At 27.7% G+C, this 57,671-nt stretch carries 52 protein-coding genes and 2 riboswitches (2 of these 54 only partly in view); of the genes, 37 read left to right on the forward strand and 15 right to left on the reverse strand.

What is annotated here, in order from left to right; genetic code table 11:
- From IC175_RS11755 to IC175_RS11795, 9 genes are all read left to right on the forward strand, one after another.
- A protein-coding gene (locus IC175_RS11755) for a PTS galactitol transporter subunit IIC (RefSeq protein WP_227482790.1) crosses the window boundary here: on the forward strand, positions 1–922 show its 3' portion. It extends 353 nt beyond the left edge of the window; the window shows 922 of its 1,275 coding nt (coding positions 354–1,275); its start codon lies beyond the left edge, outside the window; its stop codon occupies positions 920–922.
- 130 nt (positions 923–1,052) lie between these two features.
- The gene (locus tag IC175_RS11760; protein WP_227432710.1) at positions 1,053–2,105 is read left to right on the forward strand and encodes a galactitol-1-phosphate 5-dehydrogenase; all 1,053 of its coding nucleotides are present in this window, start codon (positions 1,053–1,055) and stop codon (positions 2,103–2,105) included.
- Positions 2,106–3,137, forward strand: a complete 1,032-nt coding sequence (locus tag IC175_RS11765; RefSeq protein WP_227432711.1) for a zinc-binding dehydrogenase — start codon at positions 2,106–2,108, stop codon at positions 3,135–3,137. It begins immediately after the preceding gene.
- A 91-nt stretch (positions 3,138–3,228) separates the two neighbouring features.
- Complete coding sequence (locus IC175_RS11770) at positions 3,229–4,041, forward strand: transketolase (RefSeq protein ID WP_227851540.1); 813 nt, start codon at positions 3,229–3,231, stop codon at positions 4,039–4,041.
- A gap of 2 nt (positions 4,042–4,043) precedes the next feature.
- Entirely contained in the window at positions 4,044–4,964 is a 921-nt protein-coding gene (locus tag IC175_RS11775; protein ID WP_227432713.1) for a transketolase family protein, read from the forward strand.
- Positions 4,965–5,103: 139 nt separating this feature from the next.
- Entirely contained in the window at positions 5,104–5,550 is a 447-nt protein-coding gene (gene rpiB, locus IC175_RS11780) for a ribose 5-phosphate isomerase B (RefSeq protein WP_227432714.1), read from the forward strand.
- 32 nt (positions 5,551–5,582) lie between these two features.
- Positions 5,583–6,248, forward strand: coding sequence for a ribulose-phosphate 3-epimerase (locus IC175_RS11785; RefSeq protein WP_227432715.1), 666 nt, complete (start codon positions 5,583–5,585; stop codon positions 6,246–6,248).
- A 107-nt stretch (positions 6,249–6,355) separates the two neighbouring features.
- A complete protein-coding gene (locus IC175_RS11790) occupies positions 6,356–7,858 on the forward strand; it encodes a phosphomannomutase/phosphoglucomutase (RefSeq protein WP_227851541.1) in 1,503 nt (500 codons plus the stop codon).
- A 393-nt stretch (positions 7,859–8,251) separates the two neighbouring features.
- Entirely contained in the window at positions 8,252–9,247 is a 996-nt protein-coding gene (locus tag IC175_RS11795; RefSeq protein ID WP_227482787.1) for a GGDEF domain-containing protein, read from the forward strand.
- A 143-nt stretch (positions 9,248–9,390) separates the two neighbouring features.
- Here the strand turns inward: IC175_RS11795 and IC175_RS11800 are convergent, their stop codons facing one another.
- The 6 genes from IC175_RS11800 to IC175_RS11825 all read right to left on the reverse strand — a co-directional run bounded on the left by IC175_RS11800 (position 9,391) and on the right by IC175_RS11825 (position 15,501).
- Positions 9,391–10,989, reverse strand: coding sequence for a sensor histidine kinase (locus tag IC175_RS11800; RefSeq protein ID WP_227851542.1), 1,599 nt, complete (start codon positions 10,987–10,989; stop codon positions 9,391–9,393).
- Positions 10,958–11,674 carry a response regulator transcription factor gene (locus IC175_RS11805; RefSeq protein ID WP_227432719.1) on the reverse strand — a complete coding sequence of 239 codons (717 nt, stop codon included), beginning with the start codon at positions 11,672–11,674 and terminating at the stop codon, positions 10,958–10,960. The genes IC175_RS11800 and IC175_RS11805 overlap by 32 nt, the downstream gene beginning before the upstream one ends.
- A 184-nt stretch (positions 11,675–11,858) precedes the next feature.
- A complete protein-coding gene (locus IC175_RS11810) occupies positions 11,859–12,659 on the reverse strand; it encodes a PIG-L family deacetylase (RefSeq protein ID WP_227432720.1) in 801 nt (266 codons plus the stop codon).
- Positions 12,660–13,069: 410 nt separating this feature from the next.
- Positions 13,070–14,269 (reverse strand): hypothetical protein, encoded by a 1,200-nt coding sequence (locus IC175_RS11815; RefSeq protein WP_227835371.1) that lies wholly within the window; start codon positions 14,267–14,269, stop codon positions 13,070–13,072.
- Positions 14,270–14,299: 30 nt separating this feature from the next.
- Positions 14,300–14,902, reverse strand: a complete 603-nt coding sequence (locus IC175_RS11820) for a DUF3794 domain-containing protein (RefSeq protein WP_227432722.1) — start codon at positions 14,900–14,902, stop codon at positions 14,300–14,302.
- A gap of 26 nt (positions 14,903–14,928) precedes the next feature.
- Entirely contained in the window at positions 14,929–15,501 is a 573-nt protein-coding gene (locus IC175_RS11825) for a DUF3794 domain-containing protein (protein WP_227482784.1), read from the reverse strand.
- Positions 15,502–15,699: 198 nt separating this feature from the next.
- Here IC175_RS11825 and IC175_RS11830 point away from each other — a divergent pair, with 198 nt between their 5' ends.
- Complete coding sequence (locus IC175_RS11830) at positions 15,700–16,305, forward strand: DUF3794 domain-containing protein (protein WP_227835372.1); 606 nt, start codon at positions 15,700–15,702, stop codon at positions 16,303–16,305.
- Between the two features lie 508 nt (positions 16,306–16,813).
- On the opposite strand, the gene IC175_RS11835 is transcribed toward IC175_RS11830, so the two are convergent.
- Together IC175_RS11835 and IC175_RS11840 are read right to left on the reverse strand one after the other, a co-directional pair.
- Positions 16,814–17,617 (reverse strand): hypothetical protein, encoded by an 804-nt coding sequence (locus IC175_RS11835; protein ID WP_227851543.1) that lies wholly within the window; start codon positions 17,615–17,617, stop codon positions 16,814–16,816.
- Positions 17,618–18,222: 605 nt separating this feature from the next.
- The gene (locus tag IC175_RS11840) at positions 18,223–18,399 is read right to left on the reverse strand and encodes a hypothetical protein (protein WP_227824125.1); all 177 of its coding nucleotides are present in this window, start codon (positions 18,397–18,399) and stop codon (positions 18,223–18,225) included.
- Positions 18,400–18,451: 52 nt separating this feature from the next.
- A riboswitch (cyclic di-GMP riboswitch) is annotated at positions 18,452–18,548 on the reverse strand.
- Positions 18,549–18,757: 209 nt separating this feature from the next.
- Here IC175_RS11840 and IC175_RS11845 point away from each other — a divergent pair.
- From IC175_RS11845 to IC175_RS11855, 3 genes are all read left to right on the forward strand, one after another.
- Entirely contained in the window at positions 18,758–19,135 is a 378-nt protein-coding gene (locus tag IC175_RS11845) for a BlaI/MecI/CopY family transcriptional regulator (protein WP_227851544.1), read from the forward strand.
- Positions 19,136–19,385: 250 nt separating this feature from the next.
- The gene (locus IC175_RS11850; protein ID WP_227830700.1) at positions 19,386–19,655 is read left to right on the forward strand and encodes a hypothetical protein; all 270 of its coding nucleotides are present in this window, start codon (positions 19,386–19,388) and stop codon (positions 19,653–19,655) included.
- Between the two features lie 269 nt (positions 19,656–19,924).
- Entirely contained in the window at positions 19,925–20,077 is a 153-nt protein-coding gene (locus IC175_RS11855; RefSeq protein ID WP_227851545.1) for a type I toxin-antitoxin system toxin, read from the forward strand.
- Between the two features lie 216 nt (positions 20,078–20,293).
- On the opposite strand, the gene IC175_RS19685 is transcribed toward IC175_RS11855, so the two are convergent.
- A complete protein-coding gene (locus IC175_RS19685) occupies positions 20,294–20,470 on the reverse strand; it encodes a DUF6530 family protein (RefSeq protein WP_227851546.1) in 177 nt (58 codons plus the stop codon).
- A gap of 895 nt (positions 20,471–21,365) precedes the next feature.
- On the opposite strand from IC175_RS19685, the gene IC175_RS11865 reads away from it, so the two are divergent.
- From IC175_RS11865 to IC175_RS11885, 5 genes are all read left to right on the forward strand, one after another.
- A complete protein-coding gene (locus tag IC175_RS11865; RefSeq protein ID WP_227432729.1) occupies positions 21,366–22,058 on the forward strand; it encodes a response regulator transcription factor in 693 nt (230 codons plus the stop codon).
- Between the two features lie 195 nt (positions 22,059–22,253).
- Positions 22,254–24,323, forward strand: coding sequence for a sensor histidine kinase (locus IC175_RS11870; protein ID WP_255615847.1), 2,070 nt, complete (start codon positions 22,254–22,256; stop codon positions 24,321–24,323).
- 468 nt (positions 24,324–24,791) lie between these two features.
- Positions 24,792–25,220 (forward strand): hypothetical protein, encoded by a 429-nt coding sequence (locus IC175_RS11875; protein WP_227432731.1) that lies wholly within the window; start codon positions 24,792–24,794, stop codon positions 25,218–25,220.
- On the forward strand, positions 25,207–25,782 hold the full coding sequence (locus IC175_RS11880; protein ID WP_227851548.1) for a TetR/AcrR family transcriptional regulator: 576 nt from the start codon (positions 25,207–25,209) through the stop codon (positions 25,780–25,782). The genes IC175_RS11875 and IC175_RS11880 overlap by 14 nt, the downstream gene beginning before the upstream one ends.
- On the forward strand, positions 25,775–26,518 hold the full coding sequence (locus tag IC175_RS11885) for a DNA alkylation repair protein (protein ID WP_227482780.1): 744 nt from the start codon (positions 25,775–25,777) through the stop codon (positions 26,516–26,518). Before IC175_RS11880 ends, IC175_RS11885 begins: the two co-directional genes overlap by 8 nt.
- A gap of 196 nt (positions 26,519–26,714) precedes the next feature.
- Here the strand turns inward: IC175_RS11885 and IC175_RS11890 are convergent, their stop codons facing one another.
- Positions 26,715–27,638 (reverse strand): DUF2185 domain-containing protein, encoded by a 924-nt coding sequence (locus tag IC175_RS11890; protein WP_227851584.1) that lies wholly within the window; start codon positions 27,636–27,638, stop codon positions 26,715–26,717.
- Positions 27,639–27,803 carry a DUF2185 domain-containing protein gene (locus IC175_RS11895; RefSeq protein WP_227851549.1) on the reverse strand — a complete coding sequence of 55 codons (165 nt, stop codon included), beginning with the start codon at positions 27,801–27,803 and terminating at the stop codon, positions 27,639–27,641.
- 441 nt (positions 27,804–28,244) lie between these two features.
- On the opposite strand from IC175_RS11895, the gene IC175_RS11900 reads away from it, so the two are divergent.
- The 4 genes from IC175_RS11900 (at position 28,245) to IC175_RS11915 (ending at position 32,603) form a co-directional block, all read left to right on the forward strand.
- Positions 28,245–30,164: a BglG family transcription antiterminator gene (locus tag IC175_RS11900; protein ID WP_227432735.1), complete on the forward strand. Its 1,920-nt coding sequence runs from the start codon at positions 28,245–28,247 to the stop codon at positions 30,162–30,164.
- Between the two features lie 12 nt (positions 30,165–30,176).
- Entirely contained in the window at positions 30,177–30,455 is a 279-nt protein-coding gene (locus IC175_RS11905; RefSeq protein ID WP_227432736.1) for a PTS sugar transporter subunit IIB, read from the forward strand.
- A 145-nt stretch (positions 30,456–30,600) separates the two neighbouring features.
- Complete coding sequence (locus tag IC175_RS11910; protein ID WP_227432737.1) at positions 30,601–31,860, forward strand: PTS ascorbate transporter subunit IIC; 1,260 nt, start codon at positions 30,601–30,603, stop codon at positions 31,858–31,860.
- Positions 31,861–31,862: 2 nt separating this feature from the next.
- Entirely contained in the window at positions 31,863–32,603 is a 741-nt protein-coding gene (locus IC175_RS11915) for an SIS domain-containing protein (protein WP_227482775.1), read from the forward strand.
- A gap of 227 nt (positions 32,604–32,830) precedes the next feature.
- Here the strand turns inward: IC175_RS11915 and IC175_RS11920 are convergent, their stop codons facing one another.
- Positions 32,831–33,253, reverse strand: a complete 423-nt coding sequence (locus IC175_RS11920) for a DUF3284 domain-containing protein (RefSeq protein WP_227432739.1) — start codon at positions 33,251–33,253, stop codon at positions 32,831–32,833.
- Positions 33,254–33,736: 483 nt separating this feature from the next.
- On the opposite strand from IC175_RS11920, the gene IC175_RS11925 reads away from it, so the two are divergent.
- From IC175_RS11925 to IC175_RS11965, 9 genes are all read left to right on the forward strand, one after another.
- Positions 33,737–36,634: a sigma 54-interacting transcriptional regulator gene (locus IC175_RS11925; RefSeq protein ID WP_227851550.1), complete on the forward strand. Its 2,898-nt coding sequence runs from the start codon at positions 33,737–33,739 to the stop codon at positions 36,632–36,634.
- Positions 36,635–36,665: 31 nt separating this feature from the next.
- The gene (locus IC175_RS11930; protein WP_227432741.1) at positions 36,666–37,112 is read left to right on the forward strand and encodes a PTS sugar transporter subunit IIA; all 447 of its coding nucleotides are present in this window, start codon (positions 36,666–36,668) and stop codon (positions 37,110–37,112) included.
- Between the two features lie 118 nt (positions 37,113–37,230).
- Positions 37,231–37,533 carry a PTS sugar transporter subunit IIB gene (locus tag IC175_RS11935; RefSeq protein WP_227432742.1) on the forward strand — a complete coding sequence of 101 codons (303 nt, stop codon included), beginning with the start codon at positions 37,231–37,233 and terminating at the stop codon, positions 37,531–37,533.
- A gap of 188 nt (positions 37,534–37,721) precedes the next feature.
- The gene (locus tag IC175_RS11940) at positions 37,722–39,128 is read left to right on the forward strand and encodes a PTS galactitol transporter subunit IIC (RefSeq protein ID WP_227432743.1); all 1,407 of its coding nucleotides are present in this window, start codon (positions 37,722–37,724) and stop codon (positions 39,126–39,128) included.
- Positions 39,129–39,478: 350 nt separating this feature from the next.
- Positions 39,479–40,537 carry a galactitol-1-phosphate 5-dehydrogenase gene (locus IC175_RS11945; protein ID WP_227824119.1) on the forward strand — a complete coding sequence of 353 codons (1,059 nt, stop codon included), beginning with the start codon at positions 39,479–39,481 and terminating at the stop codon, positions 40,535–40,537.
- Between the two features lie 13 nt (positions 40,538–40,550).
- Positions 40,551–41,372 carry a transketolase gene (locus IC175_RS11950; protein ID WP_413927250.1) on the forward strand — a complete coding sequence of 274 codons (822 nt, stop codon included), beginning with the start codon at positions 40,551–40,553 and terminating at the stop codon, positions 41,370–41,372.
- Positions 41,373–41,374: 2 nt separating this feature from the next.
- A complete protein-coding gene (locus IC175_RS11955) occupies positions 41,375–42,292 on the forward strand; it encodes a transketolase family protein (protein WP_227851552.1) in 918 nt (305 codons plus the stop codon).
- A 68-nt stretch (positions 42,293–42,360) separates the two neighbouring features.
- Entirely contained in the window at positions 42,361–43,047 is a 687-nt protein-coding gene (gene araD, locus IC175_RS11960) for an L-ribulose-5-phosphate 4-epimerase (protein WP_227437324.1), read from the forward strand.
- 17 nt (positions 43,048–43,064) lie between these two features.
- Positions 43,065–43,712, forward strand: a complete 648-nt coding sequence (locus IC175_RS11965; RefSeq protein ID WP_227437322.1) for a class II aldolase/adducin family protein — start codon at positions 43,065–43,067, stop codon at positions 43,710–43,712.
- Positions 43,713–43,893: 181 nt separating this feature from the next.
- Here IC175_RS11965 and IC175_RS11970 read toward each other — a convergent pair whose 3' ends face one another.
- The gene (locus IC175_RS11970) at positions 43,894–45,261 is read right to left on the reverse strand and encodes an alanine/glycine:cation symporter family protein (RefSeq protein WP_227437321.1); all 1,368 of its coding nucleotides are present in this window, start codon (positions 45,259–45,261) and stop codon (positions 43,894–43,896) included.
- A gap of 187 nt (positions 45,262–45,448) precedes the next feature.
- A riboswitch (glycine riboswitch) is annotated at positions 45,449–45,537 on the reverse strand.
- A 428-nt stretch (positions 45,538–45,965) separates the two neighbouring features.
- Between IC175_RS11970 and IC175_RS11975 the strand changes: the two genes are divergently transcribed.
- Positions 45,966–48,083: a DNA topoisomerase III gene (locus IC175_RS11975; RefSeq protein WP_227437319.1), complete on the forward strand. Its 2,118-nt coding sequence runs from the start codon at positions 45,966–45,968 to the stop codon at positions 48,081–48,083.
- 107 nt (positions 48,084–48,190) lie between these two features.
- A complete protein-coding gene (locus IC175_RS11980; RefSeq protein ID WP_227437317.1) occupies positions 48,191–49,444 on the forward strand; it encodes a flagellar protein FliS in 1,254 nt (417 codons plus the stop codon).
- Positions 49,445–49,509: 65 nt separating this feature from the next.
- Here the strand turns inward: IC175_RS11980 and ytvI are convergent, their stop codons facing one another.
- The gene (gene ytvI, locus IC175_RS11985; protein WP_227851553.1) at positions 49,510–50,571 is read right to left on the reverse strand and encodes a sporulation integral membrane protein YtvI; all 1,062 of its coding nucleotides are present in this window, start codon (positions 50,569–50,571) and stop codon (positions 49,510–49,512) included.
- 292 nt (positions 50,572–50,863) lie between these two features.
- Here ytvI and IC175_RS11990 point away from each other — a divergent pair, with 292 nt between their 5' ends.
- The 4 genes from IC175_RS11990 (at position 50,864) to IC175_RS12005 (ending at position 56,445) form a co-directional block, all read left to right on the forward strand.
- Entirely contained in the window at positions 50,864–51,604 is a 741-nt protein-coding gene (locus IC175_RS11990) for a tyrosine-protein phosphatase (protein WP_227851554.1), read from the forward strand.
- Between the two features lie 11 nt (positions 51,605–51,615).
- On the forward strand, positions 51,616–53,394 hold the full coding sequence (locus IC175_RS11995) for a BglG family transcription antiterminator (RefSeq protein ID WP_227851555.1): 1,779 nt from the start codon (positions 51,616–51,618) through the stop codon (positions 53,392–53,394).
- A gap of 174 nt (positions 53,395–53,568) precedes the next feature.
- The gene (pfkB, locus tag IC175_RS12000) at positions 53,569–54,486 is read left to right on the forward strand and encodes a 1-phosphofructokinase (RefSeq protein WP_227835754.1); all 918 of its coding nucleotides are present in this window, start codon (positions 53,569–53,571) and stop codon (positions 54,484–54,486) included.
- A 39-nt stretch (positions 54,487–54,525) separates the two neighbouring features.
- Positions 54,526–56,445: a PTS fructose transporter subunit IIABC gene (locus IC175_RS12005; protein WP_227851556.1), complete on the forward strand. Its 1,920-nt coding sequence runs from the start codon at positions 54,526–54,528 to the stop codon at positions 56,443–56,445.
- A gap of 338 nt (positions 56,446–56,783) precedes the next feature.
- Here the strand turns inward: IC175_RS12005 and IC175_RS12010 are convergent, their stop codons facing one another.
- Positions 56,784–57,671, reverse strand: the 3' portion of a protein-coding gene (locus tag IC175_RS12010; RefSeq protein ID WP_227851557.1) for a metallophosphoesterase. The gene runs 507 nt beyond the window's last position; only the last 888 of its 1,395 coding nucleotides appear in the window; its start codon lies off the right edge, out of view — the gene reads right to left on this strand; the stop codon is at positions 56,784–56,786.

The following is a 57,671-nucleotide window of genomic DNA, read 5'->3' on the forward strand; positions in this document are numbered from 1 at the left end:
AAAGATATTAAACGTTGATATATGGAATTATTGGCACTTTATAGTAGCAGGTGCAGTTGGATATATAGTAACAGGAAGTTATATCTGGGCTATATTCTGTGCAATATTAATGGAATTATTAGTACTATTTATTGCAGAAAAAACAGCCAAGAATGTTCAGGAGTTTTATGATTTAGAAGGTATAGCATTACCAACTGGTTCAACAGCTTCATTTGCTCCACTTGGATATTTAGTAGGTAAATTTGTTGAAAAAATACCAGGAATAAATAAAATACAAGCAGACCCAGATTCTATACAAAAAAAATTCGGTATATTTGGTGAACCAATGATGATGGGTATTATACTAGGGATAATACTTGGAGCTCTTGCTGGATATGATGTAGCAGGAATATTCAATGTAGGTATATCAATGGGTGCAGTAATGTTACTTATGCCTAGAATGGTTAGAATATTAATGGAAGGTTTAATTCCAATTTCAGAATCAATAAGAGATTTCTTACAAGCAAAATATGGAGATAGAGAACTTTATATAGGCCTAGATGCAGCAGTAGCAACTGGACATCCAGCAGTTATATCAACAGCTCTTATACTTGTTCCTATAACTCTATTCTTAGCAGTTATATTACCAGGAAATAAAGTTTTACCATTTGGTGACTTAGCAACAATACCATTCTATATGGCATTTATAGTATGTTTTAGAAAAGGTAATATAGTTCAATCAGTTATAACAGGAACTATAGTAATAGCTATATCACTTTATATGGCTACAAATTTTGCAGATGTTCATACGCAATTATTACAACAAGCAAATATGATGCCAGAAGGAACAACAATGGTTACAAGTATAGATACAGGTGGTAACTTACTAAAATGGGGAATATTGAAATTATCTCAATTAGTTTCTTCACTTGGAATATTCTAATATTTAGTTAATAGAGATTACTCTTTTTTAGTAAAGTATGCGAAAATTTAACATTTAGCAGCTACTAGAAAAGAGTAATATTTTTTATAAATTTTTAAAAAATACAAAATACAAAAGGAGGAGATTTATCGTGAAAGCAGCAGTATTACATGGCACAAATGATATGAGATTTGAAGATATAGAAATAAAACCATGTGAAAGTGATGAAGTAAAAATAAAAGTTATGGCAGCAGGAATATGTGGGTCAGATCCTCCAAGAGTATTAAAACATTGGAAATATCCAGTTCCAGCTATACCAGGACATGAATTTTCTGGAGTAATTGCAGAAGTTGGTAAGGATGTAAAAAATGTAAAAGTTGGAGATAGAGTAGTTGCGATTCCTTTTATACCTTGCAATGAGTGTGAATATTGTAAGAGAGGGTTATTTTCATTATGTGATGACCATGGTATGTTAGGAGCTAAAACTTTTGGAGCTTTTGCAGAATATGCAAACATAAAAGCTACAAATGTTTTACCAATAGGAGACATGGATTTTGAAGATGCCGCTATGATAGAACCACTTGCAGTTGCTATGCATGGAGTACTTAATATAGGTATCCAAGTTGGAGATACTGTAGCTGTAATGGGTAGTGGAACAATGGGTCAACTAGTAATACAAGGACTTAAGATAGCAGGAGCTGGAACAATTATAGCAGTTGATATATCTGATAATAAATTAAGAGAATCAAAAGAATTAGGTGCTGATATAATAATTAATGCTAAAGATGTAAACCCAGTAGAAAAAATAAAAGAACTTACTGGTGGAAAAGGTGTTGATATAGCACTTGAATGTGCAGGCTCTAAAATAACTCAAGAACAATGTTTACTTATAACTAAAAAGAAAAGTAAAATAGGATTTTTAGGAATAGCATATTCAGATATAACTTTATCTGAAGAAGCATTTGAAAATATATTTAGAAAAGAACTAGAGTTAAAAGGTTTCTGGAATTCTTATTCTGCACCATTCCCAGGACAAGAGTGGACTAAAGGAATCACTCTAGTTAATGAAGGAAAAATAAAATTAAAAGAAATGGTATCTCATAGATTTTCACTTGAAGATACTTATAAAGCATTTGAAATGATAAGAGATAGAAAAGAAGAATTTAATAAGATATTAATTTTACCACAAGGGGTTGAAAAATAAATGAAGGCAGTAGTTAAAACTAAACCAGGTTATGATAATGTAGAAGTATTAGAGGTAGAAGAGCCAAAAGCTACAGGAGATAAAGTTAAAATAAAAGTAGAATACAGTGGTATATGTGGTTCAGATATACATTCATTTAAAGGGGAGTATGCAAATATAAAAGCTCCAGTAACTTTAGGTCATGAATTTTCTGGAATTGTCGTAGAAATTGGTGAAGATGTTAAAAATATAAAAGTAGGAGATAGAGTTACATCAGAAACTACTTTTGCAACTTGTGAAAAATGTATATATTGTGCAACTAAAGACTACAATTTATGCCCAACTAGAAAAGGTATTGGTACTCAAGCAGATGGAAGTTTTGCTGAATATGTATTATCAAGAGAGGAAAGCATACATGTACTTCCTGAAAATGTATCTTTATTATCAGCAGCTCTTACAGAGCCACTAGCTTGTTGTGTTCATGCAGCTCTTGAAAAAACTACTATAGAAAGTGATGATACAGTATTAATAATAGGACCAGGGCCAATAGGTTTACTATTAGCTCAAGTTGTTAAATCTCAAGGTGCTACAGTTATAATGTCTGGTGTTACAAAAGATAAAGAAAGATTAGAAATAGCTAAAAATCTTGGAGTAGATAGAACTGTAAACGTAATGGAAGAAAGTCTAGCAGATGTAGTAAATGAAATGACTGATGGAAATGGAGTAAATAAAGGATTTGATTGTTCTGGATTTATGCCAGCAGTTAATGAAGCTTTAAGATTACTTAGAAAGAAAGGAACTTTCGTACAAGTTGGGATATTTGCCAAAAAACTAAATGAAATGGATCAAGAAGCAATAATTCAAAGAGAGTTACAATATATTGGAAGTAGATCACAAAAACCAAGTTCTTGGATTATAGCATTAGATTTAATGGCTAGTGGAAAAGTAAATACAGAAGCATTAGTTACAAGAACTGTTGGTTTAGACGAATTTAAAGAGGGTATTACAGCCTTAATGAACGGAGAAGAAATAAAAGTTGCAGTAAAATCTTAAAAAAACATTTGTATTATTTTAAAAAAAATTGTAAAATCTACTGTAGGATAAGAAAATGTAAGGTCTTAAAAAATAACAGGAGGAAAAAAGTATGAGCACTCTTAGAGATCATTCTAATAATATTAGAAAAAACATAATAAAAATGGTTGCAGAAGCTAAAAGCGGGCATCCAGGTGGTTCATTATCAATAGCTGACATGTTAACAGTGTTATATTTTGATAAAATGAACATATGTGTAGAAAATCCAAAAATGGATGATAGAGATAGATTTGTTCTATCAAAAGGTCATGCAGCACCAGCTTTATATGCTACATTAGCAGAAAAAGGATTTTTCCCAGAAGAAGAATTATTAACACTTAGAAAGTTTGGTTCTAAGTTACAAGGACATCCAGACATGAAAAAAGTAGCAGGAGTAGATATGTCTACTGGTTCTCTTGGACAAGGTTTATCTGCTGCAAATGGTATGGCACTAGCTGGAAAATTAGATAATAAAGACTATACAGTGTATACTATATTAGGTGATGGAGAAATCCAAGAAGGTCAAATATGGGAAGCTGCAATGACAGCATCACATTATAAATTAGACAACTTAATTGCATTTGTTGACTTAAATGGATTACAAATAGATGGTTCTAATGAAGAGGTAATGAATGTTAGTCCAGTAGATGACAAATTTAAATCTTTTGGATGGAATGTAATACTAATAAATGGACATTGTTTTGATGAAATAGGAAATGCAATAGATGAAGCTAAAAAAGTTACAGGAAAACCAACAGTAATAATAGCTAAAACTGTAAAAGGTAAGGGTGTTTCATTTATGGAAAATAATGCTGCATGGCATGGAACAGCTCCAAATGCAGAACAAGCAGAACAAGCATTGAAAGATTTAGAAGGAGGTCTATAGGAATGGGAATAGCAACTAGAGAAGCTTACGGACAAGTGTTAAAAGAACTTGCAGAAAATAAAGATATAGTAGTATTGGATGCAGACTTAGGAAAAGCTACAAAAAGTATATCATTTAAAGAAGTTGCTCCAGATAGATTTTTTGATATGGGGATAGCAGAAGGTGACATGATTGGTACAGCAGCAGGTCTTGCTACTTGTGGAAAAATACCTTTTGCAAGTACTTTTGCAATATTTGCAGCAGGAAGAGGCTATGAGCAAATAAGAAACTCTGTAGCATATCCAAACTTAAATGTTAAAATAGCAGCTACTCATGCAGGAGTAACAGTAGGAGAAGATGGAGGAAGCCATCAAGCTATAGAAGATATATCTTTAATGAGAGGTATACCAAATATGGTTGTATTAAATCCTGCAGATGCCTTAGAAGCAAGACAAGCAATATTTGCATCTATTGATTATAATGGACCTGTATATATAAGATTAGGTAGAGCTGCAACTCCAGATGTAAACAGTGAAAACTATAAATTTGAAATAGGAAAAGGAACTGTTTTAAGAGAAGGTTCTGATATAACAGTGATAGCTACAGGAATAATGGTAGCAAAAGCATTAGAAGCAGCAGAAGAACTTGCTAAAGAAGGTATAAATGTAGAAGTTGTTAATATATCTACAATAAAACCTTTAGATGAAACATTAATAAAAGAAAGTGCTAAGAAGACTGGAAAAGTAGTTACAGCAGAAGAGCATAGTATAATTGGTGGTTTAGGTTCAGCTGTATGTGAAGCTTTAGCAGAAACTAAAGATGTAGTAGTTAGAAGAATTGGTGTTAAGGATGTATTTGGTCAATCAGGTACACCAGCAGACTTATTAAAACATTATGGATTAACTACTGAAGATATAGTAAAAAATATAAAAGAATTATTATAGATGTAAATATCATTGAATAATAAATTGGTTTGATATAAATCAATTAAAGCTGTCTTAAAAATAGAAAGAAATTTCTACAATGGGACAGCTTTATTTTTACGATAATTATAAAATTTTATATAAAGAGGGGTGCTTTTTAATGAAAATATCTATTGGATGTGACCATGGTGGTTACGAGTTAAAGGAATTTATAAAAGAAAACTTAATAAATAAAGGTATAGAAGTTGAAGATGTAGGAACAACTTCAAAAGAAAGTGTAGATTTTCCAATATATGCAAAAAAAGTAAGTCAAAATGTTCAAAGTAAAAAATCAGATTTAGGTATACTTTGTTGTGGTACAGGAATAGGCATGTCTATTGCTGCAAATAAATTTAAAGGAATTAGAGCAGCAGTTGTGTCAGATTGTTTTTCAGCTAAAGCCACGAGAGAACACAATAATACAAATGTACTTTGTTTAGGGGAAAGAGTTATTGGAAAAGGATTAGCAATGAGAATTGTTGAAGAATGGTTAAATTCAAGTTATAATGGAGAAAGACATGCAAGAAGATTACAAATGATTGATGATATAGAAAATGAAAACTTATAAATAATGAAAATTTATATCTAAGGAGGAGAATTATGTCTATTATTTGTGCTTCAATAATGTGTGCAGACCAAATGAATTTAAAAAAAGAACTAGAATCTCTTGAAGAAGCTGATGTAAAATTGCTTCACTGTGATGTTATGGATGGAATATTTGTCAAAAACTTAGCTATGGGACCAGAACTATTAAAATCAATAAGTGAAAATACAACTATACCTTTAGATATTCATTTAGCTACAGAAACTCCAAATAAGTATATTGATATGATGTCTTATATAAAACCAAAGTATATTTCTTTTCATGTGGAATCAAGCACAGATGTAAAAGCTGATATACAAAAGTTGAGAGAATATGGAATAGGGCCAGTATTAGCGATAAGTCCTCAAACTAGTGTAGATAAAATAGAAGAATATATAGGTTTAGTTGAGGGTATCTTAGTAATGACAGTAAATCCAGGATTTGCAGGTCAAAAATTTAATCTATCTGTTTTGGATAAGTTAGATAAGCTTACGGAGATATTAAAAGATTATGATAATCCTCCATTTATAGAAGTTGATGGAAATATAAATAAAGAGACCATTAGACTTATGAGTGGCAAAAAAGTCGATATATATGTTGTAGGTACTTCAGCTTTATTTAATGACAAGCCTCCAATTTCATATAAAGAGAAGATAAAAGAATTAAAAGAAAGTATAAAATAGTTAATAATAAAATTATAAAATATGCATATTTAAATAATGTAAATTTTAAATAAGTTAGGAATTTTATAATCTTTAATAAAAATTTTAATTGAGTAAGGAGAATGTTTATGGGTGACATATACAAGCTGCAAAATGGAACGGATATTAGAGGAATAGCATATAAAAATGATTCTAAGGAAGTTAATTTAACTGTAGAAGAAGTAAAAAAAATAGCTAAAGCATTTCATATTTGGTTAAAAGAAAAAACTAAAAAAGATAAAGTAACTGTTGCAATAGGAACTGATTCTAGAATAACAGGGAGTCAATTTAGAAATACTGTTATTGAAACCTTGATTAATGATAATTGTGATGTAATTGATTGTGAGATTGCTACAACACCAGCAATGTTTATGACAACTATCATGGATGGATACCACTCTGATGGTTCAATTATGATTACAGCTAGCCATTTACCTTATTACTATAATGGGTTAAAGTTTTTTACAGAAAATGGTGGTCTAGAAAAAACAGATATAAAAGAAATGTTAGATATAGCTGTTAAAAATGATAGTGTACAGTCTGAAGGAGTAGATAAAAAAGGAACAGCTGTAGTAAAAAATTTAATAGAAGATTATTCTAATTTATTGATAGATAAAATTAGAATAGGTGTAAACTCAAGTAAAAACTATGAAAAGCCTTTTTCTGGACTTAAAATACTAGTTGATGCAGGAAATGGAGCTGGAGGGTTCTTTGCTGAAAAAGTTTTACACATACTGGGAGCAGATACAACAGGTAGTCAGTTTTTGAACCCAGACGGTATGTTTCCAAATCATATACCAAATCCTGAGAATAAAGAAGCAATGGAAAGCATCTGTAAAGCCGTATTAGATAATAAGAGTGATTTAGGAATAATATTTGATACAGATGTAGATAGAGCTGCTATTGTAGGTAAAAATGGGAAACCAATAAATAAAAATGCTCTTATAGCTGTTATATCATCAATAATATTAGAAGAACATCCAAATACAGCCATAGTAACTGATTCTATTACTTCAGAAGGTCTTGCTAAATTCATAAGTGAATTAGGAGGAAGACATCATAGATTTAAAAGAGGATATAAAAACGTAATAAATGAAGCTATAAGATTAAATAGTGAAGATGAAGAGTGCCATTTAGCTATAGAGACATCTGGACATGCTGCTCTAAAAGAAAATTATTTTTTAGACGATGGAGCATATTTAATAGCTAAAATTTTAATAAAAGTTGCAAAACTGTCTTTAGAGGGAAAAACTATAGAAGAATTGATAGAAAACCTTGAAGAAGCAAAGGAAGAAAAAGAAGTTAGAATAGGAATCAATAAAGAAGATTTTAGACCATATGCAGAAGGTATACTAAAAGAATTAGATTCTCATGTTAATAATGTTGATGGATGGTCTGTTGCACCAAATAACTTTGAAGGTATAAGAGTCAATTGTAATGAAGCAAATGGAGATGGTTGGTTTTTACTTAGAATATCATTACATGAGCCATTGTTAGCTTTAAATATTGAATCAAATAAAGTTGGTGGAGCAGAAGAAATTTACTCTGAATTAAAACTTTTCCTAGAAAAATATGACTTAAAAGGTCTTTAGTGTTAATAAAAAACATATACTATATTAAAGAATGGATGTAAATTTATACCTAAGATTACAAATATTACAAAATTGTAATCTTAGGTAACAGAGATGTAACTGATTATGGAAACTCTATGTGATATTATAAATACAGAGAGATGAAATACATGATGATTTATAGAGAAATATAATTTAAAATGTATTAATATCGCACTAAAAGGTATAATCAAATAAATATGTAAATATAAACCCCAACATTTAGAAAGAGACCTCCAAGGAGGTTTTTTTCTTGTTTACTTCTAAAAAAGCATAAAAAATATATTATGTATAGATATAAATTTTTTTCTTTAAACAAATACACAATGTCATGATATAATAACTTTATTAGAACGATAAGGGGATAATAATATTATGTTTAAGAACAAATATGTTGAACGTGTTGAGCAGTTTATAAATGCATATTTTGTAGAGAGGGATGTGAAAAAATGTATGTCTTTTTTTCACAAAAATATATGTTGGATTGGTACTGGAAAGTTTGAAGTAGGGAATAGTATTGAAGAGGTAGAGTATTTATTAGAAGAGTATGTAAAACAATCACCAGATAGTTTTATTTTAGAAAAGTTATGGCTAGATAGTAAAGAATATTCAAAAAATTCACATACTGTATTTGGAGAGTATCTAGTTTGTAAGAAAACTAAAAAAGGCTATAATTTTCAAGTAGAAATAAGAATAACATACTTATGTGTTGAATGTGAGGGAGAAATATTAATAAGTAGTGTTCATAATTCTGTTGCAAATGATTTACAAAAAATAGGTGAGTATTTTCCGATAAGTTTAATGGAAGCTGAAAATAATAGACTAGAGGCCATTATTAATGAAAAAACAAAAGAAATAGAAGAGCAAAGAGTTATGTTGTTAGAGGCAAACAGAAAACTTCAGCAACTGGCTATTACGGATGAATTAACTGGTTTATTAAATCAAAGAGCCATTATGGGAAATATAAAATATACTGTTAAAGATAATTCTAAAAATTATGCAATAATGATAATCGACATAGATAATTTTAAACATGTAAATGATAATTATGGGCATCTAGTGGGAGATGAGGTTATAAGAGTGATGGCTTACATCATTCAATCATTTAAAGATTACTATCTATTTGCTGGTAGATATGGTGGAGATGAATTTATTGTTTTGACAGAAAATATAGAAAAAGCAATTCATATTGAATCTAAAGTTCATAATAGTCTACTTAAATATAATTTTAAAGAACTTCAATATAAAATAACTGTAAGCATTGGAATTTCTGAATGGATAGACTTTGATTCCTTTGAAGCATTTTTAAGCGAGGCAGATAAAAAATTATATAAAGCTAAAAAATCAGGAAAAAATAAGACTATATATTAGAGCAAGTATATAAAAATAAGTATATATGTATATTAAAAATAGTTTTATGATTTTAATAAGGTTGTAAATTACAAGTTAACTATTTATAGCATGTAATTTAAAATAAAAATTATTTTGCAATTTACAACCTTATATATTTAATATTAATTAATTTTTTTAAAAGCAAGGGTTACCTTAAATAAATCAGCATCTATAATTATTTCCATAGTTGCATTTTGTAATTCAATTATATTTTGAGAAATTGATAAGCCCAGACCAGAGCCATCTGTATTTCTGGATATATCACCTCTTCTAAATCTTTCTATTAATTCTTCTGGTTTTAGATTTAATTTATCATTTGAAATATTTTTAAAGGTTACTATTATATTTTCATCTTTTATAAACATATCTATGTAAACTCTAGTATTTTTCATAGAATATTTTAGTATATTACCAATTAGGTTTTCAAAGACCCTCCAAGTCTTTTTTCCATCTATCATAGTAAATACAGAGTCTTCTGGTGTTTCTATTATAAAATCTAAATTACTGTTTTGAATTTTATCTTCAAGTTCTACTATACTTTGAATTAAGAGTTCTTTTATATCAGTCTTTGTTATATTAAATTCAACATCACCACTACTAAGTTTAGAAGCTTCGAATATATCTTCTATCAATAATTTTAATCTTTGTGATTTTTTATCTAAAATATTTATATAGTCGTTTATAGTTTCTTTATCAAGGTCGTTATTTTTTAACATATCTACATAACTTAGTATAGATGTAAGTGGAGTCTTTAAGTCATGAGATACATTTGTTATAAGCTCAGTTTTCATTCTTTCACTTTTTATATTAGCATCTACAGCAGCTTCAAGACCATCTGTTATATTATTTATGCTTTTAGATAAAGCAGATATTTCATCATCTCCTATCACTTCCAACTTATATTTTAGATTTCCATTTTCAATGTTTTTTATATTTTTTGAGATATTATTTATGTAATTAAACTTAGTAGATAAAAAGTTGTATATATAAGAACAAGCAATTATACTTACAAGTGTAAATAAAACCTCTATAACTATAGCATTAGCGTAATATATACGCATAAATAATACTAAAGCTATGTACTGAATAACTGCTTGTATAACTATAGAGATTAAAAATGCTATAGCTAGTTTCTTATTTATAGTTTTTCTATTATATCTGCTAACAAGATCTGAAAAGAATCTACATGTTATAGACATATCTTTTGGATTGTAGCCACCATGCTTTATGTTTTCATATATTATATAAATTACAGATAGAATAATAAAATTAAATACAATTAAATTTGTATTGTAGAACATTTTAGTTTTTGTAAATATGTAAAATCGTAATGCTAAAAGTATTAAAATTAATATAAGTGTAAACTCAATCTTTACATTGGAAAAGAAAGTGATAATGTTTTCTAAGAATTTAACTTTATTTTGGTTATTTTTTTTATAGAATATAAAAAATAATATAGCCAATATACAACTTAATAATGCAATACCTTCACAAATAAATTTCAAATTTGTTTTTGATAAATACAAAGGAGGCCCAAAGTAGTAAAAGCAAGGTATAGCTACCTCATTGTATAAATATTTAAATTCATTAATATCAATAAAGTTATTATTTAAATCGTATATTGTCTCAAATAATATAGAAAGCGATAGAAATAATAGTAATAATAAAATAAATTTTGCTCTTGAATCATTAATAATTAAGTTTTTCAATTTTGTAACCAATACCCCACACCACCTTTAAATATTTTGGTTCTTTTGAATTTACTTCAATCTTTTCTCTAATTCTTCTAATATGAACAGCAACAGTTCTTTCGCAGCTATAAGCATCTTCGTTCCAAACTTTTTCATAAATCTCATGAGAAGAGAATATTTTTCCTTTTCGTGATAGGAGAAGAACAAGTATTTTATACTCAAGAGGTGTCATTTTAACTTCTTCACCATCTAAAGAAACTATTTTTGTATCTGTATTTAGCTCAAGACCTCCACTTTTTAAAATATAATTAGTATCATTTGAATTGTTTGTATTACTAAAATCTCCTAAGTTTATATATCTTCTAAGCTGAGATTTTACTCGTGCAGTAAGTTCGAGTGGATTAAATGGTTTAGTTATGTAATCATCAGCACCCATATTAAGGCCTATAATTTTGTCCATATCCTGTGATTTTGCAGATAAAAGTATTATAGGAATATTCTTTTTTTCTCTTATCTTGAGAGTAGTCTTAAGACCATCTAAATTGGGCATCATTACATCCATTATTATTAATTTAATATCATTTTCAATTAATATGTCCAAAGCTTCTAACCCATCATATGCTTTTAAAACGTTAAGATTATCAGGTTTTAAATAGAATTCTATAGCATCCACTATTTCCCTATCATCATCTACAACCAATATATTTTGATTCACTTCATTAATCCCCCTCGAAATTTTATTTTTAATCAATTTTTATTTTATACTAAAAATTGGTTTCAGAAAACAGTAAGTATATAAATTGACTAGCTCTAAAAATATATTAACAAATATAAATAACAAAGGAATTTCATAATTATTAAGAATTTATAACAAATATTTATTTTAAAATAAATATTTGTTATAAATTAGGAGTGTGGAGTATAGCAGGAACATTTTTATCACTTAATAATTTATCAAAAGATTTGTGGTCAGATTTATAACCAATACCCTCTCTACATTCTGATTCATCAATAAGTTTATATTGTTCACATGCATTTTTAACTTTTTCATAGTCCTCAATAGAATGAGCTTTATAAACTATCTTGTTGTTAAAACTTATTTCATGAGCAAACTTAGGTTTTACAAAGTATTTGGCATCTTTGATTTGACCAGAGTTATATAGACCTTGAATAACAGAGCCATTTTTTATGTGTTGTAAATGGTCATCTAACTTGTAAGTATGTGCTATATGGGTTACACTTTTAAATTTTTTTTCAAAAGTAATTGCAATTTCTTCCATAGAGTTAAAATTAGTAGTACCATTTACATTTTTTTCTGGTAAGATTATTATGTTTTCTCTTTTTACTCCTAGATTATTAAGAGAAGCTAAGAACTCTCTATTTCTGTATTCTGATTTTTGGCTATCTGTAAGAGTTTCATATTTTTTATATCTATCAAAAACAGATATACCACATCCAGTAGATACTAAAACCACAAATACATTATTTTGTCCTCTTTCTTTTACAGCATTTACAATAGCACTACCAGCCCACAATACCTCATCATCTTGATGTTGAACATAGAAAACAACATAATCTTTAAACTTTCTATTACTATAATTAACATAGCTATTAAAACCTGTTAAAATCAAGCATAAAACTAAAATGATAGATAAAATTCCATACTTATTTATAGTAAACTTCTTGTTTTTAAGAGTCATTTAATCATCTCCTGAAAAGCTGTCTTACTTATATTATCAATCAAAGTATTAAAAATTATTTCTTAAAAATCAAAAAATATAGAGTAGATTAATGGAATAAATTTTTTTGTTAACTAAACTAAAAATTAAAAAAATTTATATAGAAGTAAGAAAAAAGAAGGGGTGGTTTATTGGAATAAACTTATAAATAAGCTAAATATCTACTTAACGTTTTATGAATTATTGAATCTAAGCGTACGTGGCACAAAGACTATTTTTTCATTGCTTTCATTTAGTGAGGTATTAAGTATTTAAACTAAATTCAAAGGCGTAAATTTGGTATTATTAACGCCTTTGAAAATTTAGATACTGTTATTAATTTGGTTTGTTTATATTACTTTATATAGTATACTAGTAAAATAGTATTAACCTTAATTACACAACGATTTTAATTGTGCTTTTAAGAATAATGTTATATTTTTAAATATAGTTCTTTCATCAAGATCATTTACATATATATCTTCAATACATGAATCTACAATAAATTCCTCACATAAATCCACTTCTATGTCTAACTTAGGATTATATCTGTAACCATTTATTGTAACTACTGGTCTTCCAGGTGGTGAAATAACTATTCCTTCTTCATATGTCAAGCATTCAAATTTGGCATATGGAATTATATATGCTAAAAATGGTACTTCATAATGTGCAGAATGAACTGATTGTTCATCTACTAGAGCAGTATATACTATTTTCTGTTTTAATAAACCATTTACTATTAGTTTTCTTCCATTTAAGCATGTTCCTTCAGCATTTTGTAGTATTGCAAATGCACTAGTCTTGTCACAATCGATTGGTATTCTACTTAAACTTTCAACAAGTATAATTAATATACCATTTTCTCCAATTAATATCTCAAATGAAGGTGTAATGATATTATTAATTATTGTTTGTAAAGTTGTTATTAATATTTCTATTAATGGTCCTTCAAGTGTACTAACTGTTTCAAATATATCATTGATAACAATTTGTATAGATTTTAGTAATCTTATTAAATCATCTGTTCTGCATATTATAGAATTAAGAGATTCGCATACTATTCTTGCTATATCAGTTTGAATTGTATTTAACAAATTATCAATATCAAATAAAATAGAATTCACAGATGGTTGAACTAAATCTAGTAATCTTTGTAACTTAGCTAATAAAGGATTTATAATCTCACCTAATCCAGGTATTAAAGGTATAGCATCCTTAATTGTTGATATTAAATCATTTATTCCACCAATCAATGTATTAATTGTTGTCTGTATATTTGCTGCTAGAAACGCATCTAATATAGCTTCTATTTTATTCAATATATCCAAGCTAATATATAAATTATATGATTTATATGCAAATGGAGTTTCTATAAGTTTTACTGAAGTAATTGTTGCACTTGCATAAACTTGATCTATATTTTCTATATCAGGTTTTAATCTTGGGATGGGAAGTATCTCAGGAATTGAAATCTCTGTCCAATTTAAGTTTTCTTTTTTACATCCATTCATATTTAATTTTGATACATCACATATACCTAAAGTTTTGATATTAAAGTCACATTCACAAGTTTTTTTATTACATCCCATTTTTATTCCTCCTCATTTTATTTAAATTACTTAACATATTTTTGATGCCTTTATAAAAATAGTTGTATTTTTAAAGACACTTCTTTCTGATAATACACATGCATATATGTCCTCTATATATGCTGTTATTTTAAATTGTTGGTATAGTGGTGTATTTTTCTCTATTATTATAAATACTGAAAATGGTATATTAAAATCTGCAGAATGAACTGATTGTTCACCTAGTGCTGCTGTATAGATTATTTTTTGTCTTAGTAGTCCCTCTATTATTAGTTTTTTTCCTGTCAAATTTGTACATTCTCCATTTGGTATAGTTTCTCCTGGGATATAGTATCCATTACATGAGCTGTATCCGTTTACTAAAGGTGTTTTTATTACTCTTTGAGATATTATATCTACACAAGAATGTACTTCAACTATATCTTCTATATTTGGCTTTTGTGATGGTATATCTACTGTTTCTGATACAAAAAACTCTGTCCATTTGTTTTTATCTTCAGGACAGGGGCATTGCAAAACTTTTTCTATTTTTGATTCTGGATAGACACCAACAATATTTAATATCTTATCATCGCAACAGCATTTATCATGGAATTGATAAGATGTGCCATTTGTATAATTAGAATTTAACATTTCCTCTACTCCTTATTTTTATAATTTTATAATGTATTTCTTGGTATTGCATATAATAATAATGTTGTATATTTCGAGATAGTTCTTGCATCTAATAGGCTTACAGACAAATCTTCTATACACGCATTTACTTGATAGTCTACATCAAGTGAGTCTAATTTCATTGATTTTGTGCCCTTATTAAAAGTAATTTTCTGTGGTATAACTATATAGCTTGAAAATGGTACATAAAAATGTGCAGAGTGAACTGATTGAGATCTTTCATCAGCTGTATAAGATATTTTTTGACACAATTCACCCTCAACAATAATTTTTCTTCCTGTAGAGATTTTTCCTTCTAAGTTTGGTATAAAATCACAATTAGCATCTAAAGGTGATACAGGTGTTTTTACTACTTTTGTTCTCAATATATTCACTGATACATTAACTGAATTTATCTGTTCAATATCTGGTTTTTGTATTGGGATACTTAATGTTTCTGGTATATACATCTGAAACCAATAAGGATATTGACTTATAACCTGTGTAACATCGTCTATGTCACATAAACCGCTTACATCAATTAAATCCATATTACAAGCACATGCATTACTATTCATATTTATCTCTCCTTATATAATTTATTGAAAGTTTTTACCTCTCAATATAATTTATTTAAATTTCGACTTTTTGTTACATGTTTTTAAGATTTTTTATTTTTTTAGCTTTTTTATAACAATATATGATTTTATATCATATATAAAATGTATATAGAAACTTTAATCTCTATATAATTATAAAATTAAGGAGATATTTATATGAATGAAAGTATTTTAAAAACTGGAATTACACCCTTAGAAGACTATCCAGATAACAAATGTATGAAATACTATAAAGAATTTATAGAAGATGATATACTATGTGTTCCAACACAAAAACCAGATATAGAATGTATTAATGAAGTAAGTGTAAAGATATGCATAGAAGATAAGGAGATTATTAACACTATACTAGGGCCAAAATTAGTTATAAAAGGATTTAAAAATATTAAGGTTATATATACAGGAGATAATTGTCAGCAGTCTCTTCATTCTGCACATTGGAGTATACCATTTTGTCAATTTATCTTGCTAAAAGATTTGAGGTATGATAAGTGTGATAATATTATAGAAACTATTTTTGTTGGAATAGAGAATATTTGTGTAAAACACTTTGATTGTAGAATGATTGATTTATCACTATTATTTATAATTTGTCCACAACTTCGTAATTGTAATAATTGTAAATGCTGTAGAAGTTATTGTATGCATAATCCAAATTTATGCTATTATGATAATGATGACTGTTCAGATAGTTGTAATAATGTTACACAATGTAAATATAGTCTTAGTGATAAATATAATAGTAAAATTAGATACAAATAAATATTTAAATAAGAGGCAATAGGTATATTTACATATATTTATTGTCTTTTTATTAAATTAAAGTCAGTTTATATAAGAGAAAATTTAACAATTACTATAAATAGATATATAATAAATTAATATAATATAGTATTATTAAACTTATAATTGTTACTATTTGAGTTAAAATATTGGAAAAAATTATATATCAGTAAATTTAAGATAATAAAAAAAGACCTCAATTACATATAAAAATAAGGTCTTTTTATAGATTTCAAAAAAGTAAAAATATTATAGATTTTTACTTATACAAAAGAAGCTATCTCTTTTAGATTTTTAAACCTATTGAAGTAACTTCTTCTGTATTATAGTTTGTATATTATTATAAAATATTTCAAATAGCTGAAAAGTCATATTATTTGTATTATTCTATATATTTAGCTATCAAAATATATTAGATAAAAATAACAAGTTCTATTATAGTTAATAGAGCTTTTGAAAGATTTTATTTTGTATAAAAATAAGATTTTTAGTAGTTTCTATTACATTTACATTTTTTTGTATAGCATTGTTTTTTGTACTTATCAAAGCATTCTTGTATATCATTTTCATAATTGTTTATATAAGATGAGTTTTCATGATAAATATTACAATAGTCACAGCCGTGATGTTCATCATGTTTACATTTTTTTGAACCACATTTTATAAATGCAATGGCTAATTTAATTAGTTCATCAATTAACTCTTCTATTTCATCCAATTCTTTTTCTAAATCACAAATTAGACAATCGCAGAAAGAAGATCTTACATCTTTTTCATCATTGCATGAAATGCAATCACTACAGAATATTAACAGTATAATTATTTTAGCTATAATAGATATTATTAAAAGTATAATTTGTACCAATAAGCAAAATAATTTTCCTACTAAAAATTCACAGTTATCATTACAACTTATTTGTCTTATAGCTTCAGCTAAACACTCAGACAATCTAAAAGCTCTTTTTAATTCTTCTCTAAGTTTGCAGTTTTTTACAGAATTAGAATCTATTAGAGATTCTAATTCTTCGGAAAGTTCATTTAATATGCCATTATCTAAATTGAAACTTAAATCTTTCTGAAAATCTAATTTAACTTTTGCATCATATAAATCATAACTTTCGCCAACTAAAAAATATTTTATTATTCTCCATATTTGACAAGGTGTTAAATAAACTCTTGTATTTGCATCTAAATATTTCTCCTCTGTTAATCCAATTACTAATTTCATTAAATCACTAGAATATGATTCTAAATTATTTTTATAATATTCTAAACTCTTTGTATTATCCACTCTTTACCACTCCTATATATATATTAGGATAAATTCAATATCCTAATATATATATATGACTTGAGTATATTTATGATACAAATAAAAACAAAATTTTACATTAATATATATAAAAATACTATTTTTAATTGAATTATATAATTTTTTTATGTTTTGTATAAATATATGAATAAACATGTGAAAGAACTTTTATGCAATAGAGGTATAATAACTAAATTTAAGTATCCCTTAGATATAGATAAATTTATAAATTGTAATGGTGATAAATAATAATTTTGTTGTAAATGAAAATGATGTATAGAAGGCATTAACTAATATTATAGAAGTATTAGATTCTAAAAATAAAGAAATTAGGGTAAATACAAATATATTAAAAGTCTAACTTATTTCAGACTTGAATAGAAACAAAGTTATGTACGAAATGAAGGCAAACAGCAGTCCATGTGTTCTTTGATTTCGTACTTAAATAAAATCTCAAAATTATATCATGTTTTAATAAAAAATAAAACTGTGAATGCTAGAAATATATTTTAATTAATTTTTTAACAGAATAGTATTTAAAAGTAGATAAAACTAAAAAGGGTTTTCTAGAAAATAAGGTCTATTTAATTATACTTACTTACCAATACCATCACTTGATGCAAACAAGATTCTACTATATTTTCTCCGTATTCTAGTATAAAATCATCTAACTGTGTATCTATAAAATCACAATAATCATATGAACTACCAATATAAGCAGTTAACATATGTGTACATCTATCCATTTTATCTCTAAACATATATTATTATCCCCCTAAAAAACTTTCATAAAAACAAAAAGAAAAATATCTTTTTGGCAACTGGCTGACATAACTTATAATATACTTTACAAGTCTTAGTCCCTATAGCTTTGCGTCACTAAATTTCTCTAGTTTTGCCGATTTGGTTTTATTCTACAACTACAATAATACAACAGAATTAGTTATTATTCAACATGATTGTTTGAAAATTGGATAAATTTATAAATATGAACGTCATTTTACTTAAAAAAAACATACTAAATATATAGATTTTATGGTAAAAATTACCTGTATCAATTATGATTAGAAGCTTCTATTATTAATTTGAACTAGACAGAATTTGAGGGAGTGACAAAATGTGGAAGAAGAAATATTAATAGAACAGTTAGTAAGAGCAGAATTTGTGGTAATGTGCTATCTATGGGAAAAAGATTCTTTGATATCTAAAAAAGAAATAATAAGAGACATAAAGCAGATATATGGATGGCATAAGAGTACAATAAAAATAATATTAAAAGGATTAATTTGTAAGGATTTTTTAGCTAGAGATATTATAAAATTTCAATCGCATTATAAAATAATAATAACTAGTGAAGAGTATGATACTTTCAAGAAAAAAGTATTAAAATCTACTAAAAACAGAAAAATTATACGTTCTCTTACGACTACACATAAGTCCATAAGTAAACAAAAACTATATTATTTAGAAGAGTATTATAGGAATTTTGAAGAATGACTTGGAATAAATTGCAAAAATATTTATATAAATTCTCTTGTTTAGAAAACTTTATTGAGATAGAATTTATATATATATAAATCAATAATTTAAAAAATGAAAATGATAGATAATTACATAATAAAAACAATGAAGGTATGAAAGTATAAGTTTTTGTACCTTTATTTTATTTATTATTCTGAACCTATTTTAAAGATAAAAAATGTAGATAATATATCATTAATTAAAAAATAACAAAGAAATTTAAATTATGAGAGGTATATTTATAGAAAATAATGATATTAAACTTACAATATGTATATTTGCTTTTGTAATTGGAATAATAGTGTTATTTTGCTGTATAGCCTTAGGGCAATTTAATATAGATTGTATTATGCGACAAAATGGTGGAACAATGGATACCAACCAATACAATGTATATTTAGAACAATCTATTTCACAATATAGAAATTTTGGTTCTATATTGGATTTACTAGGAGGAATAGGAATACTGTTTGATAAAAGTGTTAGAAAAGATTAAAAGAGTAAAAATATTCTTAGTGATTATATTGTTGGTGTAATTAATACTAATAGAGATTAGAGTAAAGATATATAAGAATAAAGAAGCACCTACTTAAATGGTAGGCGATTTTGTTTTGTTCAAATTTGCTTAGTTAAATATATAATAGGTAAAATATGTAAGAGTTATAGGTTATAATATTTTTAGCAAGAAGATGTAATATACAATTTATAGAGTGGAGTTCATACAAAAGATTATCCTCCCAACGTATAGAAGGGAGGTGAATATGTATGGATAATTTTTTACAAAGCATACTAGCAAGTTTAGTTGCCAGTTTAATAGTTTACTTAATTAGTAAGTTATTTAAAAAAGTAAAAAGCCACTCTGGCAGGAGTGACTTTAGTTTTGAACTAAAAATCAAGTTCAAAAAGAATAAACATTAGTATTTGAACTTCACTCTACGTCTAAATAGATTGTAGTTCTTCTTGCTTTTATTATACCACAAATTGGTACACATATTCAAAAATAATATTATTATGATATAATAAAAATATAGAAGTTTTGCAGTGTGCGATTTTTCTACTAAAGTATAGTTTAACAGTTGGAATATAAGGTGTTGAGAGACTTTGATAAGTGTTATCAATTGCACTATTAGCCACTCACTGCAAATTTAAGAGAGTTGTATATGTGTAAGTATTGGAAATGATCAATTTATTTTGGGTTTTTTCTAAAGACAAAGCTTTTGCATCAGAATTGTTTGCATACTTTCCATCAATTCTATCATAATTATCTACTGCTACTATAGGTTTATGTGACAAATACTCAGCTACTCTCATTTTATCAATATCCTTTTATTTAAAAATTTTATTAAATTCATTCTAATAAACAATATAATAAATGCCAATAAAATAAATAAATTTATTAGTAACATATTTAGTAATTATATTGAAATAACTAGATTATATAAAAAATACAACTAAGGTATATGAAATTCATATAGGTTATATGGTAAAAATTAGATGGATATGTTCAGCTAAATTCTCTTATTTGAAAAACTTTAGTGATAGTGGATGAAGATAAATTAATTGAACTCGAAGAATATTTTAAGAATTTGAAATAAAAAAATGACAAATAGATACATAATAAACAAAATGAAGGTATGAAATTATAACTTTTTCTACCTTCATTTTGTTTATTATTCTGAACATGTTAAAAAAATGAAATAAGTTTATCTTCTGTTTATATAAATTTTAATAGGATATGTATAGTATATAGTAGATAGGATGTATAAAAATTGAATTTAAATAAGTAGCTATTATTGCAGTGAAATAAATGCTTCTAATTATATTCGGGAGGAAGAATGGTGGAAGAAAATTAGTAAAATATGATTCTTCCACCATTCTTCCTCCTAGAAAATAAAAACTACTCAATAAGAATTTATATACATTAATTCAGCTGAATCCAATCAAAATACTTAAATGAAAGTAATCTGAAAACAACATAATTCAAATTAATTAATTCAAATAAACCTCAATTTATCTTAAATCTTAAGAAATATTTAAGATTTAGGATAATATTTTCTTAAGATTTATATTCTATTATATAGATATAAAGAAAAATTATAAAAATGTAAGATAATACAATATAACAATTTAGTCATTATTGAGAAAGGGAGTGAAAGATATTGTATAATAAATATAAGGATTATTATACAATAGAGGAAGTGAAAATATGTACAATATATTAGTAGTAGATGATGATAAAGAGATTGTTGATTCAATAGAGATATATCTTAAATCAGAAGGATTTAAAATACATAAAGCATATGATGGAATGAAAGCATTAGAAGTAATAACAAAAAATGATATCCATCTAATCTTAATGGACATAATGATGCCTAAATTAGATGGAATCAAAGCAACTGTAAAAATACGTGAAGAAAGAAATATACCAATAATTTTAATCTCAGCAAAAAGTGAAGATACAGATAAAATAATGGGATTAAACATTGGAGCTGACGATTATATAACAAAACCATTTAATCTATTAGAACTTGTAGCTAGAGTAAAATCAAACTTAAGGCGATATGTAACCTTAGGTAACTATGAAGATACATGTAAAGAAATTTTAAAAAGTGGGGCTCTAGAGCTAAATACATTGACAAAAGAAGTTAAGATTGATGGCGAAAATATAAAAATGACACCAATTGAATATAAAATAATTGAACTTCTTTTAGAAAATAAAGGACGAGTCTTCTCGATAGATGAGATATACGAAAAAGTATGGAATGAAGAAAGTTTTAATTCAGAAAATACAGTAGCAGTACACATTAGACGAATAAGAGAAAAGATTGAAATAAATCCAAAAGAACCAAGATTTTTAAAGGTGGTGTGGGGAGTTGGTTATAAGATTGAAAAATTTTAGCGGAAAACTTATGAAAGAAAAGAGTTTAATATTTAATTGCATTTTGATTTTAGTCGTTTTTACTTTTACACAAATATTAGGAATTCTTATATGTTTTAACTTCTTCTCAAGTAGCTTAGTGTACTCTATGGGAATTATGCTTGTATTGAATTTTATTTTATATAAGATATTGACGATGTAGATGAGGTGAACAACTTGGAAAAATATAGAGCATTAAAGTTAGTAGCATTAATAATAGTATCTATTTCGTTTCCATTAGCTATACTATTTGCATCAATAGGACTTGCTGAACCTAAACACAATATACAAAAAACTTCTACAAATAGTGGAATTTTTCGAATATCTGATGATTTTTATGACAGCAATATATTTGATGAAAGTACAATTCAAGATTTATTATATAATTTGAAACTATCTGTAAGTAGTGGATACACCAAAGAAGAAAAACTTAAATTAAATTATGAGGATTCAAAATCAGAAGGAAACGGAAAAAATGTTGCTTTAAATAATGATTATGATAACTTTGTAAATGATAAACTATCATCTATAGAATACTTAGACTCTTTAAAAAATGTAAAAATGTATATTAGAAATACATATACAGGAGAGTATTATACGAACACAATATATAATGATTTAGATGAATTTAAGCAAAACATAAAGGGTTATTGTGATGTAGAAATAATAGAAGGAGTAGAAAAAAGTTCCTATACTAAAAAACTAAATGGAAAAAAATCTGAATTAAATAATATCGATTTAAAACTAAATGGTATGGATAAAGCTTTTGAAGCCTATGTATCTTTTCCTAAAGAGTTAAGTATTGAAGATGGAATTGTATACAATAACTTTGAAACGTTTAAGCAAGCTACAGAAAAAGTGCAATTATTTTTTGTAGCTAGTTTAATTTTAGCTATTATATGTTTATTGTCCATTATATTATGTAAACGAATTAAATACAAGGCATTAAAGAAAGACAATGTATTTTTATTAATATACAATAAAATACCTATGGAATTTAATGCAGTAATAATAGTTACCTCAATAATACTTCTATTTCTGTATGTTATTGATACATCCTATGATATTTATATTATATTACTAATTTCTATAGCATCATTACTAATTTCAAATAATATATTTTTTATAACTGTTCAGTTAAGTCATTTAGAAAATAAAATATGTATATTTAAGTCAAGTATTATAGTAAGGGTGATTTTATGGTTAATAAAAACTGTAAGGGAGGTCATTAACGCTATAAAAAAAGTATCTTTAGCAAGAAAAGTTATTGGTATAGTAATAATATCTTTGGTTTTAACAATTGTAATTAGTGTTCAAAGTGTGAGCCTAGGATTGTTATTTTCTATATGTATATTTTTGGGTTTTGCACTTTATATAACCAAAAGGCTTTCTTATTTGAGTTATGTTATAGAAGGTACCGAAAAAATAAAAGATGGTGAATTAGACTATAAGATAAAAATTAGTGGAAATGATAATTTTACATCTTTAGCAGAAAATATAAATAATATTGGAGAAGGTCTGGATAAAGCAATAGAAGAACAGGTAAAAAGTGAAAGGATGAAATCTGACCTTATAACTAATGTATCTCATGATTTAAAAACTCCACTTACTTCTATAATAAATTATGTAGATTTAATTAAAAAAGAAGATTCTATACAACCAGAATATATAAACGATTATATAAATGTACTAGAATCAAAGTCAAAGAGGTTAAAATTATTGATAGAGGATTTATTTGAAGCAAGTAGAGTAAGTAGTGGAAATATAGAGTTACAAATTAGTAAAATTGATTTGGTGCAACTCTTAAGGCAAAGTATAGGTGAACTAGAAGAAAAGTTATCTACAAATAATTTAAGTATAAGACTAAATGTTCCAAATGAAAAAGTGTATATATGGGCAGATGGAAGAAGAATGTATAGAGTTTTTGAAAATCTATTATCAAATATAGCTAAATATTCTTTAGAAAGTACTAGAGTTTATATAGATGTTTATGAAAATGGTGAAAATGTAAAGGTGGTTATGAAAAACATATCTTCATATGAGTTAAATTTTGACCCAAGTGAAATTATGGAAAGATTTAAAAGAGCTGACGAATCAAGAAATACTGAAGGTAGTGGGTTAGGACTTGCTATTGCAAGAGATTTAGTAAACTTACAAGGTGGAAAATTCTATATAGAGATAGATGGAGATTTGTTTAAAGCAAATTTAGAATTTCAAAAATATGAAGAAGAAGTAAAGATAGATTAAAATAAAATTTCAAGATATAATATAATTTTCACAGAAAAATTAAGATATTGAAAGGTTTCTTACAAAACAATTATATAGGTACTTTTAAAGAAAGGAATACTTTTAATTAATTTTATGAGAATATAGATATATTTGTGTAAATATATTTTTCTTATTCAATATTACTGGAAATTTTGATATACTCCCTTTATAAGTATACAGTTGAAATAATAACAACTGATGCTATGAAGGGAGTATATTTTTATGTCATGAAAATCTAAAATAGATTTTGAAATAAAAATTAAATCATTTGAAATGTATTGTTTCGCCCCACTCTTGTTGTTCAAAAATGATAGTAACTGAAAGATTATAAGATAATTTAGATATTTCTTTTAAAATAAATTCTCAATCTCCTTTATTCAAAATATTTGACATACATACTGTACGTATGTTATATTGATGATACCAAATATAAAGGAGATTATTTTTATGAAAAATAGTTTTTATCCTGTACTAATGTGCAATGATATAAGAAAAGAAGCAGATTTTTTTATAGAATTATTTGATTTCAAGGAAACCTTTAATAATGATTGGTATATTAGCTTAAAAGACAATGATGAATTTGAGTTGGCATTGATTGATAGTTCACATGATTCAATACCTAAACTTTATAGAAAACAGTGTGAAGGCCTTATTCTTAATATTGAAGTTAATGACGTAAACACTGTATATTCAGAAGTAATTAGTAGAAAAAAATCATCACTTTTATTAGATATAAAAAATGAAGAATTTGGACAAAGACATTTTATTATTGAAACTCCAAGTAAAATTTTGGTTGATATTATTCAAATAATTCCGCCATCAAATGAGTATCTTAAAAATTATAAGAAATCGGGTAAAGAAAATGAACAAAAATAAAAAAGAATTAGCATCTATAAATACTACAAAAAATTTGATTGCTATTGCACGTAATCATTTTTCTACTTATGGCTATGAGAAGACATCATTAGAAGCTAATATGACTAGAGGTGCAGTATATCACCATTTTAAAAATAAAAAAAATCTATTTAAAGCAGTTTTAAATCTTGTTCAGTATGAAGTTGGATTAAATGTAGAAAAAGAAGCTATGAAATCCGAAGATATATGGGAACAGTTAATTTTAGGTTGTGTTGGATTTGTACAATCAGCTACTTTAGAATCTAACAAAAGAATATTATTAATCGAAGCACCCAATATTATAGAATGGACAGAGTGGAAAAAAATGGATAATGAGAATTCTGTTTTACTTTTGGAAGAACAACTCTTAGTTGCACAAAAAAATGGGAAATTAATAGAGTTTGATATTCATATGATTTCACATATGATTTCTGGTGCATTAAATGATTTATCTATTTTTCTTGCAGAAAGCAATATTTTAGATAAAAATCAAGTTTATAAAGCGATTTCTCATTTATTGACAGGGTTTAGAAAAGATGGCTAAGAAAGTGAAAGACTACTATGACATTGAATATGTAAACTTCTTAGCTGAAAAAATAAAATCAGTATATCCAGAATTTATTATTAATGAGTTTTTTTCACTAACAAAACCAACTATTGAATTGTTAGAATTCAATGAAAGGCAAGAGTTATTAGCAAATGCTTTAAAAAAGTCTATCAATTTAAACTATTCAGATACTATTAATGTTTTTGAGAATATATTAGGTCCAGAGTTAGAAGGCAGTTTAGGCATGTTTACAGAGGGTTATTGGTTATGGCCCATTGGAAAGTATGTAGAGAAGTTTGGTGGAGAAAATTTTGAAGTAAGTACAACTTTCAGTAAGGAGTTGACAAAAAGATTTACTAGTGAATATTGTATGCGTACTATAATAAATAATTTTCCTGAACAGTCTATGGAATTGCTTTTAAAATGGAGTAAAGATAGTAATAAAAGAGTTCGTCGATTAGCCAGTGAATGCCTCAGAATACGGTTGCCATGGGCAAAAAAAATGTATGTTGCCTTAGAATACTTTGATACTTATTTTGAATTATTGTCTAATCTAAAAAATGATACAGATAAAACAATTCAAAAGAGTGTAGCAAATAATCTAAATGATTTATACAAAGAAGAGCAAGACAAATTTGAATTAATTATTTCTAGTTGGCAAACAGAAAATATAACAAAAGAATGTCAATGGATTATTAAGCATGCTTCAAGAACAAAAAATAAAAAGAAATAATGTTTGTAGTATTTATATTCAAAAATATGTCTAAAGATGATATCTTTCTAATGAAAAAAGAGTAATTAAAAAGTAATTATAAAAAAACTCTATAAGAAAATTGTATTTTTCAAAATATTTTCTTATAGAGGCAAACATATATTGTGTATAATACTAATATTGATGATAAATTTAAACTGATAATCAACCTAATATCTTAAAAATATGTTGGATTCATAAATGGGATTACAAGTTCTGCGACCTCTCCATCTGCATCAAGCCCCCAATATCCGCTGTAAATACCATCACCCATACCGCTTGTGAACATAATTAATCTGTAGGATGTTTGTGGTAATTTTAAAAGTAAGAAATTGCCATTTTTATTCTGTAAATTTGGATGCATTTCATGACTTTTTTGAAAAAGTGTTGCAAAATAATCATTATATTTGTTTTTACCTGGATTTTTATTTTGCCATTTTGTTATAAAATTACTATACTCCTTTGCAACTTTTGCGTCTGAAAAACAGGCTAATCCTGTATCCACACCAAAGAAAGTCCATGCTCCTGACTTTCCAAAATCTTCGCATTTCTTTCCCTTTGGCATTGCAATTTCATACTTGATAGGTTTTTTGTCATTGATAATCAATCTTGATGCTGCAATTCTAAGTCCTGCAATTTTAGAATGGCAGATAGAAATTTCTACCGAATAACTTCCAACAGGTATTTTTCTTTCTAAATAAGTCATATATTCACTACCTAAATACGCAAGAGGGTCTGCAAGGACAACTTCTCCACTTGGGAAATCTGTTTCTCCTATAATGAATGGTTCAAGTTTCTCACTTCTTTGAAACAAGCTTTGAAAGAATTCTATTGAATAGTTTTCCTGATTTAGAAATTTTAGGTTTTTTTCAAATGCTATTTGAGCAGGATGTTTAACTTGTTCTCTAATTTCTTTTCCTGTATTTGTATCAATAAAATATTTTCCACTTTTATTAGAGTGAAATTCTAAATCAGTTCCTATGGGCATATAAAAAATATTCAAAGTAGTTGGTTCAACGTTAATAAGTGTATTAAAATCTACAATTGCCATATTCTTGGGATTGTCTACATACTCTTGTGTATCTGTATCACCAAAAGCAATCTATCCATTTCCAAACTCACTATGCTCTCTAAAAAGCCACCTCAGTTTTGATGTTCCATTGAGAATCGATTTGCTGACAATACAGCCACCTGCCCCAGTAATATACTGCTTTACTTCTGATTTTTCGACTTTTGTTTCTTTTTTATTTTTGCTAAACAGTTCCATACGAATTCTCCTTACTTTCAAAAATTTCTTGATAATAAATATAATAGACATTATTTTATTTGATGGTTGATTTGTTATCTTTCAATTTATTTGTTAAATATATCGTATCATACCTTCATACTAAATTCTGTGTTTTTCTGATTTTAGCAAAGATACTTATTTCAATCTGTATGGTAATAATTGTATTTGATTGTATTAAATCATTACAGTACTATTTATTTAAGTAGACACAACTTAGGGATTTTTTACTCAGTATAGATTGTTTTTTTGAAAAAATAATCTATGCCATTCCCATATTTTTTAAAAAATACTTTTTAGTATCATTTATCTTTTAGATTAGGGTTAAACTGTGCAAAATTATAGAATAAGGTAAAATCATGTGCAATTATTTGGTATGGCACTATGTATGTAAAATATAGATAATAAAATTAAGGAGGCAGTATGAAGGAAAGGGCTAAAAAAATATTAGATTTTATTATTAAAAATAACAATGTAACATCACAAGAGCTACAAGAAAAGTTTAATGTATCAAAAAGAACTGTTTATTACGATATCCTATCTATAAATGAAGAACTAGGAAAAAGAGGTAATATAAAAAATATAAAGCACAAATTTATATTTGAAGGTAACTTAGGTAATGTAAGAAAAATAATTTCAGCTGAAGAAGATAAATTTCTAGATAGTGAATATAGAAAAACTTTTATATTAAACAAGATATTACATGATGAAAAAATATCAATAGAAAAACTAACAAATGAAATGTTACTTTCAAAAAACACAGTAGTACAAACAATAACTGATATAAAAAAGCACCTTCAAACAATGGGACTAAAATTAGAGTACAAGGGAAAGTACAAAGTAATAGGTGATGAATATGTTATTAGAGAACTTTTCTTGCTACTTACACAAGAAAATGTATTAGAAATTAATTCTATAAGTAAGGAAGTAACTGACTTTGATACAAAGGGATGCATAAACCTTACAGATTACTCTTTATTAAATTTAACTAAGTTTACAAAGTTTCTAAATAAAAGAATAAGAGATGGGAAAACCTTGTATTCTTATAAATATCTAAATGAAGCTAAAAAAATTAGTTACTTTAATAATTGTAAAGAACTTTTGTGTGAAGAAGCTAATGAAAATGAACAAGCCTATGTATGTGCTTATGTAAGTTCACTTCCTAGTTTAAATAGTGAAGTTAAGGAAGATGTTGTTGAAGAATATGTAGATAAACTTATAGACAAGTTTGAAGTAAATACAGCAATAAAATTAGAAAGTAAACATGAGTTTAAAAAAAATATTTTAAGGCACTTGCATTCTTCTTACAACAGAATAAGATTTAAGTTTCCTATTAGCAACCCTATGCTAGACGAAACGAAGTATAAACATAAGTCACTTTATAAGATTATAAAGTCAATTATAGAAAATGAAGAAGAGTTTCCTGTATTTGAAGGTATAAGAGAAGAAGAAATAGGATTTATAGCAGCATATTTTGGAGGATACTTAAGAGGTTCTAGAGATAATGGTCTAAGAAAGAATAAAGTTTTACTAGTTTGTCCTAATGGTCTTATGGTATCAAAGAGTTTGGAAATACAGCTATACAAATACATACCAACTATAGAAATAGTAGGTATAGTATCTATTAAGCAACTAAAAGAAGTAAATATATACTATGATTACATAATTACAACCATAGACATACAAAATGTAAGTAATGTAATAGTTGTGAATCCTCTTTTAACAACATCAGACATTCAATTACTGATGAACAAACTCATAAGTGTAAAAGAAAATGAGAAGTATTTCAATCTTGAACTGATAATACAGGCGATAAGAAAAAATGGAGTTATTAATAACGAAGAATCATTAAAAGCTGACTTATTAAACATAATACATAAGATAGATGAAGGAGAGATGTATCAACCAATGTTAAAGGAATTAATTAATGAAGATAGGGTCAATATAATAAAAAATGTTAAAGATTGGAAAGAAGCAATAAAAATAGCCTCAAAACCATTGTTAGAAGACAACTCTATAGAAGACTTGTATATAGAAAATATGATAAAGTCAGTTGAAAAGTATGGACCTTATATTGTTTTAGCTGATAGATTTGCTCTACCACATGCAAGTTCTAAAGAAGGGGTAAACAAACTTGCCATGTCTTTACTTATAGTAAAAGATGAGGTTGATTTATTAGGAAAGCCAGTGAATATATTTATGGTACTAGCTGCTATAGATAACACTACTCACATCAGAGCATTAGCATCACTTTCAGAAATGATGTATGAAGAAGAAAATATAAATTTAATAATTAATGGAGACAAAACCTCAATACTAGAACTTATAAATAAACAAAATTAGGAGGAATTTAAAATGAAAATATTAGCAGTATGTGGATTTGGTGTAGGTTCATCAATGGTATTAAAAATGACGATACAAAAGGTTTTAAAGCAGTTAAGTATAGAAGGTGAAGTAGAAAATACAGATATAAACTCAGCTAGAGGAGCTGATTGTGACTGTATATTTACAAGCCAAGAATTATTAAATGAATTAAAAGGAACTTGTAATGTACCAGTATATCCAGTTAAGAAGTATATGGACTTAGCAGAAGTTACAGAAGTTGTTCAAACCTTTTTAAATGATAAGAAATAGTATAAATTTAAAAAAGTAAATTTAAAAGTAAATTTAAGTTAATCGACATAAAATAAAAGCTTACTGAAATTAAAAATAGTAAGCAAGAGAGGGGGATTTTAGTGGTAGAAAACTTAAATAGTTAACCTATCACTAAAAAAATATAATGCTTGATTTTATTTCAAATAATATTTTACGTAATCCGTCTATGCTAATTGGATTAATAGCAGCATTTGGTCTTATATTACAGAAAAAGAAAGCATCAGATGTTATAAAGGGGGCATTACTTGCAGCTTTTGGAATCATAATTATGGAAACTGGAACAGGTATGTTAGTCAGTTCGATAGCACCAATTAATGGAGCTTTCCAAAGTATAAGTGGTGGTGCGGTAACAGAAGGTTTAAGTGATGTTACTTTTACTGCAAGTTATGGAGGAGTTATAGGTTTAGCTATGTTTGTAGGTCTAGCTCTTCATTTAATGATAGCAAGATTTACACCTATTAAGACAATCTTCTTAACAGGTCACATGCTTTACTGGTTTCCGTTTATATTTGTAGCATCAGGAGTTGAAGCTGGATTAGGTGGTGGAGTATTAATAGCTTTTGCAGCAGTACTATCAGCACTTTACTGGTCAATAATGCCATGGTTATTAAGAAAGTATGTATTTGACGTTATTGGAGATGAATCTTTTACACTAGGGCATCCAGCAGGTTGTTTAGCACTTGTATCAGGGTTTGTCGCTAAGTTAGTAGGAAATAAAGAAAAGTCTACAGAAGATATAAACATACCTCAAAGTTTATCATTCTTTAGAGAAATATCTATAAGTGGTGGAATGGCAGTATTTTTAATGTTTATAGTTGTTGGAATAGTAATACCAGGGGCATTTAAGGATGCTAATGAGTTTATTGGAACATATGCAATAAAGCAAGGTCTTTCTTTTGGGGCAGGTCTTATAATCATGCTTCATGGGGTAAGAATGTTAATAAATCAAATAATGCCAGCATTCCAAGGCATATCAGAAAAAGTTGTACCAAACGCACTACCAGCTTTTGACTGCCCAATACTATTTAACTATAAGCCAAATGCTGTATTAATAGGATTTTTAGTTGCTATGTTAACATCTACAGCTATGATTTTAATATGTAACTATTTCAATATATTTAACATGTTAATTATACCACTTGTTATAACTTCATTCTTTGAGTGCGGAGCAGCAGCAGTAATAGGAGAATCGCAAGGTGGTATACGTGGAGCTATAATAGGTACAGCTGTAGCTGCAATACTTATGGTAGCTTTAGTAGGAATATCTGCTGTAATTTACTCAGGAACTATTAAAAACTGGATACTAATATTTGGTGGTAACGACCTTTCATTATTTGGTATAATCAGTAAGTTTATAGGTTCATTATTTGGAGGAGTATTATAAGTATGAAATTTAAATACATAGATGAGATAAAAAGATTAATTGACATAATAGAAAATGAAGAAAAAGTCAATATGGAAAAAGCAGTACAAATCCTTGTTGAGGCAATAGAAAACAAAAGTGCTATATTTTCCTTTGGGGCTTCACATGCAGGAATACTAACAGAAGAATTATTCTACAGGGCAGGTGGATGTGTTCTTATAAATCCAGTATTTGCAAAGTCTCTAATGCTAGATACAGCACCGATAACTCACACTAGTAAGATGGAAAGGCTAGAAGGATATGGTGCAGCTCTAGCTGATAAGACTCCAATTAAAGAAGGAGATGTAGTTATAGTTCACTCAGTATCTGGTAGAAATCCAGTAAGTATAGAGTTTGCTATAGAAGCTAAAAAAAAGATGGCAACAGTAATATGTATAACTAATTTAAGTTATTCAAAGAGCGTATCTTCAAGACATTCTTCAAGAAAAAATCTTTATGAGGTGTGTGATTTAGTAATAGATAATCATGGTCAAAAGGGAGATGCCTGTGTAGACATAGATGGACTAAATCAAAAAGTTAGTCCAACGTCTACTGTAATTGCAACCACTGTTATGAATTCTATTATAGCTCAAGTTACTCAAGAGTTAGTTAATAGAGGGTTAAAGAATCCACCAATTTTTTATAGTGCAAATATAGACGGTGGAGATGAGTTAAATAAGAAGATTTTTGATGAGTATAAAGATGTAATCTACTATGAGTATTAAGGCGAATAAAGTATTTCAATAAGATTCAAAAGGTCTTAACAATGTAAATAAGTAGTATCTAAAAAAGCTGTAGGTAAAATCTACAGCTTTTATTATTAGGTAATCGCATAGAATAAAGATAATTAAAAGTACTCCTTATTTATCTTATAGTATGAATTATTTAACTATTTAATTTCTATAATAAATATATTTAATTGTTTTTAAGTACAATAGTATTTAATTTATATTTATGAATTAATCTTTTTATTTGCTAGTTCTAGTTCTAATTTTTTTATAAAATTATTAAATTCATCTGGTTGTCTTTTTCCAAATAAGATTCTTACAATAAGTGAATTAATTTTTCCAAATATATTTCTATCACTTTCACTTTCAGTGAAAATAAGTTTTGTATTTTCTAAATCAATATGTATGAGTTCATATCTAGTAATAAAACTTTCTCTGTTATTGCTTGTTTTTATCTCATATATTCTATTCTTCTCAAAATTAGTTATTTCAACCTTAAATCTTTTATTATTTTTTTGTTGTACAAATGTACCTACCGCCCTCTTCTCGTTAAAATTAGGGAAATTTAGTCTTGCAGATTTTATAAATATATTAAATATATCTTTTGCAGAGTATTTCAATAAAGCTTCAGATTTAAATGTTTTCATATTATTTTCCTCTCTGTGTGTAATTTTAATACTTGTAAATTATTTTTATAAATAAAATAGTATAATATGTCATATAAAGTCATACCTCAGTTAGAGATATGATTAAATTACTGTGTATATGAGCATTTAATAAAATACTATTATATCGAATTAAAATTTAAAAACAGAAAGTGTTAAAAGCATAAGGGTTCATAAATTCTTTGTTGAGTAGATATATAATATTATATCTAATTAAATAAACTTTTCAATCCTAATTTTACAACTAATTTATATGATAATCTATATTATGAATTATAATATCAGCAATCAAAAACAGTTAATACATTTAGTAAATTACTAAATGTACAAAAAGCAAATGTTTATCAAAATGTATGAATGCTTATGAAAAAGTAGTCATTTACAAGCGTTGCAAAGAAAAAAAGTATTGAAATAAGTATGGCACGATAGTTGCTTATATATTTATCAAGAAAGGAGTTATCAAGCATGGAGTTGAGAGATAAACTTGTAAACATCATAAATACAGAAAATAAAAAAGACCCACTAACAGATGTTCAAATAGCAAAGTTTTTAAATACAACTAGAGAAAATATAACTAATCTAAGGAAAGAACTCAATATAAGTAATTCGAGACAAAGAAGATATCCTTATTTAAAGTCAGCGATTTCAGCAATATTGCAAAACAGCAAGGATATTTCTATTTCAGAAATTACCAGAGAGTTGATGACAGAAGGATTCAATATATCAAGAAGAGTTGTAGAGGAAATTTTACCTAAAGAAAGTTTAGAAATGGAAATCGTAGAGGTAATTGAAGAAAAATCAAGCGACCCGTTTGAAACTTTGATTGGAAATAAGGGAAGTCTTAGAAATGCTGTAGAACAAGCAAAGTCTGCTATATTGTATCCTCCAAAAGGTCTTCCAACTTTAATTGTAGGAGAAAGTGGAGTTGGTAAGAGTTTATTTTCTAAACATATGTATGAGTTTGCAAAGAAAAAAAAGGTAATAAAAGAAAATTCTAATTTTGTTGTATTTAACTGTGCTGATTACAGTGATAATCCACAATTATTGTTATCTTTATTATTTGGATATAAAAAAGGTGCATTTACAGGAGCTGAATATGATACACCAGGTCTTGTAGAAGAAGCTGATGGAGGAGTTTTATTTTTAGATGAAATTCATAGATTACCTCCAAAAGGTCAAGAAATACTATTTTCTATTTTAGACAGAGGCAAATTTAGAAGATTAGGTGAAACTAATGCTGAAAGAAAGGTAAGCATGATACTGATTGGAGCAACTACTGAAAACGTAGAGACTAATTTATTGTTGACATTTAGAAGAAGAATACCAATGCTAATAACATTACCATCATTACATGATAGACTGTTAAAAGAAAAAATAGACCTTATATACAATATCTTTCAACAAGAGTGTAACAGAATAAATGCAAAAATATTTGTAGATAAAAATGTGATTGAAATACTTGCATTAAAAAAATTTAGTGGAAATATAGGGCAATTACAAAATATGATTCAGGTTCTTTGTGCAAGAGCTTTTATGAAGTTTATAAATTCTAAAGATGAAGATTGTGAATCAATAGTAGTAGTAGATATAAATGAAGTTTTAAAGCTTAAGGATTCTTTCAAAGATGCTGCTTTTCAAGAGGTTGAATACACAGAAATAAGAAAGTATTTAAAAAATGCTATATTTATACCATTTAATGTAGAGGAATCCTCAATAAAAGAAAATATTGTGAATGATGAGTACATATTACCAGAGGATATATATAAAACAATTGAAAAGAAATATTATGATTTAAAGTCTCTAGATATTGAAGATATTGACATAGAAAACATTTTATGGACTTTTGTTTTAAATAGATTTGCTGACATAAAGTTTAATCTAGAAAACGATGAAGAAATCTTCTCAATGAGTGATTTAAATAGCTTTGTAAGTGATAGTCTAGTAAAACTGGTAAAAGAGCTAATGAATAATATAATTGAAAAAAATACTAATTTAGAAGTAAATAAAAATGCATTTAAATATCTAGCAATACATTTAGAAGAAGCAATAAAAAGGATTAAACTAAATCAAAAGATAATAAATGTAAACTTAGAAAAAATAAAAATAGATTTTTCAAAAGAATATGAAATAGCAAAACGCTTTGCAATAAAAATTGAAGATACAAATGAAATTAAGATTCCAGAAGATGAGATTGGATTTATAACACTTTATATAAAATCAGCCTTAAAGAATGAAGTAAAAAAAGATAAAGTTGGATTGATAATAATCTCTCATGGTCGTATAGCTACAGAAACTGTAAATGTTGTTAAAGAGCTTTTGGGAGTAAAATTTCCTGTGGCCATAGACATGCCTTTAGATGAAAAACCAATGAATATATATAACAAGGCGGTGGAGTTGTCAAAAATAATAGACCAAGGGAAAGGAATATTATTTTTGGTTGATATTGGGTCACTTACAAATATAGGACAAATAGTAAATAAGAGAACTAACATAAATACTAAAACTATTGATAGAGTAGATCTTTTAATGGCATTAGAAGCAGCTAGGAAAGTTTCTATGGGAGATGAAGAACTTGATGAAATGTTTTTTTCTCTTGTAAAAGATAGGATGGGATATAATTATGAACTGGAAAAGCACATAGATAAAACCAATGCAATTGTAGCCCTATGTCTTACTGGAGAGGGAACCGCTAAGTACATAAGCAAAACATTAGAAGAAAAGTACAACAATACTAAATGTTATCAAATGAGTGCTTTGGATGAGAATCTTCCCTATAAAATTGAAAAATTAAGAGAAAAAAATAATATATTAGCCATTGTTGGTACAATAAATCCCAAAATACCAGGCATAAATTTTATTCCATATAATAAAGATGTTTTTAAAAACCTAGATATCTATCTTTCAAAAAAGCAAGATGATAGTCAAATTAAAGGATATGGAAGAATGCTTGATGAGGATTTAGTAATATTTGAGCCAGATATATATTTTAAAAAGGATTTACTAGAATATGTATGTTCAATTCTTATCAATAAAGGATATGTGGAAAAAGATTATTTGGATTCAGTTCTACATAGAGAAGAAATGCTTCCAACCTATTCTAAAGGGGCTACAGGTGTACCTCATGGAGATTCTTCTGCAGTAAATAGTACAAGATTTGTTTTTATTAAATTAAAAAACCCTATTGACTGGGGTGTAGGCAATGTGAATTTTGTATTTATGCCAGTTTTTAAGACTAATGATAAAGATATTGTTAAGAATGTTCTTGAAATTTTAAAAGATGAAAAGTTTATGAATAGTGCTAAACAGTGTTTTGATAAAGAAGATTTTAAGAAGATTATATTTGATAAATTTAAAAATATATAGATATAGCAACAATTTGAGAGGAGTTAGAGTAATGAATGTAGATTTAATATCATTAGACTTAGAAGCTAATGATTATGAAAGTATTATCAGAGAATTAGGAAATAAAATGTATCAAAAAAAATATGTAAAAAATACATATATAAATGCCGTTTTGAAAAGAGAAAAAACATTACCTACAGGGCTTAATATTGGAGAAATGTGTGTTGCGATTCCACATACAGACTCACAACATGTAAATGAATCTAATGTAGCTGTAGGAATATTGAAAAATCCAGTAAAATTTAATTCAATGATAGACCCAACAGATAAATTAGATGTGGAGCTTGTATTTTTACTAGCAGTAAAGAATCCAGACTCTCAAGTAAAATTATTAAAAGATTTAATGTCAGTTTTTCAGAATATAAAGCTGTTGAGAGATATAAAAAATGCATCAACAAAAGAAGAAGTAGCTGAATTATTAAATTTTATAGAAATATAATGAAAATATGTTTTAGAAGTAAATAATAGAAAATTAGAAACTTAAAAGCAGTATTAACTTTTGAGCAATTTAATTTATATAAAATAAAACTTAAATATAATATTAGGAGGAAATTATTATGAAACAATTTAATGTATTATCAGTATGTGGTTCAGGAACAGTTACATCATCAATGGTGGCAGGTAAATTAAAAGAAGTATTAGGAGATAAGGGTATATCTATTACAACAACAGAGGCTAGACCAACAGAAGCATTAAATTTGGCACAATCAGGAAGATTTGATTTTATAACATTTACAAGCCCACTTCAATCAGGTGATTACGGAATACCAACTATAAATGCATTTGCTTGTCTTACTGGTATAGGAGAAGATGCATTCTTTGAAGAAGTTTTAAAGGTTATTGATAGTTTAAATAAATAGTGTTTATAGTATCTAAATTAATAATTTAGATACTATAATAAACTATTATTAAAATAACTACTATCAAAATAAATTTAATCAAAGTGGTATCATTTAAGAATTTATTAGAATAAAAATGACAACAAAAAGATATTTATTTAGACATATTTAATTAATTTGATAAATGTTTAGAAATAGGAGGGTAAAAGATGTTAACATTTATGAAATCTATAATCGATACATTTGGTTCTGCAATTATAGTTCCAATTATAATATTCATAATAGCAAAAATATTTAAAGTGACTACTAAGAAATCGTTTCTTTCAGCTGTATATGCAGGTGTTGCTTTGCAAGGTTTTACGTTAATATTAAATTCATTTACACCAATAATAACACCAGTAATTAATAGAATGGTAGATAGTACAGGAGTAAATTTACCTGTGTTTGATGTTGGTTGGCAAGCTACATCATTAGTTGCATTTTCAACAAGTGCAGGTATGATATACTTAGGTCTTGGAATATTATTGCAAACTATTTTATTTTTAGTAAAGTGGACAGATGTATTCCAACCATCAGATTTATGGAATAATTATTCTTATATGGTTTGGGGAGCAATGGTAATAGGAGTGACAGGCAATTTCCCTTTAGGTATAGGGTGTATGGTCTTGTTAAACTTATACAGTTTATTAATATCAGAATTAGTTGCAAAGAGATGGTCTAGTTATTATAGATATCCTAATTGTACAATAATAGCTATGCACAATGTTGAAGCTTCTGTCTTTGCAGTATTTGCAGACCCTATATATAACAAACTTGGACTAAATAAAATAAAGTTAAACCCTAAAGAATTAGAAAAGAAATTAGGATTTTTAGGTGAGCCGATTACTCTAGGTCTTTTCTTGGGTATGTTTATTGGTATACTAGGTAATATGACTAGAATAACTACTATGGAAGCTTGGGGAGAAATAATGAAAGTTGGTATATCTACAAGTGCTGTTATGGCAATATTCCCAAAAGTAGCAAGTATGTTTGCTCAAGCATTTGCACCTATAACAGAAGCTGCTAGAAAGATTATGCAAAAAGCTGGAAATCGCGAGTGGTATATAGCAGTAAATGATGCTGTGGGATATGGTGAACCTGCAACTTTAATATCAGGTCTTATCTTAATTCCAATAATGCTTGTAGTAGCTATGATACTTCCAGGTAATCAGGTATTACCAGTTGTAGACTTACTTGCAATTCCATATATGGTACAAGGTTTAGTTGCAGTACATAATGGTAATATACCAAAAGTAATAGTTTCAGGTATAATATGGTTTGGATTAGGATTATATATATGTACATCTACAGCTCCATTATTTACAGATATGGCTACAAGTGTAGGTGTTGCTATACCAGCTGGAGCTATGCTTATAACAAGTTTCAATATACTAGGAAAACCTTTGATGGGGTTAGTGTTCTTTGCATTCTTAAGTGCAAATCCAATTTATATAGGATTAGCAGTTGTAATTTACTTTGTCTTATGGGCATTATTTAGAAAGAATAAAACAAGTATACTTGAATATTTAGAAAAACAAGCACTTAAAAATGTTGCAGAAGAACCTGTAGTAGCATAGCTTAAGTTTATTAAATATAAGAAAACAATGAATCAAGAAATCTATAATTGATTTTATAGGAGTATCAGAGATTATCTGAAAAGCTATAAATGAAATGTAGATTTCTTTTTATTTTGATAAATATTAGGATTCTGTTTTATTGTACTCAACTATTAATTTTATGAATTTTATTTTGTTATTTAAAACATATTTTTTTATATTTATACAATAATGTAATTTGATTTTATAAAATGTATTATACATTGTCAAAATGCTTTGTATGTAAGGTATTTGTAGATATGAATTATTTGTTTTTTGTATGGCATAAATATTGCTATATATAAGTGTATAGCATGAAGGGAGAGGTTTATATGGCAAATAAGATGAGAGCATCAGTACTATATGATATAGGTGATGTTAGATATGAAATGGTTGATATACCAGAAATAACAGATGGAGAAGTACTTGTAAATGTTAAATATGTTGGAATATGTGGCTCGGATTTACCTAGGTCTATGGTTAGTGGATTGAGTGGAGGTACAGCATATCCATTAATCTTAGGACATGAGTTTTCTGGTGAAGTTGCTAAAGTAGGGTCAAAAGTAAAGAGCATTAAAGTAGGAGATAGAGTAGCTGTTGCTCCATTAGTTCCTTGTGGAGAATGTGGTTATTGTAAAGAGGGGAATTTCGGATTATGTAATGACTACAATATAATTGGGACAAGAGTAAATGGAGCTTTAGCAGAGTATGTGAAAGTTCCTGAAGAGCATGTTTTAAAATTACCAGATACATTAGATTATGAAACTGCTGCTGGAATTGAACCAGCAACTATAGCATATCATGGGATTGCAAAAGCAGATATTAAGGTAGGAGATAGTGTAGTTGTACTAGGGTGTGGTCCAATAGGTCAGTTTGCTTTACAATGGGCAAAGGTTTTTGGAGCATCTAAAATTATAGCTGTTGATATTTTCAATGAAAAGCTAGAACTTTCTAAAGGTCTAGGAGCGAACTATACAGTAAATTCAAAAGAAGTAGATGCAATTGAAGAAATAAAAAAAATAACTAATGGTGGTGCTGATATTGTCATAGAGACTGCTGGTAGTAGGTTCACTCAAGAGCAATCTCTACTTATAGCCAAAAAAAGAGGAACTATAGTATTTGTAGGTATTTCGCATACAGAATTACCACTTAGTGCAAAAGCTGCGGAGAGCATATTACGTGGAGAACTTACTTTGAAAGGTTCTTGGAATTCATATACAAGTCCTTATCCTGGAAGAGCATGGACCGCAACATTAGATTTTATGGGAAAAGGAGATATTATTTTTACACCAATGATTTCACATAAAATAGGTCTTAATGAGGTAGGAGAATTTCTGCGTAAAATGGCAAACAGAGAAATAAATTTTAATAAAATCCTAGTAGAAATATAAAAATTTAAGAGGTATAAAAATGAATAAAAAACTAAAACAAATAGCTAAAAACATAAGAATAAGTATTATAAAAAGTATAACAGAAGCTAAGTCTGGACACCCAGGAGGTTCGCTGTCAATAGTAGATATATTAACTGTATTGTATTTTGAAAAAATGAATATAGACCCTATAAAATTTAATGATGAAGATAGAGATAGATTTGTATTATCAAAAGGGCATTCTGCACCAGCATTATATGCAACTTTGGCAGAAAGAGGTTATTTTGAAAAAAAGGATTTAATGAGTTTAAGAAAATTTGCTTCTAAGTTACAAGGACATCCAGACATGAAAAAGGTAGCAGGAGTAGATATGTCTACTGGTTCTCTTGGACAAGGTTTATCTGCTGCAAATGGTATGGCATTAGCTGGTAAATTAGATAATAAAAGCTATAAAGTATACACTATTTTAGGAGATGGCGAGATTCAAGAAGGACAAATATGGGAAGCTGCAATGACAGCATCACATTATAAATTAGATAATTTAATTGCATTTGTTGACTTAAATGGATTGCAAATAGATGGTTCTAATGAAGAAGTAATGAATGTTAGTCCAGTAGATGACAAATTTAAATCTTTTGGATGGAATGTAATACTAATAAATGGACATTGTTTTGATGAAATAGGAAATGCAATAGATGAAGCTAAAAAAGTTACAGGAAAACCAACAGTAATAATAGCTAAGACTGTAAAAGGTAAAGGTGTTTCATTTATGGAAAATAATGTGGCATGGCATGGAACAGCTCCAAATGCAGAACAAGCAGAACAAGCATTGAAAGATTTAGAAGGAGGTCTATAGGAATGGGAATAGCAACTAGAGAAGCTTACGGACAAGTGTTAAAAGAACTTGCAGAAAATAAAGATATAGTAGTATTGGATGCAGACTTAGGAAAAGCTACAAAAAGTATATCATTTAAAGAAGTTGCTCCAGATAGATTTTTTGATATGGGGATAGCAGAAGGTGACATGATTGGTACAGCAGCAGGTCTTGCTACTTGTGGAAAAATACCTTTTGCAAGTACTTTTGCAATATTTGCAGCAGGAAGGGCTTATGAACAAATAAGAAACTCTGTGGCATATCCAAACTTAAATGTTAAAATAGCAGCTACTCATGCAGGAGTAGCAGTAGGAGAAGATGGAGGAAGCCATCAAGCTATAGAAGATATATCTTTAATGAGAGGTATACCAAATATGGTTGTATTAAATCCTGCTGATGGAATAGAAGCAAAGAAAGCTATATTTTCTGCTGTAGATTACAATGGTCCTGTATATCTAAGACTTGGAAGAGCAACTACTGAAGATATACATAATGATGATTATAATTTCAAAATTGGAAAGGGCGAGATTCTTAGACAAGGTTCAGATGTAGCTATAATTGCAACTGGAATAATGGTTTCAAAAGCTATTAAATCTGCTGAATTATTAAGTAAAGAGGGACTTGAAGCTATGGTAGTTAATATATCAACTATAAAACCAATTGATAGTGAACTTATAGTAGAGGTAGCTAAAAATACTGGTAAGGTGGTAACTGTAGAGGAACACAGTGTAATAGGTGGATTAGGTTCTGCTGTTACAGAAGTTTTAAGCGAGAAATACCCTGTTGTAGTAAAGAGGATAGGTATAAATGATGAATTTGGTCAATCAGGAAATCCAGAATCTCTATTAAACTATTATGGATTGACTGTAGAAAATATAGTTAGTACTGCAAAATCATTCTAAATAAATATAATCAATAATAAAAGCAAACTAAAAATAAATTTTATCAAAAAAATATAGGAGGAATCAGAATGTTAGAGACTCTAAAAGAAGAAGTATTAAAAGCAAATTTGGAATTACCTAAAAGAGGATTAATCACTTATACATGGGGAAATGTAAGTGGAATAGATAGAGAAAAAGGGTTAGTAGTAATAAAACCAAGTGGTGTTGAGTATGATAAGATGACTGTAGAAGATATGGTAGTAGTTGATTTAGATGGGAATATAGTAGATGGTAGATTAAGACCTTCTTCAGACACTCCAACTCATCTAGTTTTATATAAAGAGTTTGAGGAATTAGGAGGTATAGTACATACACATTCAAGTTGGGCTACAACTTGGGCTCAAATAGGTAAATCTATACCAGCATGTGGGACTACTCATGCAGACTATTTTTATGGAAGTATACCATGTACTAGAAAAATGACTCGAGAAGAAATAAGTAGTGAGTATGAAAGAGAAACTGGTAATGTAATTGTTGAAGAATTTATGGGGAAAAACCCAATACACTGTCCAGGAGTAATTGTAAATGACCATGGTCCTTTTACTTGGGGTAAAAATGCAAAAGAGGCTGTTCATAATGCAGTGGTTTTAGAAGAAGTTGCAAAGATGGCATATTATACAGAATTAATGAGTCCTGAGAATACTATGGATAGATTACTTATGAACAAGCATTTTTCAAGAAAACATGGTAAAAATGCATACTATGGTCAAAAATAACTATCTGGAGGTAAATTATGCTAGAATCTTTAAAAGTTAAAATTGTAGAAGTAGCAATTAAAGCAGAGAATTATGGCTTGTGTAAGGAAAAAGCTGGTAATTTTAGCATTAGAGATAAGGATACTGGATATATACTTATAACACCTTCAGGTATAGGAAGAGAAGAATTGAAGACAGAACACATTTGTGTATTAGACTTGGATGGGAATGTAATAGAAGCTGAGAAAGGTATTAAACCTAGTAGTGAGGTACTAATGCATATTGAAATATACAAAGTGAGAGCAAATGTAAATGCTATATCGCATACACATTCTCTCTATGCAACAGCATTTTCAGTGGCAAATAAACCAATTATACCAATTGTATATGAGTCAGTTAATTATGGTGGTTATGTAGACATAGCTCCATATGAAAGACCAGGGACTTTGGAACTAGCCAAAAGTGTTTCAAAGTTATTATTAGATACGGATGCATGTTTATTAGAAAGGCATGGATTGACAACTGTAAGTAATGACCTTGAAGATGCTTTGTTAAAATCGAGATATGTAGAAGAAGTAGCAGAAATATACTATAGGTCTTTAGTATTAAATCAATTTAAAGAACCTAAGGCAGTAGATATTAATGAATTTAAAGCATGGAAATATCCAGATGAAATAAAATTTTAATTAGGATGATTTAAATTAAATAGATGAACTATAATAGATATTAGCTTCTTTATATAGTGTAGTACTTCTTAAGTAAATATATTTAATCTGATATATTCATTTAAAACAAAAATAATATAAAACCCTAAATCGATTCTTATATTGGTTTAGGGTTTTATATTTTTTATTTATATATTTCTACTTATGCATTTCTTTTTAGTTGATTTTCTGGAGAATTTATATATTCAAAGTATTTTTTAGTTTCAGATACTATTATAGGTGATAGTGCAAGCAAAGCTATTAAGTTAGGTATTGCCATAAGTCCATTTACAATATCAGCAATTATCCAAACTACTTCTAACTTTAAGAATGCACCTAATAATACCATAGCTACAAATACAGTTCTATATCCATTCATACCTTTTACACCAAATAGGAATTCAAAACATCTTTCTCCATAATAACTCCACCCCAAAATTGTAGTGAATGCAAATAATGTTAAGCTAACTGTAAGTAATATTGGTCCAAATGTAGGAATAGCACCATTAAAAGCTGCTTGAGTCATAACAGCACCATTTAAGTCTGAACACCAAACACCTGATATAACAAGAGAAAATCCAGTAAGTGTACAGATTATAATAGTATCTATAAAAGTTCCTGTCATAGATATAAGTCCTTGCTCTGCTGGCCACTCAGTTTTAGCTGCAGCAGCTGCTATTGGAGCACTACCTAAACCAGATTCATTTGAAAATACACCACGGGCGATACCATTTCTAATTGCTAGTGACATAGTTGCACCTAGAAAACCACCAGTTGCAGCAGTAGGTGTAAATGCACTTTTAATTATCAATACAAAAGTTTCAGGTATTTTATTCCAATAAGATATTAAAATGACTCCACAGATTACAATATAGATAACTGCCATAAAAGGTACTATCTTAGTAGCAACATTAGATATACTTTTAAGACCTCCAAATACAACTAAAGCTACAAATACTGCTAGTACAACACCTGTAATTCTAGGGTCCACTCCAAAGCTACTATTGATAGCGTCTGTTATTGAATTTACTTGAGTAAAAGTACCTATTCCTAAAAGTGCAACTAATATACCACTTATAGCAAAGAATATTGCAAGAGGTCTCCATTTTTCTCCCATACCATTTACTATGTAGTACATAGGTCCACCAGATACTTGACCATTTTTATCTTTAGTTCTGTATTTTATTGCAAGGACACCTTCTGAGTATTTAGTAGCCATCCCAAAGAATGCAGCTATCCACATCCAAAAAAGTGCACCAGGTCCACCAGCTTTAATAGCTGTGGCAACACCAACGATATTACCAGTACCAACGGTAGCAGCCAATGCAGTACATAAAGCTGCAAAACTTGAAACATCACCACTACCTTTATTTTCAGCAGCAAATATTAGCTTAAGAGCACGTGGAAGTTTTGTTATTTGCACAACGCCAAGTTTAACAGTAAGTAATATACCAGTACCAACTAGTAGTACCAACAGGGGCGGTCCCCAAATAAAAGCATCAACTTTGTTTAAAATATCAATTAGATTCATAAAAACACTCCCCCATTTTTTTGCTTTACACAATCAATAGAATTTTTAATGAAGTAATTGACAGGAAATTAGTATAATTTATTAATAATTTCTAGTGTAATAAAAAAAGCTAAATCTAAAATAGATTCAGCTCTGGATATACACTAATTAGCAACCAAAATAAAAGTATTAATAATACTAGTTTTGGTAGATAATCCCTGTCCTTTTGCCTGAGAGATTGAGCACAAATGCCTTGCCCCTTCGGCGCCCATAATGGGTCTCTCCAGAGTTCCGTAAATTTTACAGTCCTACTTTAAAAAAGTACCTGAGAGTGTTACTCCTTCGGTGTGCCATATGGCAACTCTTCTATAAAATCTTAACCGGATATTGATTTGTCATAGCTTATTGTATTAATAATATTAATATAAGGTTTTGTGTTTTGTCAACTAAAAAATTTAAAAACAGGAAAAAAATATAAAAATATAAGTCTAATTACGAATTATAAACTTACAAATTTAAATAATATACGTAAAAATAAATAGGATAGTAGGTGTGTAAATCAAATTAAATATAGGTTTGTGATAAAAAAAGAAGAAAATATTAAATAATTAATTAGAATTGATTTAATTATGGTAATATTATAGTTACAATGTTAAGAAAAAGTATATTTATTTAGCTTTTAAGTGTAGTGTAAGATTGGAGAAAGAGAAAGGAAGTATTTTAAAATGGGAAAAATATTAGTACTAGCAGAAAAACCTTCTGTGGGAAGAGATATAGCAAAAGTTTTGGGTTCAAAAAATGAAAAAAATGGATATATAGAGGGACCAAAGTATATTGTTACCTGGGCACTAGGTCATTTGGTTACACTTGCTGACCCTGAAAGTTATGGAGAAAGATACAAATCATGGAGTTTAGAAGATTTACCAATACTTCCTAAGTATCTAAAGACTGTTGTAATAAAAAAAAGTGGAAAGCAGTTTAATACAGTGAAGGCTCAAATGAACAGAAATGATATAGATGAAATAGTTATAGCAACAGATGCAGGGAGAGAAGGAGAACTTGTAGCAAGATGGATAATAGAGAAATCTCAAGTAAAAAAACCTTTAAAACGTCTTTGGATTTCTTCAAGTACAGATAAAGCAATAAAAGAAGGTTTTGCAAAACTAAAAAGTGGTAAAGAATATGAAAATTTGTACTATTCAGCAATAGCACGAGCAGAAGCCGATTGGATTATTGGAATAAATGCAACTAGAGCTTTAACAACAAAGTATAACGCACAGCTTTCTTGTGGAAGAGTGCAGACTCCTACTCTTGCTATGATATTGAAAAGAGAAGAAGAAATAAGAAATTTTAAACCTAAAGAATATTATGGATTGGAGATAATTGCAACAAAGGGCAACTCAGATATAAAGTTTATTTGGAATGATAAAAATAATAATTCCTCAACTTTTAGTAAAGAAAAGATGGAAGGTGTATCAAAAAAAGTAAAAGATTTAGATGTTAAAATATCTGAAGTAAATAAATCATATAAGAAAAAATATTCACCTGCGCTTTATGATTTAACAGAATTACAAAGAGATGCAAATAAAATGTTTGGATTTTCAGCAAAAGAAACATTATCTATAATGCAAAAACTATATGAACACCATAAGGTACTTACTTATCCTAGAACTGATTCTAGGTATCTAACTTCGGATATTGTTGGGACATTAAAAGATAGAATAAAAGCTGTAAATGTTAGTGATTATTCGAAGGTTTGTAATAAGTTATTAAAAAGTAATATTGTATCTAATAAGTCTTTTGTTGATAATTCAAAAGTAACAGACCATCATGCCATAATACCAACAGAGCAAAAAGTGTTTATGAGTGATTTTACAGATAAAGAAAGAAAAATATATAATCTTGTCGTAAAAAGGTTTTTGGCAGTATTAAGTCCTCCCTTTGAATATGAACAGACAACTATAAGTGCAACTATAGAGGGCGAGACATTTAAAGCCAAAGGCAATAAAGTAATAAATCTAGGTTGGAAAGAAAGCTATAAAGATATGGATGATGAAGATGAATATGAAAGCATTCCAAATGTGTTGGAAAAAGATATTCTTAAAGTTAAAAGCTTGAAGATGACTTCAGGAAGGACAAATCCACCACCATACTTAAATGAGGCTACACTTTTAACATCTATGGAGAAAAGTGGACTTGGTACAGTTGCTACTAGAGCAGATATAATAGAAAAATTATTCAATTCATTTTTGATGGAAAAGAAAAATAAAGATATATATATAACATCAAAAGGAAAACAACTGTTAGATTTAGTTCCTGTGGACTTAAAGACACCAGAACTTACAGCATCGTGGGAAAAGAAATTATTAGATATTTCAAAAGGGAAGCTTAATAAAAATACATTTATAAATGATATGAAGGATTATTCAAAAGCTATTGTATTAGAAGTAAAAAGTAGTGATAGCAAATTTAAACATGATAATTTAACTAAAAATAGATGCCCAGAATGTGGTAAATTTATGCTAGAGGTAAATGGTAAGAAAGGTAAAATGTTAATTTGTGAAGATAGAGAGTGTAATACTAGAAAAACCATATCACAAACAACTAATTCAAGATGCCCTAATTGTCATAAAAAATTAGAACTTCGTGGTGAAGGTGAAGGAAGAATATTTACTTGTAGTTGTGGGTACAGGGAAAAATTATCCTCTTTTAATAAAAGAAAACAAGAGGAAAAAAAGAAAGCATCAAAGAAAGATGTTAATCAATATCTAAAAAATCAAAATAAAAATCAAGAAGTATTTAATAATCCATTTGCAGAAGCCTTAGCTAAGTTGAAAAAATAAATAGTTTTCATGGCAATATTATACACAATCATAACTTTAACTATATATTAGTTATATGTACTGATATAATATAGGGTATAGTTTAGACATGAAAGTAGGGATGTCAAATGAGATTAAATTATATATTTAAATGCTATTGTGACAAATGTAAAGATATATGGAATAATTCAAGTATCGAATTATGTAAAGAAATAGAAACATATAGTGAAGATTCACAAAAAAAGTGTGAAGGCGAATTAGATAAATTGATAGATAAAGTATCAGTTCACTTAGAAAAGTGTCCAAGTGATGTTGTTCTAAGAAAAATGTGGATAAAAAAAGGTGAAGCTTTTTTGCAAAAAACACTAGAAAAAGAGAATATTTTTAAATTAGAGAAAATGAATGTAGAAGATAGAAAAAAATTCTTAGAAATAACAAAACAATTTATCAGAGATGCTAGAGGATTTGATGATGATTTACCTATAGAAGATATTATGCAGGCCATGAGAAATGTATGGATTTCAAATGCACTGCAATTATTATTTGGAAAAGATGTCTATTATTCAAAAGCAAGTTTTGCATATAGTATGTTATATCCATATACAGACAATTATTTAGATAATACAAAGACAAATGAAATGGATAAAGCCTTATTCAATCGTTGGTTAGAAAAAAGACTCTTAGGAGAAAAAATTAAACCTAATAACTGTCATGAAAGTAAAGTATCTCAGATGATAGATTATATTGAAGAGGTTTATCCTAGAGAAGATTTTAAAGAAATATATGAGTCATTGTTATTAATATTTGAAAGCCAAGTAAAGAGTTTAAAACAGCAGGATAAGGAGACTTATTTGCATAAAGACGAAATATTATCTATTTCTATTGAAAAGGGAGGTTCATCTGTTTTAGTAGATGGATATTTAATAAATGGGCTTATGACAAATGAAGAGGTAAAGTTTTGTATTGGTTATGGATTTTTATTACAAATATCTGATGATTTACAGGATATAAAAGAAGATTTAAAGTGTAATCATAAGACTATTATGACAGAGATGTCAAAAAAGGGTTTATTGGATGAAATTGCAAATAAGTTAATAAACTTTACTATTGAATTAATAGAAAACTTTAAAATTAACAGTAGAAATGAAGCTATAACAGACATGATAAAAAATGATTGTTTAATGTTGATTTTGTTTTCTATAGCTTATAATGCTGAATTTTTTTCTATAGAATATATAAAAAAAATAGAGAGATTTCTTCCATATACGATATCTTATTCATTGGAAATTAAAGAAAAGATGCGAAAAAAATTTAAAAATATTGATTTTTTAAATAATGAAAATGAATATAAAGAAATGATTGATACTATATGTGCAAAGTAGAAAAATAGTGAGATGTATAATACATATCTCACTATTTTAAGTTTAAATAAAATATTGATTTTAAGTTATTTAAATGCAGTAATAATCCCATTATCATGTAGATTTTTAATGATTGTAGCTGCAATAGGAAAGCCAAATAATCCAGCTATTCCAAATAGTTGAGCACCAACAAACATACACATTAGTGTTATTAAAGGATACAGACCAATTTGTTGTCCTACTACTTTTGGTTCTAATATTTGTCTAACAACAGTTATGATGATGTATAGTATTAAAAGCCCTATTGCCAAATGTATATTTCCATTGATTAATGAAATAATCATCCAAGGAGTTAAGATACTTCCTGTGCCTAATACTGGTAAAATATCGACAAGCGCAACTATGACAGATATAGTAAATGCATTTTCAACTTGTAGGATATTAAGACCAATAAGAAGTTCTACAAATGTTACTGATAGTAGTATGGCATATGCTTTTAACAATTTTAAAATAGCATTGATACTACTATTTTTTATATTGATTATCATTGTCTGACTTTTTTCTGGAAACTGTCTTAAAATAAAGTTCACTATTTTTTGATAGTCAAATGTAAAGAAGAAAGAAGCAATTAAAGTTATAATAAGTTTCAACATAAATGCAGGTGTTTTACTTGCAATACTTGCAATAGCATTAAGTGCATTTGTTGAAATAGAGGCAACTAAAGACATCATAGATTGACTGATATTATCCCAACCAAGTATCAATGCTAGATTAACATTAGGTGTACTAGCATCTATCTTAGAAAATAAGGTGTTTAATGTTGGCTGTATACCTGATTTATATATATCAGGAAGTCTAAAAAATATGTCGCTTATACTTGCAAATATTTTTGCACCAAAACTAACTAATAAAAATATTCCTAATCCATAAAAGGCTAAAAGTACTACCGCAGAAATAAATGTACGGTTTAAGTTTGTATTATCTGTAATAAGTTTTATAATAGGTCTTAAAATAAAGGCAATGATAAAACTAATCACAAAAGGTATTAATAATGGAAATAAGAATTTTAAGACAACATATATAATACTTGCTATTAAAACTACATATGTAAATTTAATTATAAAGCTCTTTTGCTTTTGAATGTCCATAATATAAAACCTCCAATGTATTTGATATTATTCTAAATATGGTCTTATTTGTATAAAATATACTACTGTATATTGATTATAAACTATAAAGCTTCTATGTAGTAAATAAATTATGTAAAATTTAGGTTAATTTTGTATAAAGATATACTTTTGTATTTTAAAATTATTAAGCAAATACGAAAAAATATTTTAAATAAATAGCATAAAATTGTGATAAAATTAATTTATAATGTTTGAGCTAAATATAGTAGATAACTTATCATATGATAGAGAATTTTTAAGAGGTGGTAAGATGAAAAACTTTAGAGATTTAGGTGGAAATAAAACAGAGGATGGTAGAACTGTAAAGTATGGTTTATTTTATAGGTCTGCAAAGTTGTCAAATTTGAGTAGGAATGATATAAAGATTTTAAAAGACTTAAATATCAAATATGTATTTGATTATAGGAGTGATGAAGAGGCACATAAACATCCATCAACAATAATATCAAATATAAAAAATATAAGAATTCCAGCAATGAGAGAATTAGAAGAATCAGGAGGTCGTTTTGGCTCTATCGAAGATATGATTGAGAGTTTATTTGAAAAAGATGGTGCGTTTAATATGCTAAATAATAGCTACTATAATCTACCTGTAAATAATCCTTCATATAAAAAGCTAGTAGAACTTATAAAAGATTACTCTAATTTGCCAGTACTAAATCATTGTACAGCTGGTAAGGATAGAACTGGTATAGGAAGTGCTATAATTCTTATGATTTTGGGTGTATCAAGAGAAAATATAATGAAAGATTATCTAAAAAGCAATGAGTTTGCAGATAAGGAAATAGAAAGGTTTATAGAATGTAAGCCTAAATTTAAAGATATTCCAAAAGAAAGATTAAATTATATATTTGGTGTAAATGAAGAATATATGAATACAGCCTTTAGAAGAATTGATGAGGAATACAATAGTGTAGAAGAGTATCTATATGGAGAATTTAATTTAAATAAAGAAGAGATAAAAAAATTGAGAAATCAATATCTAGAGTAAAAGGTGATTTTATGAGTTTAAATATAACAGCTAGACAGATAAATATAATAAAGATACTGTTAAATTCAAAAGATACAATGAGTGGACTTGCCTTAAGCCAAGAAATAGGGTGTTCTTCAAAGACTATACAAAATGAAATAAAGGATATTAACAAACAGCTTAAAAATGGTAAAATTTTATCAATAAGAGGTGTTGGTTATAAGTTAGAGGGAAGCTTTGGTGAAGTGAATTTAAATAGTAACCTTTATGATGATGTAGATAGGGTAGAATATATAATCAGAAAAATACTAACTTTAAGCAATGAAGAAAAAAATACTATAAGGCTTGAAGATTTAGCAGATTCTATGTATGTAAGTGTTTCAACAGTAAAAAATGACTTAAAAGAAGTCAAGAGGATATTTGATAAGTATTCAATTTCTGTTAAATCTAAGCATAAACAAGGTATATGTATCTCTGAAAATGAAGATAAGATATTAAATTGTATAATTGATTTAAGTAATAAGAGAGACAACCAACTCAGTCTAAATGATTTTTTAAATGACGATATAAAAGAAAAAAAGTTAATAATAAAAAAAATACTATTAGACGCATTAAATGAAAATGGATTAGTACTAACTGATATAGAATTTAAGAATGTATTAAATAATATATTAGTTATTTTGAGCAGGCATAAGTATGATGAAAGAGAGTTTATAAAGGACTATGTAGAAACTTATAGCAACAAAAGAAGTTCAATATTGGAAAATGAACAGAACAAAGAGATTATAATAAATTCGATAAGAACGTTTTGTAAAAATTTAAAGCTAGCTACGTCAATAGATATAAGCCATGATGATATATTTGAAGAATATTTATATAAGCATATTAGTAGCTTGTGTAAGAAAATAAAGTTAGGCATGAATCAATCGCCTATAATAGCACAAGATATTAAAATAAAGTATCCTTTTGCCTTTGAGTTAGCTAATATAGCTAAAAAAACAATAGAACAAGATTTAAAAATAGAAATCAACGAAGATGAAGTTGCAAATATAGCTCTACATATAGGAGGTGCTATTGAGAGGGCATCCTATAATAATAAAGATAAGGTTTTCAAAGCGATAATAGTTTGTACATCAGGTATAGGTACCTCAATGTTAATAAAAGCTAAATTAGAGAATATATTTAGAGAAAAGCTAGAAATATTAAAGGTTATTCCTTCATATCTAGTTGAATATGTAAAGGTTATAGATGTTGATTTTGTAATATCTACTGTACCTATTGAAATAGGTGATATACCAGTAATAAACATCTCTCCAATGTTGAGTGAAAAGGAAATTAAATTAATTGAAAAATATATAGAAACAGGAAATGTATATTTGGATTTAGATATAAAAAACTTATTTGATAGTGCGTTGTTTTTTACTGACTTAGATTTTAAATATAAAGAAGAAGTTATTGATTTTATGGCAAGTGAACTTGTACAAAAAGGTTATATAGATGATGACATGAAAAACTCTTACTTTGAGAGAGAAAAAATAGCAACAACAGAAATAGGCAACATGGTATCTATACCACATGGAGCTATTGGAAAGGTTTATGATAATAAAATAGCAATTGGAATACTAAAAAAACCAATTGCTTGGGAAATATCAGATGTGCGCTTAATAATAATGTTGGCACTTGATAAAGATAAAATATTAGATTATGAAGTTATATTTTCAAACATATACAAAAGAGTAGACTCCATAGCGAAAGTTATAAGCATATGTGAAAATAGCAATTTTGAAAAATTTGTAAACATGTTTAAATAGATATATATATAACATAGTGTTGTATATACACATGCAAATTTGGATAATATAAAACTAAATAAGATAAAAACGATAAATTTCTCTTTTAATTAAGAGAAATTTTTTGACTTTCAGGGATATTAATATGGAGTTAAGATATAAACATAAGATAAATAAATAAAAAGAGGTGGCAAAATGATTTATACAGTAACATTAAATCCATCAATAGATTATATAGTTAAATTAGATGAATTAAATACAGGAAGTACAAATCGTGTAAATGAAGAATACGTTTATCCAGGAGGAAAAGGTATAAATGTGTCTTGTATACTTAAAGAACTTGGACATGACAATACATCATTAGGTTTTATAAGTGGTTTTACTGGTGAATATATAGTAAAAACATTGGAGGAAAAAAAATTAAAAACAGACTTTATAAAATTGAAAAACGGTTTTTCAAGAATAAATGTAAAAATAAAAGTGTCAGAGGAAACCGAAATTAATGGACAAGGACCCAATATAAGTGATGAATACATCAACCTATTATATAAAAAACTTGATAAATTAAATCAAGATGATATTTTAATATTGGCAGGTAGTATACCATCTACTTTAGATGAAAAATTATATGAAAATATAATGTCTAGACTAGAAGAAAAGAATATAAAAATTGTTGTAGATGCAACAAAAAATCTTCTTCTTAATGTATTAAAATATAAGCCTTTCCTAATTAAACCTAATAATGATGAGCTAGAGGAAATGTTTGGTGTTAAATTAAATTCAAATGAAGATATAGTAAAGTATGCTAAAAAGTTAAAAGAAATGGGAGCTGTAAATGTTTTAGTGTCAATGGGTAAAGATGGTGCATTACTGATTACAGAAGATAATGAAGTATTTATAAGTGATGTACCAAAAGGAACTGTAAAAAATTCTGCAGGAGCAGGAGATTCTATGGTAGCAGGGTTTATATCTGGATATCTAAGTACTGGTGAATATGATTATGCTCTTAAATTAGGTGCAGCTTCAGGAAGTGCAACTGCTTTTTCATATGATTTAGCTGAAAGAAAATATATTGATAAATTAGTAAACGAAATATCTGTTAAAAGATTTTAAAAATAACCTAAAAAATATATAGAGAGGAAATGAGAACTTATGAAAATTATAGATTTATTAGATGAAAAATCAATTAAATTAAATTTAAAGTCAAAAAATAAACCAGAAATAATAGAAGAACTAGTTGATTTAGTTGAAAATAGTGGTAATTTAAATGATAAAGAAAATTATAAGAAAGCAATTTTAGCCCGTGAAGAGATGAGTACAACAGGAATTGGAGAAGGTGTAGCTATTCCTCATGCTAAGACTACAGCAGTTACTAAAGCTTGTATAGCAGCAGCTGTATCAAAGGAAGGTATAGATTATGAATCTTTTGATGGAAGTTTGTCAAATTTATTTTTTATGATAGCTGCACCAGATGGAGCTAATAATACACATCTTGAAGTATTATCTAGATTATCTACAATACTTATGGATGAAGATTTTAGAAATAAACTTATAAATTCAAATTCAGCAAGAGAATTCAAAGAAATAATAGATAAAAAAGAAAGAGAAAAATTCAGTGAAGAATATCAGGATGAAGAAATTAGTAAAGAGGATGTTTTAAATAATAAAGATAAAAATATTAGTAAGTATCCTCAAGTTTTAGCAGTAACAGCGTGTCCAACAGGAATAGCACATACATTTATGGCAGCTGAAAGTTTAAATAAAATGGCTGAAAGTAAAGGTATCTCTATAAAAGTAGAAACTAATGGTTCAGCAGGTGTTAAGAATAGACTTACAAAAGAAGAGATAGAAAATGCTACATGTATAATAGTAGCAGCAGATAAAAATGTTGAAATGGCCAGATTTAATGGCAAAAAAGTTATAAAAACTAAGGTTGCTGATGGTATACACAAAGCGGAAGAACTTATAGATAAAGCTGTAAATGGAGATGCTCCAATTTATCATGGAGAAGAAGGAAGTCACAACGAATCAAGTGAAGAAAACGAAAGTGGATTTAGAAAAGTCTACAAGCATTTAATGAATGGTGTGTCTAATATGTTGCCATTTGTTATTGGTGGAGGTATACTTATAGCTTTGGCATTCTTACTTGATGATTACTCTATTGACCCTTCACATTTCGGTTCAAATACACCAATAGCAGCATTTTTTAAGGGAATTGGAGATAAAGCATTTGGATTTATGTTACCTGTACTTGCAGGTTATATAGCATATTCTATATCTGATAGACCTGCATTTGTTGTAGGTTTTGTGGGAGGAGCTCTTGCAGGAGATGGTGGTTCAGGTTTTCTAGGAGCATTACTTGCAGGTTTTATAGCAGGATATTTGGTAGAAGGACTTAAGAAAATATTTAATGTATTACCAACTTCATTAGAAGGAATAAAACCAGTATTATTATATCCTTTATTTGGAACCCTTTTGATGGGCGTTATAATGACATTTCTAGTAATACATCCAGTTACAGCAATTAATAATGCTATGGTTGGATTCCTAAATAGTTTAGGTGGAACTTCAAAAATAGTTTTAGGATTAGTGTTGGGTGGAATGATGGCTGTAGATATGGGTGGACCTGTGAATAAAGCAGCTTATGTATTTGGTGTAGCATCTCTTGAATCAGGGCAATTTGAAATAATGGCAGCAGTAATGGCTGGTGGTATGGTTCCTCCACTTGCTATAGCTCTTGCAACTACATTCTTCAAAAATAGATTTACAAAAGAAGAAAGAGAGTCTGGTAAAGTTAACTATGTAATGGGGTTATCATTTGTAACAGAGGGAGCAATACCTTTTGCAGCTGGAGACCCACTTCATGTTATACCAGCTTGTATTGGAGGTTCAGCAGTAGCAGGAGCACTTAGTATGCTATTTAATGCAGCTCTTCGTGCACCTCATGGAGGAGTATTTGTTATACCAGTAGTTACTCATCCACTTGGATATATAGTGGCTATAATTGTAGGTGCTGTAGTTGGAATGATGCTTTTAGCACTACTTAAAAAACCACTAAATCAAAGCGCATAATAACCAAAGAGTATTAAAAGGGATAATTTTAGATATATTTAAATGAAATTATTATAAAATAACTGACTGACATTTAACTGACAGTCAGTTTTTATTATTTAAAAAAATTTACTTAAACTATAGGGTATTTCATTGTCAAATTTTTAAATCAGATGAGAATATCTATTTTATAGTTATTTGTAATACTTTATAGCTTTATAACTAAGTCATAGTATAGCTTTTTAATTGAAAAACTTTCAATTAGCCTTGACTTATATTTTGTGTCATGTTTCATAAATCTTACACCTCATCTTTTAATTAATATTTTAATATTCAATCTTAAATCAAGGAATAAAACTCTACTCTATATGTTCTAAATTAATATTGTATTTTTTTTCACCCTTTATAACTTTGAATTTATCATTTTTATTAGGATAAATAGTCACAACATTGTTTTTGTACTCTGATTCATCACATTTTATATTAAATGGCATAAGCTCTGATTCTCCATATAGATAAGTAACAGGTTTATTATTGTTCATAACGACAATTTGTAGCATATTTCTATCTTTTGGAGAAGATATATTTCTCCATTTATATCCTACAGCTTTATATATATCGTTTGCTGATGTTCCAGACTTAAAGATAAATATTTTATCCCATTCAGGCGGCATTACTTTTGCCAGTCTTATTTCATTATTGTTTTCACTAGCTTTCATAAGTGAAGAAACAAATTGTCTAAATTTCTCATCTTCTTTATTTTTCTCAAATTTAACTAACTCACTGGATTTGTCAACTACACTCCATTTATCGTTATTTTTTTCTAATTTAAAGTTAATTTTAGAAATACATTCTCCATGCTTTCCTGGTTCAGTAACTATAACCTTTTCTCCCAATGTGTTTTTATAATCGTGTTGTTCAATTTGAACATGATTATGCCCTGCAACTATCGCATCAATACCATCAACTTGTTGAGCTAAATCTTGTATTCTATTGCCTGGATTTTTAGGATTTTTAGGTCTTTCACCTGTGTGCGCAACAGCTACTATTATATCTGGACTTTCTTTTTCCATGATTTTTACCCATTTTTTAGCATCTTCTACTAAATCATTCATATATAGTTCACCACTATAACCTTCTTGGTCTTTTAGTTCTAAAGATTTAGAATCTACAAGTTCTCCATTTTCATTTAGTTGTTTTCCTTCACCAACTTCTTTTATAGTAAGTCCTAGAATTCCTAGTTTTAC

Origin of the sequence: Clostridioides sp. ES-S-0123-01 (genome assembly GCF_020658415.1) — a bacterium.
Classification (GTDB): Bacteria; Bacillota; Clostridia; order Peptostreptococcales; family Peptostreptococcaceae; genus Clostridioides.

Excerpts from the sequence above, each read along its gene's own strand:
- IC175_RS11880 (WP_227851548.1), top strand. The coding sequence starts at position 25,207 with ATGAACAAAAATAAAAAAGAATTAGCATCTATAAATACTACAAAAAAT.
- IC175_RS11900 (WP_227432735.1), top strand. The coding sequence starts at position 28,245 with ATGAAGGAAAGGGCTAAAAAAATATTAGATTTTATTATTAAAAATAAC.
- IC175_RS11955 (WP_227851552.1), top strand. The coding sequence starts at position 41,375 with ATGGGAATAGCAACTAGAGAAGCTTACGGACAAGTGTTAAAAGAACTT.
- IC175_RS11825 (WP_227482784.1), bottom strand. The coding sequence starts at position 15,501 with ATGAATAGTAATGCATGTGCTTGTAATATGGATTTAATTGATGTAAGC.
- IC175_RS11975 (WP_227437319.1), top strand. The coding sequence starts at position 45,966 with ATGGGAAAAATATTAGTACTAGCAGAAAAACCTTCTGTGGGAAGAGAT.
- IC175_RS11945 (WP_227824119.1), top strand. The coding sequence starts at position 39,479 with ATGGCAAATAAGATGAGAGCATCAGTACTATATGATATAGGTGATGTT.
- IC175_RS11915 (WP_227482775.1), top strand. The coding sequence starts at position 31,863 with ATGAAATTTAAATACATAGATGAGATAAAAAGATTAATTGACATAATA.
- IC175_RS19685 (WP_227851546.1), bottom strand. The coding sequence starts at position 20,470 with ATGAGAGTAGCTGAGTATTTGTCACATAAACCTATAGTAGCAGTAGAT.
- rpiB (WP_227432714.1), top strand. The coding sequence starts at position 5,104 with ATGAAAATATCTATTGGATGTGACCATGGTGGTTACGAGTTAAAGGAA.
- pfkB (WP_227835754.1), top strand. The coding sequence starts at position 53,569 with ATGATTTATACAGTAACATTAAATCCATCAATAGATTATATAGTTAAA.
- IC175_RS11830 (WP_227835372.1), top strand. The coding sequence starts at position 15,700 with ATGAATGAAAGTATTTTAAAAACTGGAATTACACCCTTAGAAGACTAT.
- IC175_RS11930 (WP_227432741.1), top strand. The coding sequence starts at position 36,666 with ATGAATGTAGATTTAATATCATTAGACTTAGAAGCTAATGATTATGAA.
- IC175_RS11765 (WP_227432711.1), top strand. The coding sequence starts at position 2,106 with ATGAAGGCAGTAGTTAAAACTAAACCAGGTTATGATAATGTAGAAGTA.
- IC175_RS11905 (WP_227432736.1), top strand. The coding sequence starts at position 30,177 with ATGAAAATATTAGCAGTATGTGGATTTGGTGTAGGTTCATCAATGGTA.
- IC175_RS11995 (WP_227851555.1), top strand. The coding sequence starts at position 51,616 with ATGAGTTTAAATATAACAGCTAGACAGATAAATATAATAAAGATACTG.
- araD (WP_227437324.1), top strand. The coding sequence starts at position 42,361 with ATGTTAGAGACTCTAAAAGAAGAAGTATTAAAAGCAAATTTGGAATTA.
- IC175_RS11810 (WP_227432720.1), bottom strand. The coding sequence starts at position 12,659 with ATGACTCTTAAAAACAAGAAGTTTACTATAAATAAGTATGGAATTTTA.
- IC175_RS11820 (WP_227432722.1), bottom strand. The coding sequence starts at position 14,902 with ATGTTAAATTCTAATTATACAAATGGCACATCTTATCAATTCCATGAT.
- IC175_RS11770 (WP_227851540.1), top strand. The coding sequence starts at position 3,229 with ATGAGCACTCTTAGAGATCATTCTAATAATATTAGAAAAAACATAATA.
- IC175_RS11920 (WP_227432739.1), bottom strand. The coding sequence starts at position 33,253 with ATGAAAACATTTAAATCTGAAGCTTTATTGAAATACTCTGCAAAAGAT.
- IC175_RS11855 (WP_227851545.1), top strand. The coding sequence starts at position 19,925 with ATGGATAATTTTTTACAAAGCATACTAGCAAGTTTAGTTGCCAGTTTA.
- IC175_RS11850 (WP_227830700.1), top strand. The coding sequence starts at position 19,386 with ATGAGAGGTATATTTATAGAAAATAATGATATTAAACTTACAATATGT.
- ytvI (WP_227851553.1), bottom strand. The coding sequence starts at position 50,571 with ATGGACATTCAAAAGCAAAAGAGCTTTATAATTAAATTTACATATGTA.
- IC175_RS11935 (WP_227432742.1), top strand. The coding sequence starts at position 37,231 with ATGAAACAATTTAATGTATTATCAGTATGTGGTTCAGGAACAGTTACA.
- IC175_RS11785 (WP_227432715.1), top strand. The coding sequence starts at position 5,583 with ATGTCTATTATTTGTGCTTCAATAATGTGTGCAGACCAAATGAATTTA.
- IC175_RS11875 (WP_227432731.1), top strand. The coding sequence starts at position 24,792 with ATGAAAAATAGTTTTTATCCTGTACTAATGTGCAATGATATAAGAAAA.
- IC175_RS11885 (WP_227482780.1), top strand. The coding sequence starts at position 25,775 with ATGGCTAAGAAAGTGAAAGACTACTATGACATTGAATATGTAAACTTC.
- IC175_RS11790 (WP_227851541.1), top strand. The coding sequence starts at position 6,356 with ATGGGTGACATATACAAGCTGCAAAATGGAACGGATATTAGAGGAATA.
- IC175_RS11925 (WP_227851550.1), top strand. The coding sequence starts at position 33,737 with ATGGAGTTGAGAGATAAACTTGTAAACATCATAAATACAGAAAATAAA.
- IC175_RS11940 (WP_227432743.1), top strand. The coding sequence starts at position 37,722 with ATGTTAACATTTATGAAATCTATAATCGATACATTTGGTTCTGCAATT.
- IC175_RS11840 (WP_227824125.1), bottom strand. The coding sequence starts at position 18,399 with ATGTTTAGAGATAAAATGGATAGATGTACACATATGTTAACTGCTTAT.
- IC175_RS11970 (WP_227437321.1), bottom strand. The coding sequence starts at position 45,261 with ATGAATCTAATTGATATTTTAAACAAAGTTGATGCTTTTATTTGGGGA.
- IC175_RS11775 (WP_227432713.1), top strand. The coding sequence starts at position 4,044 with ATGGGAATAGCAACTAGAGAAGCTTACGGACAAGTGTTAAAAGAACTT.
- IC175_RS11795 (WP_227482787.1), top strand. The coding sequence starts at position 8,252 with ATGTTTAAGAACAAATATGTTGAACGTGTTGAGCAGTTTATAAATGCA.
- IC175_RS11895 (WP_227851549.1), bottom strand. The coding sequence starts at position 27,803 with ATGGAACTGTTTAGCAAAAATAAAAAAGAAACAAAAGTCGAAAAATCA.
- IC175_RS11910 (WP_227432737.1), top strand. The coding sequence starts at position 30,601 with ATGCTTGATTTTATTTCAAATAATATTTTACGTAATCCGTCTATGCTA.
- IC175_RS11815 (WP_227835371.1), bottom strand. The coding sequence starts at position 14,269 with ATGGGATGTAATAAAAAAACTTGTGAATGTGACTTTAATATCAAAACT.
- IC175_RS12005 (WP_227851556.1), top strand. The coding sequence starts at position 54,526 with ATGAAAATTATAGATTTATTAGATGAAAAATCAATTAAATTAAATTTA.
- IC175_RS11990 (WP_227851554.1), top strand. The coding sequence starts at position 50,864 with ATGAAAAACTTTAGAGATTTAGGTGGAAATAAAACAGAGGATGGTAGA.
- IC175_RS11965 (WP_227437322.1), top strand. The coding sequence starts at position 43,065 with ATGCTAGAATCTTTAAAAGTTAAAATTGTAGAAGTAGCAATTAAAGCA.
- IC175_RS11865 (WP_227432729.1), top strand. The coding sequence starts at position 21,366 with ATGTACAATATATTAGTAGTAGATGATGATAAAGAGATTGTTGATTCA.
- IC175_RS11980 (WP_227437317.1), top strand. The coding sequence starts at position 48,191 with ATGAGATTAAATTATATATTTAAATGCTATTGTGACAAATGTAAAGAT.